Consider the following 57,671-nt stretch of genomic DNA (forward strand, 5'->3'; position numbering starts at 1 on the left):
GAAGAATCAGTTCATGTAAGAGGTACTGTAACCGACAATATTGGTTTAGCGAAATTAGAGATAAATGATAAAGAGATATTAGTAGATGAATCTAATAGTTTCCATGAAAGATTGATGCTAGACCAAGGTGAAAATACTATTACTGTAAAAGCAACTGATGGAGCAGGAAATGTAACTACAGTTGTAAGAACTGTATTAGTAGAGTTAGAGTCACCAACTATTACAAATATCCAGCCATCAGAAGATATAGAACTTGGAGCAGGGGATGTATTAAGAGTTAGCTTCAATGCACCTACAGGAGGGCAAGGATATTTTAGAATAATGGTTCCATTTGGGTTACAAAGCAATGAAATAGGAATACCAATGACAGAAGAAGATGGATTATATACTGGAACTTGGACGGTGCCAGAAGAAACAGGAGCAGAAAATTTATTGATTGAAGTAGTATATAGAAATGAATATGGATACGAAATAACACAAATGGCAGAAGGAAAAGTTAAGATAATAGCAGGTGAAGGACCTGTTGATCCAGAACCAGCAAGAATTACAAATCTCCAGCCAACTGAAAATACTGAGCTTAGAAGTGATGAAACCTTAGAAATAAGCTTTAATGCACCATCAGGAGGTAAAGCATATTATAGAATAATGCTTCCATTTGGACCTTCAGCTAATAGGCTTGGAAATGAGATGACAGAGGTTGAGCCAGGATTATATAAAGCAACATATAGAGCACATGAGGGAGTAGTAGCGTCAAACTTGCAAATAGAAGTAATATTTACAGGTGAAGATGGAGCTACATTAACAGAAGTAGCCAAAGGAAAGATAACATTAGTAGGAGATATAGAAGACCTTCCAGTTAGTGCAGTTATTATAGGTGATGAGGCTTTTGATACAGATTACCTAAATAATAACCCAAGAGCACAAGCTAAGCTAGTAGAGTGGTATAACTCGAACAATCCAGTTTATATTAAGCTTAACAACAACACTTTTATCACTGAGGACGGTGAAAAAGTATCAGTTGATGTATTACCAGAATTGCTACAATACTTTGATACAACAGGTATTAAGTTATATGCAAAATAAAATATAGATTTATATGACAAAATAGGACTATAACAAAAAATGTAAAGTAAAACGGAGTAGAGGACAATTAATTGTTCTCTACTCCGTTTTTAAAATTCCTTTAAGAAATAGTTCAGTATAATAATTTATCTTCATTTTAAGTTTTTCATTTACATCTGTTATATTGTTATCACGAAAATATATTAATATATTAAACATTGAAGTTGCATAGATATGGAAAATAAAATCTATGTCTACAGAGTCTTTTAGCTTGCCAGAGTTTTTAAGTTCCACTAGCTCGTCCATTACATTGCTATTTAATTCTTTGCTGTACTTGCCAAAGTAAAATTTCATCATAACTTCTATGGGTGCTCTGTACCAGGTACGATTAAATTCTATTTCCTCTGGAGTACATATTTCTTCGATAGGAATAACTTCGCTATTCATTAGAAAATATCCTGTCTTTTCTTTTTCTTTAGCATATATTTTTTTTTCAATATTACTTAATAGATATAAATAAAGGTCATCTTTATCATCAAAATATTTATAAAAGCTACCTATTGAAATTTCAGCCTTACCTGTTATGCTCCTAATGCTCACCTTTTCATATTCTTCGTTAGTAAATATTTCATAAGCCGCAAGAGTTATTTTTTCTTTTTTATCAGAAGGTAAGTTAAAAAACGTTTGCTTAGGCATGTTTTCCTCCTTTAATAAATAAAACTTTATTGTTTAACTAACATTATAGCAAATTATTAGGAAAAAAAAAGTAAAATTACTAAATTCTTTAGGGAATCTAAAAACTTAGAAAAGAAAAAATTTTCAAAAAAATAATTGACATAAAGACTTTATTATGTTATTGTGTTAATAACATTTTAGAGGTGAACAGGTTCACCATTGAACATTAAAGCGTTACATTACAAAAGAAATGGGAGGGAGTTAGGTGAAAAAATACATAGGAAAGAGAATTTTGACGGGGCTACTAACGATTCTTATAGTTTTTTCTATTAATTTTATAATTATTAGATTAGCCCCTGGGGATCCTATAAAGACTCTTATGGGAAAAGAAACTGATGATCCGGCACTGCGAGCTGCATTAGAACAAAAATATGGGTTGGACAAGCCGTTACCTACTCAATTTGTTGTTTATTTAAAAACCGCTTTAACTGGTGATTTGGGAACATCTATTATTTACAACAGGCCCGTAACGGAAATGATTTCTGAAAAGCTTTCTGCAACTATTTTACTAGTTTTAACTTCAGGCATACTATCCTTATAATAGGTACATTAATGGGGATTGTAGCAGCAAGAAAAGAGGGGTCAATTATTGATGTTATTTTTTCAGGTTTTTCTTATATACTAAATTCTATGCCTTCCTTTTGGCTAGGGCTAATGCTCATTATCATATTTTCATCTGTTTTAAAACTACTTCCTACCTATGGAATGACAGACCCTAGAGCTTCTTATACTGGAATGGCTTATGTGATGGATGTAATGAAACATATGATACTTCCTGTAGGTACACTTTTATTGGTTGAGATTCCTCTTTATTTTAGAATTGCAAAGTCTTCTATTTTACAGGTCACCAATGAGGATTTTATTCTTACCTTAAGGGCTACGGGTATGAGTGAGAAAAAGATATTTAATAAATATATTTTTAGAAATGCTATTTTACCTACCATTACAATTTTTGGTATATCTATGGCTTATCTAATTACTGGAGTAGCTCTCATAGAAACTGTTTTTGCATGGCCTGGCACTGGTAGATTGGTACTTACAGCTATTACCCAGAGAGACTATCCTACTCTAATGGGAATATATCTTGTAATGTCAATTTCAGTTGCAGTTGTAATGATGATTGTAGATATTGTATACGCAGTATTCGACCCAAGAATTAGGTACTAAGGAGGGTTCATGATGAATATAAAGAAGGTTATTGATAGAGCTAAGAAAGTTATTATAAATGATAAACAGCTTATGTTTGGAGTCTTAGGAATTATTTTCCTTTTAGTAATTGTTATATTTGCACCATTTATTTCAAGTCAGGATCCATATTATTTTGGAGGAGATATATTAAATAAAGTTGGAGAAAACGGTCATATACTCGGGACCAATAAAATGGGTCAAGATGTTTACAGTATGATTATATATGGGACCAGAACCTCCCTTAAAGTAGCTGTTATTTCAGCTCTTATTTCTGGAATACTAGGAATTTTAATTGGAGGGATTGCAGGTTTCTTTGGCGGGAAAATAGATCAGATTGTATCTGAGATTATAAATATATTTATGATGCTTCCTACATTCTTTTTAATACTCCTTATTATTGCTTTGTTTGGTAATAGTATTATCAATGTAATGATTGTAATAGGATTTACTACTTGGCCAAGTAATGCAAAGCTTATGAGAGCCCAGGCATTATCATTGAGAGAAAGAACTTTCGTTAAGGCTGCTACTGCCATGGGTGAGACTAAAAGCCAGATACTATTTAAATATATTATTCCAAATGGTATATTCCCTGTTATAGCTAATACAACAGTTGGAATGTCAAATGCTATATTAACAGAAGCAGGCCTTAGCTTTCTAGGGCTTGGAGATCCTAATACTATTAGTTGGGGACAAATGATATATGAAGGGAAACCTTATATTACCAGTGCATGGTGGGTGGCAACTTATGCTGGAGTAGCTATTGTAATTACAGTAACTATATTTTATCTCTTAGGAGATGGATTAAACCATGTACTTAATCCTAAGCATATGACTAAAAGGGGTGTTTAAGGATGGAAAGTATATTAGATTTAAAGAATTTTAACGTTACCTATGTAAATAAACATAAAAGTGTATATGCTGTAAAAGATATAAGTTTCAAGATTCATAAAGGGGATTCTTTAGGTATTGTTGGTGAATCGGGTTCAGGAAAGTCTACTTTAGCTATGGCTTTGCTTAGACTTTTGCCCGATAGAAGTACGAAGATTTCAGGAGTTGCTGAATTTATAGGACGTGATTTAACTAAATTATCTGAAGAGGAACTTAAAAAGATTAGATGGAATGAATTATCTGTAGTTTTTCAAAAATCTATGAATTCTCTATCACCAGTTCATAGAATAGGTACTCAAGTAGAGGATATTTATAAGGTTCACCATCCTAAGGCTACTAAAAAAGAGATATTCGATAGAATTTCCAGTTTGCTTGAATTAGTTAATTTATCTGGAAGAGTATATAATCTATATCCCCACGAATTATCGGGAGGTATGCTTCAAAGAGTTTCTATTGCCATAAGCCTTATTCATAATCCAAAGTTATTGGTAATGGATGAAGCTACTACTGCTCTAGATGTTGTAACTCAGGGGCAAATACTTGATGAAGTGCTAAAGATGGAGAAGGATTTAGATATGACTAGGATTATGATCACTCATGATATGTCTGTAGTGGCCACATCTTGCAATAAGGTAGCCATTATGTATGCCGGAGAACTCATGGAAATAGGATATGTAAAAGATGTTCTAAAGGAACCGTTACATCCATATACCAAAGGTTTATTATCTTCTTTTCCTTCCCTTAAGGGAGATAAACTAAAATTAGAGGGAATAGGTGGATTTTTACCAGATTTATCTAAATTATATGATGGATGCGTCTTTGCTCCACGTTGTAAATATGTAACGGATAAGTGCAGAAGGGACAAGCCTGCCAAGTTAGAAATGAAGGATGGAAGAAATTTAAGCTGTCATCTATATGGAGGTGAGGAATAGATGGAAAAGAAAAGTTCCTATATAAAAATTGATGATGTATCTATGTGGTATCCCCTAAAGAGAGGCTTTAAAGGAGGGGTAAAGGGAAAACAGTGGGTAAAGGCTGTTGATGGTGTGTCTTTGGAGCTAGAAAAGGGAGAGGTACTTGGAGTTATTGGAGAGTCTGGATGTGGAAAATCTACTTTAGGTAGAATTCTTGCTAGACTTGAAAACCCTACTAAAGGAGACGTACTCATTGATGATATATCAACAGGGGAACTTATGAAAAACAATCCCAAGGATTTTAGAAGATTGGTACAAATTGTATTTCAAAATCCCTATGACTCTTTTACGCCTAGAGATACTATTGAAAAGATTTTAATGAGGCCTTTAGATATCCATTCTATTGGAAAGACATTAGATGAAAGAAGAAAAATTTGTTTAGAAACTTTAGAGTCTGGAGGATTACGGCCTGCAGAGGATATTATGAAAAGATATCCCCATGAATTATCAGGAGGACAATTGCAAAGGATATCTATTTTACGTGCCATGCTTCTTAACCCTAAGTTATAATAGCTGATGAACCTGTTTCTATGTTAGATGTATCTGTAAGATCTGAAATCATAAATATGCTGCTGAAGCTAAGTAAGGAGAAAAATGCTGCTGTTATTTTTATTAGCCATGATATTGCTTTAACTAGATATATTTCTGATAAGGTAGCAGTTATGTATTTGGGAAAAGTTGTTGAATATGGGGATAGTGATACTGTGGTTAAAGATCCAAGGCACCCATATACTCAAACTTTGATTTCAAACTGCGGCTCTATTGATCCAGAAGAGATTATGAATAAGATAAATATTGAAGGAGAGCCACCTACACCTGTTAATCCAGGACCAGGCTGTTATTTTGCACCAAGATGTTTTAAGGCTACTGATGAGTGTTTCAAAAAATATCCTTCTACCTATGAAGTTTGGCCAGGTCATATGGTAGCTTGTGATAGATTAGACTAATTTGACAAGGAGGGTTAATATGAAGAGAAAGTTATTTTTAACAATCATAGCTTTAGTTCTAGTCACTGTAATGGTAATAGGATGTACTCCTAAGACTACAACTAATACTCCGTCTGAAGGTGAAAAAGGTGGAGAAAGCAAGCCGGGAAAAGAAAAGGTATTAATAGTAAGAGCTTCTGGAGATCCAATGTCTTTTAACCCAGATACTTTACCAGATGACAATGCCTATCCTATTGTACAGAATATATATAATAGGCTTGTTAAGCTAGATGCTAGTAAACAAATTATACCTGATTTAGCTACTAAGTGGGATGTAAGTGAGGATGGAAAGGCAATTACTTTTTACTTAAGAAAAGATGTGAAATGGCATGATGGTGAAAATGTAACTAGCGAGGATGTGAAATATACCTTTGACACAATAAAAGCTAATGAATCCTATTATATGAGTTCAAGATTATCCATAGTTGATTCTATTGATACTCCAGACGATTATACTGTTGTGTTTAATATGAATCAGGCAGATGTTTCCTTCATTGCTGATTTAGGTTGGTATGCTACTTTCATATTACCAGAGCATGTATATAATAATGGACAACCATGGGAAGAGAACCCAGCCTCCAAGAATCCTATAGGTTCTGGACCATTTAAATTCTCAGAGTTCAAACAAGGGGAAAGTATTACTTTGATTCCCAACCCTAACTATCATGAAGGTGCTCCAAAGCTAGATAAGATAATATTTTCCATTATTCCTGATGATGCCACTGCTGTTCAAGCATTGTTAAACGGTGATATAGATGTGTATGAAAATGTGCCATCAGCAAATGTAGCAGAAATGGAGGCAAATGGCAATATTAGATTGGCCTTAAATGAATATCCATCTCCTATGAGGATTATATTTAATTTAAAGGATAAGACCTTACAGGATGTGAATTTAAGAAAAGCTATAGCAACTGCCATCAATAAAGAAGAGATATCTCAAAAAATCTATAACGGAGTACAAAAACCAGAATATAATATGTATCCTTCGTTAATTGAATGGGTTTCAAATAGTGAAGAAACATCTCCTAGATTCAATATTGAAGAAGCCATAAAGATTTTAGAAGATGCTGGATACAAAAAAGATGCCAATGGTTTCTATGTAAGAGGCCTTACTATAGATGTATTTGAAGGCTCAGGATATCCCGATGCGGCTAAGCTAATGGAAGCAACTTTAGCTAAAGCTGGTATAGAATTAAAGGTTCAAGTTCATGAGTATAATGCTTGGTTTGATAAAGTTGGGACACAGAGGGATTTTATGCTTGAGTTACAAGGTGGATTTATGGGACCAGATCCAGCTGCTTTACAGAAACGTTTTGGTACAGGTGTAGGAAGTAACTATGGTGAATACAGTAATAAAGAATTTGATGATTTGTTAGTTCAAGGAGCCTCTACTGGTGATCAAGCTAAGAGAGCTGAATATTATAAAAAAGCTCAAGCAATACTTGCTGAAGATCTTCCTTATATTCCAATAGTAGCATTTGCTGGATATGATGCTAATAATGTTCAATTTATTAATCTACCAATAGATGGTGCTGGAAAATGGGGATGGGCAGAATATACATTTACTGACTTAAAATAGTCTATTAATTTAAAAGGTTAATTGCATATCTTAAAGATATGTAATTAGCCTCCATTAGGAGGTTAAACAATGAAAAAGATATTTGATGATGTAATAAATAATATACCTGAATATAAGGAATTTTTAACTGTAGAGGAGATGGATGCTAGTAGTAAAAAATTAGCTGAAGAATTTCCAGAGATAGTAGAATTATTTGAGATGGGTGGAACTAGAGATAACCATCCATTGTATTGTCTAAAAATAGGTAATGGCTCTAATAATGCTCTTATGTTTGGATGTCCTCATCCAAATGAACCTATAGGAGCAATGATGCTTGAATATTTTACAAGAGAACTTGCTGAAAACAAGGAGCTAAGGGATGAACTAGACTATACTTGGTATATAGTTAAATCATGGGATGCAGATGGTACAAAACTTAATGAAAACTGGTTCAAAGGACCTTTTACTTTATATAATTATGCAAGAAACTTCTTTAGACCAGCAGGTCATCAGCAGGTTGATTGGACTTTCCCCATAGATTATAAGAACTTACATTTTCATGATACTATTCCTGAAACTAAGGCTATGATGGACCTGATTGATAAAATCAAACCAAAGTTCATATATTCCTTACACAATGCAGGCTTTGGAGGCGTTTACTGGTATATATCCAGAGAAACTAGAGAGATTTATGATGATATGAGAAATGCTGCTAAAAAACAGGGTATTCCTCTTAATTTAGGAGAACCAGAAGCTCCCTATTGTGTAGCCTTTAGTCCTGCAATTTATCAAGATTTGGGTATTCGTCAAAACTACGATTATTTGGAGAAGTATGGTATTTCTAATCCTGAGAGTGTTATTAAGGTAGGAACCTGTAGTGCAGACTATGCTAAAGAAGTTTGCGGAGCTTTTACCCTTCTAACGGAGCTGCCATATTTTTATGATAAAAGAATAAATGACTTGTCACCATCTGATATAACTAGAAAAGATGCAGTTTTGAAGAGCATGGAATTTAGTCAAGAAGCAGATATTTTTATTAAAGAAACGTTAAATAGTGGAATTCAGTATATGGATAAAAAAAATCCTTTTAGATTGGCATTGGAAGCTTTTACTGATAATGATGAAAGTAATGAAGCCACTAAGAAAATGGTCAATGAAAATCCAGATTTTGCTAAGATAGCTACTGTGGCTGAAAAATTCGATAATTTATTAATCTCTAAATTCTATAAAATGTTGTCCTATGGTTTATTAGTTAGGGCTAATGAAATTGAACTGTTAAAGATGGAAAAAGATAATGAAGATGATTCTGAAAAGAAATTAATTTTACAAAAAGCCTTTAACAATGCAGAAGAGAGATTAAAGGAACTAAGTGAATTATTAGAAAAAGAAATTGATTATGAGGTTGTACCTATTAAGAAACTTGTGAGTATTCAGCTTGAATGTGGTCTATTAGTAGCAGATTATTTAAACAGGAACTAAGGGGGATAAACTGATGATTCTTATTAGAGGTGGAACTGTTCATGACGGAAAGGGAAATATATTAGAAGATGTAGATATATTAATAGATGGTAGCCATATCAAAGATATTAGACATTCAATTGAAGTTTCTAATGACATTGAAATATTTGATGCTAGAGGAAAGGTAATATTTCCAGGATTTATAGAGTCTCTCAATATATGGGGATGTAAAGGGCCTGGATGGGGAGATGATGACTTAAAGGAAGCTTCAGACCCTATTACTCCAGATATGAATGTGGTTTATTCTTTTGATCAGGATAGCATGCTGTTTCAAAGAGTTTTTGAATATGGAGTAACTAGTGCAGCTATCACACCTTCTACTTCCAATGTTTTAGGAGGATATGCAGCAGTATTTAAGACTTATGGAAAACATCCTTATGAAATGCTGGTGAAAGAAAAGATAGGAATGGTATCCTCTGTAGCTACAGAGACAAAAAAGGTATATGGTACTCGCAATACTTGTCCTATGACTAGGATGGGTGCCTTTGCACTTTTAAAACAAGCAATTATAAAGGCTTTGGATTATAGGAATAATGATAATAAAGATTATGATTCTAAGTCTGATGCTCTGCAAAAATTAATAAATAGAGAAGTTCCGTTATTTGTAAACTGTAATACTAAATCTGAAATGGATGCTGTGGAATTAGCATTAAAGGATTTTCCTATAGATATTGTTTTTACAGGTGCTTTTGGTGTAAATGAAAATACTGGAAATATTATTGGAAATAAATTTAGTGTGATTTTGGGAGATTTAACTAATGCTATGTCCTCCGTAAATAGTAAAGTAGACTTAGAAGGAATAAAAAAACTTATGGAAAATGGAGTAGATATTGCTATTAGCTCCTGTGGTGATAATGTTTCATCAGGGAAGGAATCCTTATTGTGGAATGCTATATTATGTTATAAGTATGGTTTAAAGAGTAATGATGTACTTAGGATGATTACTTCTATTCCAGCTAAGATTCTTGGTGTAGACGATAGAATAGGGTCTATAGAAATCGGTAAGGATGCGGATATTATTATATGGACAGAAAATCCTATAGAAACTTATACAGCTAGAGTTGAAGCTGCATTTATCAATGGAGAAAATATCCTAAATACTAGGAGGGTTGAATCATGCTGGTAATAAGGAATGCTAAAATATATACTTCTGCCAATAGGGTTATTGAAAAGGGTTATATTGTGATAGAAGATGGAAAAATTGTGGATGTGGGAGAAGATTTAGAATGGGATGCAGAAGATGTAATAGATGCTGATGGTCTTGTTGTAACTCCAGGTATAGTAGATGCCCATAGTCATATAGGAGGATTTGGTACAGATATGAGCGATCAGGATTTGAATGAAATGACTAAGAATTCTACTCCTGAAGTTGAAGCAGTTTATTCTATAGATACAAAATCAAATATGTTTGAGAGGGCTATTAGATCAGGAATTACTACTTCTGCTATTGCTCCTGGGAGTGGTAATGTAGTAGGTGGACTTGTGTGTGCTGTCAAATCCTATGGACACAGTATAGAAGATATGTGTATTAAAAATCCAATAGCTTTAAAAATGGCCCTCGGAGGAAATCCTAAAGGGGTCTATGGAAAAAGAAACCAAATGCCTATGACTCGCATGGGAATTGCTAATGTAATGAGAGAAACCTTAATTAAAGGTCAAGAATATATGAGGAAAAAAGAAGCTGCAAAGGATGATAAGTCAAAGGAACCTCCTTTTGATTTAGGACTAGAAAATGTATGTAGGGTTCTTAGAAAAGAGATTCCATTAAAAGTCCATTGTGAGCAATTTGATATGTTGACTACTATAAGAGTTGCTAAGGAATTTAATATAGATTTTACCTTAGATCATGCATGGGGTGCTAGTGACTATTATGATGATATTGTAAATTCAGGTTGTAAAGGAGTTATTTACGGACCTATAGGAGTGTTGCTTTTACCTGGTGAATGTGGAAAAATTGATATATTCAGCCTTATAGAATTAGATAAAAGAGGAGTTCTATGTTCAATAATGACAGATGGACCTATATTAAATCCCGATGTAATCTTTGTTCAAGCTGGAGAAGTAGTTAGATTTGGAGGAGATATAGAAAGAGTAATCAATATGCTTACTATAAATCCAGCTAAAATAATTGGAGTTGATGATAGAGTAGGGTCAATTGAAAAGGGTAAAGACGCTGATTTAGTTATCTTCAAAGGTACTCCAGCATTAGATACTAATGCCGCTGTAGTATATACAATAATCAACGGAAAGGTTGTTTACAACCAATAGGAAAGTTCGAAACTGAAAATAAGCTTGTTATAACAGAGTAATATATTTAAGCCAGAGGATTCCCCCGCCTCTGGCTTAGATATATTATTTGATTTACTTAGTCATTAAGAATATAATTAAATCATCAATATTTTTAGGAAGTGTGATATGAATTTTAAAAAATTACTGACGAATAATAGATTGCTAGTTAGATTGATAATTTCATATTTAATAACCTCTATTTTACTTACAAGTATTCTAATGGCTGTTGTATCCTATTTTGTGTCCTCCAGAACTAAGGCTAAGACCAATGAATCCCAAAGAGATTTAATGAGGCAGTCCTACAATACTGCCTATTATGCTTTGACAAATATCTACGGAGATTTTTATGTCCTATGGTCTAGAGATGAAGATATAAGGAGGACTCTACAAGGAGCAGATATATATGAAGAAGATATTAAAATAGCATCTAAGATCATAGACAATGCTGCATTTAAAGATGATTTGGTTGACTCTGTATATATAATAAATAAGAAGGCTAATTTGATTATATCTAATATCTATCCTCCTCAATCCATAGAGACTTTCTATGATAAATCTTCTGTAGAACTGTTTAATGACTTTGAAAAGCATTATAACTCATATAAAAATGAAGTATTCTTTCCAAGAAAGACCTCCTATAGTATCTACGGGACTAAATATAATAAGGATTATATTTCTATTGTATATGCAGCAAATAATGAAGATGGTAAACTTGATTCAGGGATAATAGTTAATATAGATCAAAATAAATTGTCTAGTTTATTGAATACAGCTAATAGAAAGGAAATTATGCTGATTGCAAACAGTGGAGGTAAGATTATATCAGGTTCACAAGGTACAGGTTTTGCTAAGCCTTTACCTAGAAGTGATATTTACAGAAGTATAGCTAATAATCCAAATGATGAAGATGGATTCACAGGAGAATACCTAGGAGAAAAATCCTTTATAACCTTTAAAAAGGCTGAGAATATAGGATTCGTATTTATTAGTATAGTACCTTATTCTCTAATAAAGGCTGAGACTACCCAGATAAACAGAGTAATTGCTTTATTTTTCATTATTGCAATGTTTATTAGTCTATTGGTCAGCATTTTTTCAGCTAAGAGGATTTATGAGCCTTTGGATAAACTCATAAAAAATATGAGGAAAGATCCCTCTATAGATAATGTAGTTGGTGTAGATGAATATACCTTCTTAGGAGAGGCTTATAATAGTCTTATACTAAAGAATGTAAGATCTCATGTATCTAGGATATTTAATGGAAACTATAATGATTCTGCTGAAAAGATTCTAGGTTTTTCAAAAGAGAAATTTTTAACTTTAGCTATTATGGCTGATGATTCCAATTCTTCTTTAGACCTTTTAGAAAAAGTACTTGATATTATGGAAATAGATGTCAAATGGGTGGCAGCTATTACTTCTTCAAATTCCATAAGTTGTATAATCAATGAAGATGATTTTGATGATGGTAAAATGGAGAATATTATGGAGGAATTGGTTAATTTACAGGGACTTATAGTAGAGGACTTAGATATAACGGTTTCCATAGGAATAGGAACTGTTGTCAATAGCCTTGATAGTATTAAGTTTAGTCATAGGTATGCTATATTGGCGGTTCAATATGCTATGTCTATTGGTGAAAATCAAGTAATATTATATAATGAAATAGAAAATAGTAAAGTTGCTGCTTCTGTAAATAAGGATTCTATTGCGGACAAAATAGAGGAGTATGTATTGAACAACTTTACTAGACAAGATTTTTCTGTAGATGAAATAGCTGAGGAAGTAAATTTATCATTAGGATATATTAGACAAATTTTTAGATCTGAAAAGGGAGTCACTCTTAATGATTATATTATTAGCTGCAGGATAGATAAGGCTAAGGAGTTGCTAATCAATACAGATAATACTGCCAAAGATATTTCTGAAGCAGTAGGGTATTATGATAACAGATATTTTTATACTTTGTTTAAGAGGAAGGTTGGTATGACTACTGAGGAATTTAGAAAGCTACGAAAGGAGGAGTTGTCCAATTGAAAACAAATACTATAGTAAAAATACTTATAATATTAGTAATAATTTTATCCATGGGTCTTATAGCCACTACAATCAAGCTGACAACAATGGATAAGAGCATTGTAAATCAAGACACTCCAACAGTAGTTGATAAAAACTCGGGAGATATAGTGAAAAAACCAGAAGAACAAGGTAAAGAATTAGGAGAAAATAAAGCTGAATCTATTGAAGAAGAACAGCTTGAAGAAATTGGAAGCAATAGTTCAGATGATAATTCAAAGGATGATCCAAAGAGTAAAACAGAAGTGGCAGATAATAATCCGCCAAAAGAAAATAAACCTTCAAAAGAAGAAAAGCCTAAGAGTGATAAATCAAGTGACAAGGACAAGCCAAATAAAGATAAGCCTAATAAAGATAAAAAGGATAAAAAGGACAAAAAAGATAAGAAGGATAAGAAGGATAAAAAAGATAAATCAAAAGAAGAAAAAGCAATAGTGAATTCTAAATATATATCCACAGATGAGGCAACAAAGATTGGATTAGATAAAGTAGGATCAGGGGCAAAATTAATTAAAATAGAATCAGATCTTGATGACAATCCACCAAAATATAATCTAGAAATTGTGTTAGGAAATTATGAATACGAAATAGAAATTCATGCTATAACTGGTGCAGTAATAGATTTTGAAAAAGATGAGATTGACGATTGAAACGTTGCAAATACTAGATATACAAAAAACAAACACAAGGATTCTATACATGTTGGATATCTAAAAAAGAAGGTTTTTGATAGTATTTGAACTTGTTGATAGTCATGAAAAATCATAGAATGAAATTAAGAAATAGAATTAAGAAAAAGATAAGGAGATGATTTTCATGACAAAGAAAACAATTAAAAAAACATTGCCTATTTTAGCAGGAGCATTAATTATATCCTTAACAACTCCTATTATTCCATCTAATTTATTGGCAGAGGCAAGTAAGGGTGTTAAAGTTTCTACTACTAAGGCTTTAAATAACAAAGGAGTAGTTAAGAAAATTCAAGACAAGAAGATAGTAGATAAGAAAGCTGAAGATAAGGTGAAAAGTGAAAGATATATTGGTTTGGAAAAAGCCATAGAAATTGCAATGAAAAAAGTTGATAAGAAGAAATCAGAAGTTACAGATTATGAGATTGCATTAACTTATGATGACCCTCATTATCTTATTGAAATAACTACCATAAATAATCCTAAGATTTATAAAATATATAAGGTAAAAGTTCATGGAACTACTGGAGAGATTAAAGATGTTCATGTAGATAAGATTAAAGATAAAGAATATAAGATTAAAACCAATAATGGAAGATTTATTTCAAAATATGAAGCTAAAATGATTGCATTAAAAGAGGTAAAGGATGAAAAAGCATTTATAACAGGCTTTGAAATTGAATTAGAAAAGAAAGTTCCCCATTATTTAATAGAAGTTAAAACCTCTAAATATAAGTATTTAATGAAGATTAATGCAGAAACTAAAGAGGTATTTGATTTAACAAAGGAAATAAAAGATAAAGATGAATATTGTGGGCATGAGTATAAAATAAAAGGAAACTCTGATAAAATAAATAAAGATAAAAAGCCAGTAGTCGATGTAAAGTATATTACAGAGAAAGAAGCAATAAAAATTGCTTTAGATAAAATTGGTAGAGATGCAAAAGTTGAAGATATTGAATTTGAGAAGGATGATAATCCACCAAAATATGAAATTGAAATGTATAATAAGGATTATGAATATGAAATAGAGATTCATGCCACAACTGGAGCAATATTAAAATTTGAAAGAGATGGAAAATAATAAATACAATATTTGTTTGTGCAGAATTTTTGTATAAATTCCCCTAATAGAACCCCTAGAGGACTTAAATCCCCTAGGGGTATTTTTTATAACGAATGGAAATTTCTATTTTTTATCTTTATAAGATTTGATTGAGGTTTAACCCTTAATATATGAGTTAGTTAGGTTGACAAATAAATCTTATAGTTATCACATTGTATAAAATATATCTATAGCTAGATAGAGTCTTATAGATAAACCTAATTTGACTTCAATATACCAGAATGATAGACTAATTCTGACAAATTTTGTACAAGGGGGAAATACGATGAAGAGAATAATAGCAATGTTGTTAATACTTGCTATGGTTTTTACATTTACAGGCTGTTCTAAGAAAGAAGCTATAGAAGATCCTAATACAACTCCAGTAGTTGGTGAAGATACTGAGAAAAAAGATGATGAAGTTGTAAATGATAAACCATTTGAAGGAACTACTTTAGAAGTTTTAGTGGCTTATGGCGGTGCTGAAAATTCATTTGATGCTTTTACTGAAAAAACAGGTATAAAGATTGAATGGTTAAGTATGTCAACCGGTTCAGCTCTTGCAAAGCTGCAAGCAGAAAATGGAAAGACTACTGCTGATATTTGGTTTGGCGGTGGAGTCGATAGTTATTTAAATGCTAGAGATGCAGGATATTTAGAAGCATATAAATCACCAGAAGTATCTGCTATAAATCCTCAATATTGTGATAAAGATGGATATTTCTCTGGATTAGCATTAGTTCCAGCTGGATTTATTGTAAATAATGATCTTCTTAAAGAAAAAGGCCTTGAAGCTCCTAAGACTTGGGAAGATTTAGCTGATCCAAAATATAAAGATGAAGTAATGATGGCTAACCCTGCAATATCAGGGACTAACTATGCTATAGTCAGTGGACTTATTCAAGCTTGGGGAGAAGAAAAGGCTTGGGATTATTTCAAACGACTTGACGAAAATATTCAATTCTACGCAAAGGGTGGTGGAGAGCCACTTGAAAAAGTAGCAGCTGGTGAATTTGCAATAGGTGTTGTTGCTATTACTGGCGGCACTTTTGCTGCTGGAGATACTAATCCAACTAGCGTAGTTTATCCAGAAGATTTAATTCCATGGACTCCTGCACCAATAGGAATATTTAAAGCTACAGAAAACCTAGAGGCTGCAAAGGTATTTATAGATTGGTACTTGTCACAAGAAGGACAAACAATACTTAGAGAAGCAGATGCTAGAATCATGGCCAGAGATGATGTAGATGCTCCAGAATTAATGAGTGGATTAGATAAGAGTAAACTTATAGATTTTGATTTAGAATTAATGGGCAAAGACAGAGATACAATTCTTGAAAGATGGGGAGCTCTAGTTGGTGATAAATAGTAAAGATAAAAAAGGAAGAGTTGAATTTTCAACTCTTTCTTTTGACTATATAATAGATAAATTAATTTTATTTGCAGTAATTATAAGTTTACTCGTCTTTATCTTATATCCAATTGTAATGGTTATATCAACATCTGTATATCGAAATGGAGTTTTCTCATTTAATAATTATAAAAATTTATTGAACACTCAAAATCTTAAATTAATAAGAAATAGCCTATTTGTCTCAACCTTATCTTCAATACTTGGGACTTTTTTTGCATTATGCATTGCGATCTATACTTTTTTACAAAGAGGAAAGTTGAAAAAGATAATCCATCGATCTTTGATGATTACTATGATATCTCCTCCATTTGTTTCTGCTTTGGCATTGATTATGCTCTTTGGTCGTAGAGGAATTATAACCCATAATTTACTAGGACTTAGTGTTAACCCCTATGGCTGGCAAGGAATTGTTTTGCTTCAAACTATAGGACAAATATCTCTTGCATCTATGATGCTTATTTCTACATTAAATTCAATTGATTTGAGACAAATACTAGCATCTAGAGATTTAGGTGCTACACCTATGGAACTTTGTTACATGTGATTTTACCTAGTGTTTTTCCTGGCATTATGTCTGTTTTATTTTTACAGTTTACTATGAATTTAGCTGATTTTGGTACTCCAATTATTATAGGAGGAAAGTATAAGGTATTGGCTACAGAAGCATATATGACTATATTTTCAGCAGCAGACTTAGGAAAAGGTGCAGCGATATCTGTGCTCCTTATACCACCAGCCGTAATTGCATTTTATTTTTATCGCAAAAATATGGCTAAATTAGACAATTTATCTGATGGAACTAAAGCTGTTGGAGGAGATAATTATGAATTTAGCTTACCAATTGGATTTAGGTTTATACTTGGGTTAGTAACAGGAGTATTTTTTATCTTAATGATTTTAAAATACGGTAATATATTTCTATCTGCTATATCTACAAATTCATCTGGTAAGTTGGTATTTACTTTAGCACATTTTGAAAAAGTCAGATTTATGTATTTGCCATCCTTATATAGGAGTATTGTTCTTTCTGTAACCTCTGGTATTATTTCTTCAATAATAGGGATTTTATTATCATACTATACCCATAGAAGAAATATTCCTATGATGAAAAATATAGAATTTATTTCATCTCTACCATATATTATTCCTGGAATATTTTTTGGACTAGGTTATATTGTGGCTTTCAATAAAGAACCTTTATTATTGACAGGCACTTTCGCTATAGTAATACTAAATTGTACCTTTAGACATATATCGGTTTCAAACAAAGCTGCCAATGCTGCTTTTACAACGATTGATAAAAAGATTGAAGATGCAGCTAGAGATTTAGGAGCATCAAGATTTAGAATATTTTTAAGTATTATACTGCCTTTATTAAAATCCACATTCCTTACTAGCTTTATCAATACATTTACAGCCTGCATGACTACAGTAGGAGCTATAATTTTCTTAGTGTCGCCAAGAAATGTTGTAGCTAGTATTGAGATGTTTAAGGATATTTCAAATGGTCAATATGGCTTAGGAGCAGTAATGGCTAGTCTACTAATCATTATAACTGTTTCAGTCAATTTGATTGCTATGAGACTATTAAGTAAGGAGAGAGTGTAGCTATGTTTTTACAATTGAAAAATTTAACTAAGCTTTTTGATAAAGAAAATGGAGTTAAGAATTTTAATTTAGATGTAAAAGAGGGAGAGTTTATAACTATATTGGGACCTTCAGGATGTGGTAAAACTACTACCTTGAATTTATTAGGGGGATTTTTAAAACCAGATAGTGGAGAAATCTTGTTAGATAGAGGAAATATTACTAATCTTCCACCAGAGAAAAGACCAATCTCTACTGTTTTTCAAAGCTATGCTCTTTTTCCTCATATGAATGTAATAGAAAATGTAGCCTATGGCATTAGATTTTATCGTAAGGAAAAAAAGAGAAAAGCAATGGAAATAGCTAAGGAGTATATAGATATAGTAGGACTTGCAGGATATGAGAATAGTAGAGTCGGAAATTTAAGTGGAGGACAGCAGCAAAGAGTTGCTCTTGCTAGATCTATGGCTACCAATCCTAAGATTCTTCTGCTAGATGAACCTCTAAGCAATTTAGATGCAAGTCTTAGGGGTAGAATGCGTGAAGAATTAAAAGAACTTCAAAGAAGGTTTAAAATCACAATGATATTTGTTACCCATGATCAGTCTGAGGCACTTTGCTTATCTGATAAGATAGTTGTCATGGATAAGGGTAATATAGTACAAGTAGGCACTTCGAGGGAAGTTTATTTTTATCCTGTTAGTGAATATGTAGCATCTTTTGTTGGAAAGTCTAATTTATTAAATGAAGATGGTAAGACTTATATCATTAGACCAGAAGATATTAAGATTACGAAAGATATTAATGGGGAATATATAGTTAAAGATAAAATTTTTATGGGACAGCATACAGAGTATAAAATTACTAATGATAGACACTCATTAGATGTGAATCTATCAGGAAAGGAAAGTAGCGATTTTCAGATTGGAGATTTAGTTGGCATAGAAATAGAACATAGAATTAGTATATAAAATTTGAGAGTTTATAGGTGAGGTGTATAAAAATGAGTAGATCAAAATATAATTTTGATGAGGTAATTGATAGAAAATCTAGTAATTCCATAAAGTGGTCAGGCAATGATGATTTATTACCTATGTGGATAGCAGACATGGATTTTAAAGTTGCAGATGAAATATTGGAAGCTATGAAAAAGACAATAGACCATGGTATTATAGGGTATGATGATAGACCGGACTCTTTCTATGAATCTATAATTCAATGGGTAAGGACAAGGTACAATTGGGAGATTAAGAAGGAATGGTTAGTATTTACTCCTGGAGTAGTATCGGGCCTCAGTATTTCAGTAAATGCTTTTTCTAAAGAAGGAGATAAGGTAATAATCCAACCTCCTGTATATCCTCCTTTTTACTCAGTTATAGAGAATAATAATAGAATAGTAGAAGAAAATTCATTAAAAAATAATGGGAATAGATATGAAATTGATATTACTGATTTAGAGAATAAGATAGATGAAAAGACTAAGATGGTAATTATTTGTAACCCTCATAATCCAGTTGGTAGAGTATGGCAAAGAGAGGAGCTTGAAGCTTTTGGAAATTTATGTATAAAAAATAACATCATAATGGTATCAGATGATATACACTGCGACCTTGCTTTCAAAGGACATAAATATACTCCTTTAGCATCTATATCTGATGAGTTTGCCAATAATACGATAACTTTCATGGCTCCAAGTAAAACCTTTAATATTGCAGGATTATTTGCTTCTGTAGCTATTATACCTAATGAAGATTTAAGGAAACTTTATAATGGGATTATTGAGAATATTGGAATAGGTCATACTAATGGACTTTCTATAGTTGGTTTTGAAGCTGCTTATAAATATGGAAGTAGCTGGTTTAGTGAAGTCCTTAAATATATTGAGGATAATGCCGATTTTGCAGTTGATTATATAAGTAAAAATATTCCTGAAGTAAAGGTATACAAGCCTGAAGGAACGTTTTTGATGTGGTTGGATTTTAGTTCTTTGGGAAAAACCTCAGAAGAAATAGATAAACTTCTAATAAACAAGGGTAAAGTTCAACTAAATGATGGTACAACCTTTGGTATAGGAGGAGAAGGATTTTTTAGATTAAATATAGGCTGCCCGAGAAAAGTTTTGGAAGATGGGCTAAAAAGAATAAGAAAAGCTGTTCAGCAAGTTTAATAAATATTAGTTTTAATAGGAACCTTCAATGAGATATCATTGGAGGTTTTTTAGAATATTAAGATGTTTATATTCGAAATTAAAAATCTAGTCATTTAGTATGATTTATAATTATTTGCAAATTTTTCTAAAAATAAAGAGGATTTTGAGGATTGATGTCGAATATACCTTATATCATAAGAGAGAAAGGAAAGATAAAATGAAAATTAAAACTAAATTAATTCTATTCACTTTAATGATTTCTATTATTAGCATAATTTCTGTATCTATAATAAATTATGCAGTTTCCATCAGAGAGCTAGAAAAGGTAGTTAATTCTAATACTAACAGCATAGCAGCATTAACTACTCAAAAGCTAAATCAATGGATAGCAATACAAAAAGATTCTCTGGATGAAACGCTTAATAGTATATTGTATAACAATAACTATGAGCAAGAGTATTTGTATAGGTTTCTAGAAAGTCAAACTGAAAATAATCCAGGAAATGCATATTATATTGGATTGCCAGATAAAAGATTCATATCAGGTTCTGGATGGATACCACCAGCAGATTATGATGCAACTCAAAGAACGTGGTATAAGGAAGCAATTGGAATGGATGGAATATATATATCAAAGCCAGATATTGATGCTAGAACCGGAGATATGGTCATAACAGTATCAAAGGCAATTAAAAAGAGCGGCAGGGTAATAGGCGTTGTGGGATCTGATATTGCAATAGACTATTTAGTAGAAGTAGTGTCAAATGTAGAACTAGGGAAAGATTCCTATGCTTTTTTAATGGATGATGAAGGAAATATTATAACTCATTTAAATGAAGAATATAAGCCAACAGCAGATAAAGGGTATATAAATATAAAAGATATATTAGGTGGCAAACTTATAGATATAATGGGAAACAAGGAATTGTCCTTAAGAGAGAAGAGAATCACTGATTTCGATAATATCAGAAGATTTTGCTTTTTCGATGAAATCGAAGAATCTAGTTGGATGGTTGGATTGGCAGTATCAGAGAAGGAAACTTTAAAGGTGGTTTCACATGCCATTAATTTAACTTTAATTACTGTTGTGCTGTTACTTGTGGCAACGAGTATTCTATCCTTAACTGTGGGTAGTTCTATATCTAAACCAATCATTAATTCATCGCAAATTGCTGAAGAAATAAGTAACTTAAATTTATCTACTGGTATAGAAGAAATAAAGCTGAAACGTAAAGATGAGATAGGACAAATGTATCAGTCATTTGATAATACCATCAGAAAGTTAAAAATATTTATGAAAGATATGGATGGATCTATTAGGATAAATCATGAGGTTAATGAACAAACATTAGAAAAGATTCATTACTTATTAGGACAAGCAGAAGATACTTCAGCTACAACAGAAGAATTATCAGCAGGAATGGAAGAAACATCTGCTACCACAATATCTATCAATGAATCATCACAGGAAATAGAAAAGGCATTATCAGACTTTGCTCAAAAAGTAGAGGAAGGTGCGAATACATCTAATGAAATAAGTGTAAAGGCAGATAAGCTAAGTCATCAGTTCATTAATGCTAAGGATAAGTCAATGGAGATATATTCTAATGCAAGAGAAGAGATAGCAAAGGCCATAGTTTCATCCAAAGAAGTAGAAAAAATAAATGTATTGTCAAATGCAATACTACAGATATCAGAGCAGACATCTCTTTTATCCTTAAATGCGGCCATAGAGGCAGCAAGAGCTGGAGAATCAGGAAGGGGATTTGCAGTAGTAGCAGATGAAATAAGAAAATTAGCTGAAAATTCTAATTCAACAGTAGGTGAGATACAAACTGTAACAGAAAGTATAACAAAATCAGTGGGAGAGTTGATAGAAAGAATATCCCTTGTAATGGATTTCTTAGAAAAAGATGTAACTAAGGATTATGAGTTAATGGTAGATGCAGTAGGTCAATATAGGGAAGATGGATCTCACTTAAATAATATAATCTCAGATCTTAGTGCAACAGCAGAAGAACTTGCAGTAACTGTAAATGAAATGTCTTTAGCTATTAAAGAAATCTCTATTACTGTAGAGGAATCTACTGTCGCCACTACAAATATTGCTGAGAAGAATATGAATATTGTAGAGGCAATAAATGATATAAGCGGAATAATTGAGAAGAATAAGGAGATATCTGATAAATTAGAAGAAATAGTTTCTCAGGTTAAGTTTTAGAATAATCCCTAGATAAACTAAATAACTACACTTTTGATGGACTTTAATCCTTAATGTATAAATTAGCTGGAATTGGGACCAAAAAGTGTAGTTATTTAATATTGAAGTAGGAGGTTCATCAGATATAGGCAATGTGGATTATTCGTGCCCTGCATTTCATCCTATTTTATTGTTAGTCTCTAATATATATAGATGCTGAGTTGACAACGAAAAATATATCTATTATCAATTGTGAGAAAATTTTGGAAAAAAAGAAGGATTATTAAATTCTATATAGAATATATTATATAACTAAATAAATCTAAGGAGGTAGACCTATGTTTTTAAGGAGCAAAAAAATCTATAGTCTATTATTAGCATTATTTATGGTATTGGGTATTATTATTCCATCAACTGCATTTGCTGATACTGAGACTATCAAGATTACAGTTTTAGGAACCACGGACCTACATGCTAATATTTATAACTGGTCCTATGAGGATGGTAAGGAAACAGAAGACTTTGGAATGGCTAAGGTTTATTCTATTGTTGAAAAGGTAAGAGAAGAAAATCCAAATACAATCCTTATAGACAACGGTGATACTATTCAAGGTACTATACTATCTGATGATTTGTATAATTTTAACCTAGAATTAAAGCATCCAGTAATTGATGTAATGAATTTTATGAAGTATGATTCTATGACATTAGGAAATCACGAGTTTAATTTTGGATTAGAAATGGTTAAAAAAATTCAAGAGGAAGCAGAATTTCCAATCTTGGCTGCAAATGCAAATTATAAAGCTGATAACTCATATTTAGCTAAGCCATATATAATTAAAGAAGTAGCAGGAGTAAAAGTTGGAATTTTAGGACTTACAAATCCAAATATCCCAAGATGGGATGGACCTAAGGTAGAGGAGTTAAAATTTGCATCACCATTAGAATCAGCAGAAAAACATATTAAAGAGATGAAAGAGGAAGGGGCAGATTTAATAATCCTATCTACTCATATGGGATATACTGCCGAATATGGAGGAGACGGAGCAGACGAGATCATAGCTAAATTCCCTGAAGTAGCAGCTGTATTAACAGGACATGCTCATGTAACGGAAAAGCAAAAAGTAGGAAATACTTTAGTAGGGGCGGCTAGAAATGAAGGCAGACAGGTTGTTAGATTTGATTTTGAACTAACAAAAAAAGATGATAAATGGATAATTGGAGATAGTACAGTTGATATTATTGAAGTGAAAGAGTATGAAGCGTCTAAAGAATTAAAAGAATATGCAAAGGAATATCATAATAAGACATTAGAATTCTTAACAAAAGTAATTGGAACAGCTAGTGAAAACTTTGCCCCAGCATCAGAAATTCCAGGTATTCCGGAAGCTCAACTTAGAGACACAGGATTGATTGACCTTATCAATAATGTGCAACTTAAGGCAACAGGTGCAGATGTTGCTGGAGCAGCATTATTTGCATCAGGATCTAATTTAAGGGCTGGAGATTTAACCTATGCTAGTATATTTGAGATATATAAATATCCAAATACTTTAGTAGGAGTGGAAGTTACAGGAGCTGAATTAAAGGCCTATATGGAATGGTCAGCTGCATATTATAACACCTTTATTCCTGGAGATATTAACATAAGCTTTAATCCTAATATTAGAGTATATAATTATGATATGTTCCAGGGAGTAGATTATAAGATAGATTTATCTAAACCTGAGGGTGAAAGAATTGTAGATTTAAAATTTAAAGACGAATTAGTAAAAGATACTGATACTCTAAAATTAGCAATAAATAATTATAGATATGGTGGATTAAAGAACATGGGAATTATTAAAGGGGAGCCATATTTTGAATCAGATCCAAAGTCTCTTAGATCCTACATTGCTGATTATATAGCTGAGAATAAAACTATAGTACCCATAGTAGATAATAACTGGGAGGTTATAGGGGTAGATTTCAACCATCCATTAAGGGATTATATTATTGAACAGGTTAAAGAAGGCAAGATTGAGATTCCTAAATCAGAGGATGGAAGGACTATAAATGTTAAGGCTATTAATGCCATAGAAATGATAAATGCAGGACTTATTCCAGAAGAAGTATTAAAGACTAATAATATTAAAATAGAAGAGTCTACTGAAGAAACTCCAGCAGAAGAGCCAGGTCCTACTCCAGAAGTACCAGCAGTAGAGACACCAGCTCCTGCACCAGTACCACAGCCAGAAGTAAAACCAGTTTTAGCTCCACAAAAATATGTAGTAAAAGCTGGAGATGTTTTATGGAAAATAGCTAAACAATTTAATACCACTTGGGAAAAGTTAGCAGAATACAATAATTTAAAAAATCCACATTTAATCTTCCCAAATCAAGTAATATTGATTCCTTAATACAAATAAGGATATTTAACTAAGCTAGATCCATGTGATTTAGCTTAGTTTTTTATGGTTCATAAGAAAAATCCTAGTCTATTTTAATTGGAACTTGACCTAGAGTTTTAAGAAAAGGCTTTCTCGATGATTTGCTAGAAGTTTATTTATGAAAAACATCACAAGGTATCTTGATAAACTATTAAAGCATATAAACCGATATATAGGGTATATATATTTAAAATTAAATTAAGGGAGAGATAGTCTATGAAATTAAAAGGGAAGCTACTAATGTTTACAACATCAATTTGTATTATCTCAATTTTACTTATTTCAATTATTAACTATTCAGTATCTATAAAAAAACTTGAAGAGGAAATTAATGAAAATGTTATATTAGAAGCACACCATACGGCACAAGAAGTTGATGGTTGGATAGCTTTACAAAAAAATACTTTAGGATCTATATTGAATTTGATTTTATACAATGATAATCATGAGGCGGATTATATGAGGGGAGTTGTGACAAAAATAACAGCTGATAATCCGGGCAATACCTATTATATAACTTATAGTAACAAAGAAACTTATTTTCCCATTGGTGTAAGTGTATCACCAGATTTTGATGGGACAACTAGACCTTGGTATACAGGTGCCATGGAAACTCAGGATTTTTACATCACTGAACCCTATATAGATGCTATAACTGGCGATATGGTAATTACTGTTTCTAAACAGTTTAAAACTAGTAGTGGAATGAAGGGTGTAATGGGAACAGATATATCTATTAACTATCTAGTAGATTTCATTGCTTCAGCTGACTATGGAAATGGGTCCTATGCTTTTTTATTAGATGATAAAGGAAATGTACTTACTCATTTAAATGATGAATTTAAACCCAATAAAGATGGCAGCTTCAAGAAGATAGATGAGCTATTAGAAGGGAAAATGGCAGATATTATAGGAAAAACGGGAATTAAAATCAAAGACAGGGCTATAAGGGATTTTGATGGTGTAGATAGACTCTTTTTCTATGGAGATATAGAAGAATCAAATTGGACAGTAGGAGTTGCTATAACGCAAGACAGTGTAATGGGCAGTATTAATCGCGTTATTTTACTTACTATATTAGCTGCAATATCTGTAATTATAATATCTATTATATTAGTTTTATATATGGCAAGTACTATAACCAGGCCTATTAGAGAATCTGTTGAAATTGCTGAGGATATATCCAATCTGAATCTATCTCAAGAGATTGAAGAAAAAGACTTAAAAAGAAAAGATGAAATGGGGCAAATGTATCAATCCTTTAATCTTATTATACAAAAATTGAGGGCATTTATGAAAGATATGGATGGATCTATTAGGATAAATCATGAGGTTAATGAACAAACCTTAGAAAAGGTTCATTACTTATTAGGACAAGCAGAGGATACTTCAGCTACAACAGAAGAATTATCTGCAGGAATGGAAGAAACATCTGCTACCACTATATCTATCAATGAATCATCACAGGAGATAGAAAGAGCATTATCAGATTTTGCTCAGAAAGTAGAAGAAGGTGCAAATACATCTAATGAAATAAGTGTGAAGGCAGATAAGCTAAGTCATCAATTCATTAATGCCAAGGATAAATCAATGGAGATATATTCTAATGCAAGAGAAGAAATAGAAAAGGCTATAGTTTCATCTAAAGAAGTAGAGAAAATAAATGTATTGTCAAATGCAATACTACAGATATCAGAGCAGACATCCCTTTTATCCTTAAATGCAGCTATAGAGGCAGCAAGGGCTGGAGAATCAGGAAGGGGATTTGCAGTAGTAGCAGATGAAATAAGAAAATTAGCTGAGAACTCTAATTCAACAGTAGGTGAGATACAAACTGTAACAGAAAGTATAACAAAATCAGTAGGAGAGTTGATAGAAAGGATATCCCTTGTAATGGATTTCTTAGAAAAAGATGTAACTAAGGATTATGAGTTAATGGTAGATGCAGTAAGTCAATATAGGGAAGATGGATCTCACTTAAATAATATAATCTCAGATCTTAGTGCAACAGCAGAAGAACTTGCAGCAACTGTAAATGAAATATCTATAGCTATTAAGGAAGTCTCTATTACTGTAGAAGAGTCAACTGTAGCCACTACAAATATTGCTGAGAAGAATATGAATATTGTAGAGGCAATAAATGATATAAGTGGAATAATTGAGAAGAATAAAGATATATCTGATAAGTTAGAAGAAATAGTTTCTCAGGTTAAGTTTTAATAGGGAGGAGCTAGGTAGTTTTACCTAGCTCCTTAACTTATCTTATTTTTTTCTTCTTATAAATTGACCTATAGCTAACAATAGACCACCAAATCCATAAAAAATATACTCTGATGTTGTTCCTGTTGCAGGTAGAGATGGTGCTGCTAATGGAACTGATTCTACAATTTCTATTTCCTCTTCAGGAAGGATTTCTTCTGATTCTATTTTTATTTCAGGTGCAGCTTCAGGAATTTCTTCTTCAATAATTACTTCTTCTTCAGGTGTTTCAGGTATAGCTTCAGGAATTTCCTCTTCTATAGTTTCCTCTTCATCTGGCGGGGGAGTATCATCATCTTCATCCGGTGGTGGATTATCGTCATCGTCGTCATCTTCTTCTGGTGTCTCAGGATTCTCTTCATCTGGATAATCTGCTATATTTGTAATATTCACTTTGAGTAGCCTATCTTCATTAGTAGTTTCTCTATTCAATACTAATGAAAGTCCAGAATTACTCATTCCTTTAATATATCCAGCTCTATCTAATTCATATAGTTTATAGAAACCTTCCCCCAGATCAGAGAAGAAGACAATTCCCGTTGATCCAGTTGTCTGCTCGGATATGAACTCTTCTATAGATTCATTTGTCTTGTAAAGTCTGAAGGCAAATCCACTTAAACCTGGTGTAGCATTTCTTGTATCTACTACATTTTTAATTACTTCTATTGTTCCTTTCCATTTTGGAGGAGTTTCATTATCCTTTTGGTTAGTAAAATCTACATTAGCTTCTACATCTTCTAATATAGAAACTTCTAAATTATTATCTGATGTTAAAGTGTATCCATTAGGGATATCAATTTCTTTAATCATATATTCACCAGGATTCAAGCCATCCACTGTTACCGAGCTGTTACCTACTATTGTAACAGTATCTAATAATGTCCATGCTTCTGATTCATTAAGGATATATATCTCAAATTCAAACTCAGTTCCATCTTCTATAATATTATCTTCAGGATCTATAACAAGTTTTTTAATAGTTATTTTACCTTTTGGATCTGATTCATCAGGAATTTTTCTGTTTTCTACTTCAATTTCAGCTATATAATCCTCATCGGCATCATCGGGAAGAATTATTGTTTTTCCATTGCCGATACTACTTAAATATCCATCTGGAATATCCTCTGTTAAGGTGTATTGACCTTCTTCTAATTCTGTAAACTCAATGATTCCTTCATCATCAGTTTCTTTGGTTTTTTCATATCCGTTTGGTCCTATAAGGGTGAAACTTATACCTTCTGGTGATTGAATATTATTTGGATCTGTAACTGTCTTGATTACCCTAACTTTGCCTATCCATGGTTCTTCTGGTATGTCTATAATAATGTTAAAAGAGTAATGGGATATTTCTGGTATATTACCTCCATTATTATCTGGGGATCTAAAACCAGATCTGCTGCTGCCTAAATTTTCATATAGTCTATAACCATTTCCACCCTTCACTGCTAAAGCATCAATCGATACATTGTTAGCCTCAAAGCTTAAATACTTTCCATCATCTGATAAAGTGAATTCTATCCAATATATGGAGTTAGTGTCATGGATTTTATTTCCATCCTTATCAAAATAGATTATTGTACTTTCTGGTGGATCAATTTTGAAATCAAAACCTGAGTCATTTCCTGGGTAGTCAGTTCCAGAATCAGCAAAGCTGATATTTGGTATTATTGATACTGCTAAACTTAGTACCAGTAAGAAAACGATGAACAATTTACTGTATTTCTTCATTTTTTTCACTCCTTTCATAAATATGGAAATATAATTATTATAGCTATAGTATGCTGAATCCCCTTCTATGCTATAAAATTGAAACAAAAACTATTATTATAGTAATATTTCTATAGCTGTCCAAAAATGCAGAAAGCTGCTATGTTTTACTAACATAGCAGCTGAACAATCATTACCATATGGTATTAGACTTCAAGCTTTGCGTCCCCACCTTTCGGTGGGTTTGCCTTTATTATGTTCAATTATATAATTTTATTTATATATATTATACCAACAACTATTAAGTTAAAACATAAAGTTGTTAAAAAAGAATTATTTTTGATATTTTGGATAAAATTTCAAAAACAAGGAGGATTTACGAAAAGTATGTAGAATAAGTTATATATAAAGTGTAATGGGTATGATTACACTAAGTAAAATTTAAGGGGGTTTATGTATGAAGTTTAGAAACAAAAGAATCGTTAGCTTGTTTTTATCATTAGCCCTAGTATTAGGTATAATGATGGGAGCAGCACCAGCAGCATTTGCTGAAGAAATAGCAAAGGTAACTGTGGACATTGTTTCCTTTAACGATTTTCATGGTAATGTAAAGGATTTAGGTAAAGATATTGGTATGGCCAAAATGATAGGTTACTCCAAAAAACTTTTAGAGCAAAATCCTAATACAGTATTTGTATCTGCTGGGGATCTCTATCAAGGTACAGCTATATCAAATCTTACTTATGGTGCTCCTGTATCTGCTATGATGAAGGCTATGGGAGTAGTTGCTTCAGCAGTAGGTAACCATGAGCTTGATTGGGGAGCAGAACATATGAAGGGTTGGGCAGAAGACGGAGGCTTTGATTTTTTAGCTACTAATATTGTAGATAAAAAACTGGTAAGCCAGTAGAGTGGGCAAAACCTTATAAAATTGTGGAAAAAGGTAATATCAAAATAGCATTCTTAGGGTTAGCTCACCCAGATACAAGCACTCTTACAAAAGCTGAGCATGTAGAAGGATTAGAATTTACTGACCCAGTAGAAGCAGCAAAGACTTGGGTTAAATATTTACAAGAAGGTAAGGCGGAAGAAGGTACACCAGACGTTATAATAGCTCTTACACATCTTGACTCTGCACAAGATAAAGAAACTAAAGAAATTACAGGAAATGCAACAAAACTTGCCGATATAGAAGGAATAGATGGAATAATTTCTGGTCATAGCCATCTAACTGTAGCAGGTAAGGTAAAAGATGTTCCAGTGGTACAAGGATATAAAAATGGTCGTGGACTTGCAATACTATCTATAGAATTAGATAAAGATAATAAAGTAGTAGGCATAGAGCCGAAATATGACGACTTAGCTAGTAAGGCTGCTGATATTGTAGCAGACCCAGAAGGACAAAAGTTATTTGAAAAATTTGAATTAGAAGCTGGACCAATATTAGGTGAAGTAATTGGTGAAGCAGCAGAAGCTTTCACACATAATAGTAAAGAAGATAATGTTACTTTATTAGGAAGATGGTCATCAGAAGTTATGAAGGAAAAAGCTGGAGTTCAAGTAGCTATCCAAAATGGTGGAGGACTTAGAAGAACTCTAGAAAAAGGTGCTATCACAATGGGAGATATGTATGAAATTATGCCATTTGATAATGAATTAGTAACTTTAGAAATGACAGGGGCAGATTTAAAGAAAGCTATAGATCATGGTATATATAATCCAGAAGTAGGAAACGGACAATTTGCAGGTCTTATAGTAGAATTTGATAAAAATGCAGAATTCGAAAATAGAATTACAAAGATTAGTCTTGAAGATGGTACACCTATTGATATGGAAGCATATTACACAGTAGTTACAAATGACTTCCTTATAACAGGTGGAGATAAATATGATTTCTCAAAGGCTAAGAATATAGTAAATACTTATATACCGATTAGAGATGTATTAGTAGAAGCTATAAAAGAAGCTAAAGTAATTACACCAGTAGAAGTAGACTATTTAGTAGAAGTAGCAGCAGAAGCTCCAGTAGTAGAAGAGCCAGCTCCTACTCCAGAAGTGCCAGCAGTGGAGACACCAGCTCCTGCACCAGTACCAACTCCAGAGCCAGCACCACAGCCAGAAGTAAAACCAGTTTTAGCTCCACAAAAATATGTAGTAAAAGCTGGAGATGTTTTATGGAAAATAGCTAAACAATTTAATACTACTTGGGAAAAGTTAGCAGAATACAATAATTTAAAAAATCCACACCTAATCTTCCCAAATCAAGTAATATTAGTTCCTTAAAAAATAGTTTATAAAGATAATAAGTAACAAAAACGGTGCCAGGCACCGTTTTTGTTACTTATTTTAAATTTTATTAATAAAAATAGAGGATTTTAGAAATTTTTGTTGAATATATAATATAATATTATTGTAGGAGGGAGTATTGTGGGGAGAAAGCCGAGGATAGAATATTACGGTGCAATATATCATATTATTCATAGAGGAAATAATAAGGCTTTTATTTTTGAGGAAAATGAAGATAAAATAGAACTATTAAAGATTATAGGTGAAATAAAAGAGATATTTGATTTTTACTTATTAGCTTATACTATAATGGACAATCACTATCATTTTGTCATAAAAACCCACAACATTTCTATAAGTCGGATAATGCATAGAATAAATACTAGATATGCTAAATATTATAATAAGAAAAAAGGAAGAACGGGCTCTCCATTTGAAGGGAGATATAGGAGCATTTTAGTTCAAAATGAGTCATATCTTATAAGATTAATAAGATATATACATAATAACCCAGTATATGCTAGTATCTGTAACTCCATGACTAAGTATAAATGGAGTTCAGATGTGTTTTATAGAATGAATGTAGGTAATTTAATAAATATTGAAGAATTATTAGAGATGTTTTCAGTAGATAGGCTACAAGCCATAAAAAAGTATGAGGAATTGATGGATGAACCTCCAGAGGATTATAAAATACTAAAAGAAGAATTTGAACAGGCAGAATTTATAGGTAATGGAGAATTTAAGGAAGCATTAAATAAAGAGAATAAGTTCCAAAAAACAATTTCTCTTGATGACATATTAAAATCAGTTTGTAAAATAGGGTCAGATTACGAATTAATTAAGGAGGGTTCCAGAAAAAGATATTTGGTGAAATATAAGCAGGAGTATGCTTATGAGGCATTACGACATGGATATACGACAGATGAAATAAGTAAAAATATAAATATTACAGGTGGGGCAATAAGAAAGATATTGTTTGGAACTAAATAAGGAGGGATATTTAATGTATTTGAGCTGTTATGATGAAGTGAAAAAGATAACGGAAGATCTTATCAGAGTGCCTAGTATAGTTAAAACTTCTGGTGAAAAAGAGTGTGCAAAAAAGATAATGGAATTTTATGATGAGTTATCATATTTTAAAGATAATCCAGAGTATCTACTTATGCAGCAAACAGAAAATGATGAGATTGAAAGATATAATGTAATAGCAATGGTAAGAGGAACAAAGGGAGAATCTAGAAGGACTCTATTACTTATGGGACATTTTGATACAGTAGGTGTAGATGATTTTGGCTCAATAAAGGAGCATGCATTTAACCCGGATATATTGCCAGAACTATTGAAAAAGCTGAATCTAAGTGATGATGTAAACAAGGATATAGATTCTGGTGAGTATATGTTTGGCAGAGGTGGATTAGATATGAAAGCTGGGGTAGCTTCTCATATGTATCTAATCAAATATTTTTCTGAACATCCAGAAGAATTGGATGGAAATATTATAGCCATGGCTCAATGCGATGAGGAAGATAACTCTCATGGTGCAATATCATGCCTGAAGATATTGAAGGAATGGAAGGAAAAATATAATCTAGAATATATATCAGCTATAAATGCGGATTATTCTACGCCATACCATGAAAAAGATGAAAATAGATATGTATATTACGGGACCATAGGTAAAATGTTACCATCCTTTTATGTTACGGGAAAAGAAACTCATGTAGGACAAGCATTTGGAGGTCTAGATCCTAATTTAATAGTAGCTGAGATAACTAGATTAATGGATTTAAACCCAGATTTATGTGATGAAGCAGGGGGAGAAGTTACTATTCCTCCTATATCATTGAAACAGTCTGACTTCAAAGATATCTATACGGTTCAAACAGCAATTTCTGCTTATTCATATTATAATTTCTTTGTACACAGAATGAGTCCTGAAGACGTAATGAACAAGGTTAAGGGAAAGGCTGTAGAAGCTTTTGATAATGTTATTGAGTATTTAAACCATTCATACAAGAGATTCTGTGAAATAGGAGGGCATGTATATACAGAGCTGCCTTGGGAGACTAGAGTATATACTTGGGATGAGTTTTATAATGAATTAGCTACTATACATGGAGATAGATTTAAAATATATATTCATAATTTTGCTAAGGAATTAAATGAAAAAAATCCAGCTATGGATTTAAGAAAATTCAGCGTAACAGTAGTAGAGGAAGCTTGGAAATGGGCAGTAGATAAATCTCCTGCAATAATAATTTATTTCTCATCAACATTTTGTGCTAGAATAGAGATGCTGGGAGAAAGCCTAAGGGAAAAGGCTCTAATGTCTTCTGTAGAAGAATCTATAAAATTTGTACAAGACTACTCTGATAAACCTATAGTAACAAAAATGTTCTATCCATTTATTTCAGATATGAGTTTTATGGGGATGAGTGATAGTAGAGAAAGTCTCAAGGTGCTGGAAAACAATATGCCTGCTTGGGGATCTAAATACAATCATCCTATAGATGAAATATTGGAGGTAGATGTGCCAGTAGTTAATATTGGGACCTATGGAAAAGATGGACATAAAATAACAGAAAGACTTCATATGAGATATACTTTTGAAAATATGACTAATATAACTTATAATACAATTAAGAGATTATTAGATTAAAGAGAGGTGCGTCATGGGCATACTACTTAGCAGATTAATGAAGATGCCTTGTTTTAAGAATGCAAAATTAGTGGCAGGAACAGTCGAGAATAAGAATACTTATGTAGAAGGTATTACAATAATAGAGAGGCCAGATATAGCTAACTGGATTAAAGGTGGAGAACTTCTCTTATCTAGCTTTTACTCAATTGACAAAAATATCGAGGCACAAAAAATCTTAGTGACAGAATTGGCAGAAAAAAAAGCCGCTGCATTAATAATAAAAACCTCTAGATTTTTAACTACTATACCTGATGAAATAATAGATTTAGGAAATCAACTAGATTTTCCAATCATTGAAATATCAGGAGATACAAAATATATTGATATTACTTACCCAGTCATGGGAGAAATATTTAATGATCAGGTCAATAGATTAAATTATTATAAGGATTGCCACGAAAAATTTACCAAGCTATCACTTAAAATGAAGGGGATATCAGCTGTTGCAGAAACCCTTGGAGATTTAGTTGAAAATCCAGTAATAATATTAAACAATGAATTAACTCCAATAGCTTGGAATGATCCTAAATATAAAGATATAGATATAATTGATGATAATATTAAGGGCTTAGTAGAAAAGGATTATCCGGTTTATGGATTAAAGATGAAAATACCAAATACAAATGATACTATATATACTATGATAATAGAGCCGATTCAAGTGTTAAATGAAATAAGAGGATATTTAGGTGTACTTGAGAAAAACAGAATAATGGAGGAATTAGACTTTATTGCCTTAGAGAGTGCTGCAACTACATTGAAATTGGAGATGTTAAAAGATGTAGCAGTCACAGAAGTTGAGCTAAAATATAAAGGTGATTTAATGGATGATTTGATAAATGAAAGAATAGATTCTATACAAAGCATCTATGATAGAGGCAATTTATTTGGCTGGAATTTAAAAAGATCATTTATAGTCACTCTCTTAAATATTAGTCAATATGAAAAATATATTAATAATAAGAAAAACTTAACTGAAGGATTACATCTATTGATGGATAAAATAAAAAAACGTATAGATAGAGTATCTTATTATTATACTACAGATTATATCTCTATAAATAAAGGTGATTATATAATAATGTTGTGGCCTATAGAAAAAGGAGCTAATTTAAGAAGTTCATATAATGCAATTAAAGAATTTGGACAGGAACTCAAAAGAGTAATCTCAGATGAAATAGGAAATATTGAGGTATCCATAGGAATTGGTGGATTAGCAGAAAATCCTTTAGAAATAGGTAAGTCTTATTCTGAGGCTAAGGATGCAGTAAATTTTGGATATAGGATATTTGGAAAGGATTTCATCACTACCTTTGAAGAATTAGGAATATATAAGCTTTTATGCAGATATGAAAATAGGGATGATTTGAAGAAATTTGTTCATCCATCTTTATGGATACTTAAAGAGTATGATAAAGATAAGAATAATGAACTTATAGATACTTTGGAAAAGTATTTACACTGCAATCTAAATGCAGTAAAAACTGCTGAAGAATTATTTGTTCATTATAAAACGGTATTATATAGACTAAATAGAATAAAGGAATTAACTAATTTAGATATAGAGAACAGGGCAAATATGCTTGAAATCGAAGTAGGACTCAAGATTCTTCGTATAATAAACTAAGGTAGCTTCCACATTGTGGAAGCTACTTTAGTTTATGCTGTTAATATCTAGTTATATTATATTTCAGGATCTCTGTTACAGTCTTTAGAGTAAACATATGAAAAAGGTTCATATCCTATAGCGTAAGTAGCTTGTTGTACATAAGGTCCCATCCATATGAAATCACCTTTTTTCACTGATACCCAATTATTATCTAAGTTATACATACCTTCACCAGACAGTAAATATGCTCCATGTTCTTGAACGTGAGTTTCAATGAATGGATGAGAGCCACCAGGCTGGAAGGTTAAAATATGGAAATTCATATCAAAGGATAAATCTGTTGGTAGTAAGTCTATTAAAGTTACGTCTTCCATATCATCATAAAATATTGCTTCTAGGTTTTTAACATTATTGCTTACAACCCATGGTTCTTTTATACCATCGGCAGGAATATATCTTTGCTTATAAAGTACAAATTTTGTACCTTCCTTTGAATTATTTTCAATAATCATGGTGAGACTTGGCGGTGTATATACATATCCACCTTCAGTTAACTCATATTTAGTTCCATCAACGATAACATCTAGGCTTCCTTCTACTACATATACGAAAGTTTCAATACCATCCCCTCCAAAGCCCTTAGTATTTCCTCCGCCAGCTTCCATATTAATTAGATATTGAACAAAACTAGCACCTAGTTTTGGAGATGCAACCACACTAATTCTACACTTTTCAAAATGTGGAATAATATTATTAACAAGTCCTTCTGGTGTAATAAGAGCATAGCTGCCATGTCTTATAATTGATCTACTGCTTAATAAATCATTACGATAACCCATAATTAATTCTCCTTTCAATCAATTTACATTAATTATATCATATATATATTATGAAATTTATTGGGGCAAAAACCTTTATCCATTGTTGATAAAAATAATACAGCTTTTTATCCTTGATGGACTGTGATAAAGATGTAGAATAGAGATGTGTCGTAAAGTTAGATAAATAACAAACATTGGGAGGCGATATTATGAAGAAGCTAAATATGACAAACAAGATTATGATTGCAATGATTCTTGGAATGGCAGCGGGGCTAATCATAGGTCCAGCTATTGGTCCAATAAAAGTAGTCGGAGATATTTTTCTTCGTTTAATTCAAATGTCAGTGGTGGTTCTAATAATGGGTGCAGTTATTGAAGCAGTGGGAAGCTTAGACCCTAAAGAACTTGGGAAATTAGGAGGCAAAATATTTGCTTGGTTTATGGGGCTAACTGCATTGGCAGCAGCTCTCGGCATAGGACTCGGATACATAGTTAAACCAGGGGCAGGACTGAATATGGATATGGGAACTACAACTATAACTGCCTCTCAGCAAACATTATCTGAAATGATAGTAGGTTTCTTCCCTACTAATATTATCGATGCTATGGCTAAGGCAAATATGATACAAGCAATTATATTCTCGATTTTATTTGGTTTATCATTAAGTGTAATTGGAAAACAGGATAAGGATAATGTAGTTCTCAATTTTATTAGACATTTCAATGTGGCAATTTTAAATGTTGTTAAAATGGTAATGAACCTTGCACCGATTGGAATTTTTGCATTATTAGCATGGGTTACTGGATCTATAGGCGTTAAAGTAATTATTCCACTAGCTAAGTTTTTAGGTAGTATGGCTATAGGAACCGTTATTTATATGATATTCTTAATCCTCATTTCTGCTGCATATGCCAAGGTTAGCCCTATGAGGTTAGCTAAACATCTTTGGAAGATGACGGTTGTTGCTTTCACTACGACTTCTTCTGCTATTACTCTTCCAACTAAAATGGAAGATAGCGAGATTAAGCTTGGAGTAAGTAAGAGAATTTCTAGATTAGTTAATCCTCTGGGAATGGCCCTTAATAGTAATGGATTATCACTTTATCTATCATTAGCTTGTGTTACGTTAGCACAATTTTTTGGTATGGAAATGTCAATAGCTGAATTAGTTAAGATAGTAGTATTATCAACTTTAGCTTGTTTAGGAACAGTTGTAGTGCCAGGTGGTGGTTTGGTTGCTCTTGCAACAGTTCTACCGGCAATGGGATTGCCGCCAGAAAGTATTGCATTACTAGCTGGTATAGATTGGTTCTCAGGGATGTTTAGAACTGTATTAAACGTAGATTGTGATGCCTTAGTTGCCATGATGATAGCAGTTGACGAAAAAGAGCTTGATTATGATATATTTAATGGTAAAAAAGTAATTACCAGTTCTAATACACAATAGGTTTTTAGAGAACCCTGAGTAATAATCCATATGGGTTGTGATAAGGGGTTCTTTGTCATTGTTTATCCTTAATGGATAATTAATGCCATTTATATTTTCCAATATAAGAGAGCATTAAGATATATAATGATATTAGGTATGAAATATAAAATAAAATTAGAGAGGTGCAGAAATGATAAGAAGATCTAAGGATTATAATATAGAAGTAATCGATGGACTTAAAGGTGGAAAAGGTCATGTAACTGTAGTGAATTTCTTTGAGATGGAAGATTTTTTAGGTAAAGGAAGGCTCTATGGGAAATCAATTATAAAGCCAGGTAATTCTATTGGATATCATACTCATGAAGGAGATCAGGAAGCATATTTTATATTAAAAGGTAAGGCATTATATAATGAGAATGGTGTAGAAACAATACTTGAACCAGGAGATTTAGCTATCTGTAGAGATGGTGAATCCCACTCAATTGAATCAGCAGGAGAAGAAGATTTAGAATATATTATGTTAATTCTATACAATTAATTTATAAAATATTAGGAGGTATATAGTTATGGTACAAAAATTAGTAGCAATACCAGGTCCAACACCTGTAGTAAGAAGTATTCAAGATGAAATGGGTAGGGAAACAGTTGCTTTTGGTGACCCAAACTTTATAAAAGATTATAAAGAGTTGCTAAATGATATGATGGAATTATGGGATGCAACAGGTCAAGTTTTTGTAATAGCTGGTACAGGTACTATGTCAATGGAAATGTCAATAGCTAATACTATGAGATCTGGAGACAATATACTTATTGTATCTCATGGATTCTTTGGTAACAGATTTATTGAAATCTGTGAAAGAAGAGGTATTAATGTAGATGTGATTCAATCTGAATGGGGACAAATAGTACCAGTTTCAGACATTGAAAAGAAACTGTCACAAAAACATTACCATGCTATGACTGTAACTCATGTAGATACTTCAACAGGAGTTGCTGCTCCAGTAGCAGAAATCGGAGAGATGATGAAGAAGTTCCCAGAAACTTTATATATTGTAGATGGAGTTTGTGCTACAGCAGGAGAGCCAGAGAAATTAAATTCTATGAATATAGATGTTCTTTTAACAGGGTCACAGAAAGCATTTGGAGTATGCCCAGGATTAGCTATACTTTGGGCAAGTGAAAAAGCATTAGCTAGAAGAAAATCATTTGGCATGATTCCAGATTATTATATTGACTTTGAAAAGTGGATACCAATAATGGAGGATCCTTCAAAATACTTTGCTACACCAGCAGTAAACCTTATTTGGGCTTTAAAGGAATCTGTAAATATAATTAAAAAAGAAGGTATTGAAAATAGATACCAAAGACATATTAAGTATGCAAAGGCTACACAAGCAGCTCTTGAAGCTCTGGGATTTACTATTCTTGCAGATAAAGAACATAGAGCAGTTACTTTATCAAATGTGTTGTATATGGATGGGATAAATGATGTAGAGTTCAGAAAGATATTGGCAGAAGAAGGTGCTGTAGTAGCAGGAGGACTTGCAGCTTATGCAGGTAAAATGTTCAGATTTGGACATATGGGTAATATAGATGAACACTATCTAGTGTCAGTTATGGGAGCTATTGAAAGAACTTTAATAAGATGTGGGATTGAAATCGAAGTTGGTAAAGGCGTAGGTACTTTATTAGGGAATTTAAGATAAAAGGTTGGAGTTTGGAGTATCGTCTTATGGTGGTAAGCCATAGGACGATATTCTTTTAATGTTTTATATAATTTTGATAAGTTTCAGTAATTCTTTTATCCACAATAGATAATGAATTAGTTTAGTAAAGGTAATATATTAGTAATAGAGTATTAAGATAGATTTTTCACAAATTTTTTACGAAAGGAAGTGTCAAAAATGGATACTATAAAGCCGTTAGATCTGGAGAATGAAACTATTGATTTTATTGAATGGCTAAGTAAAATGGGAGAGAGTTCAGAGGGCGGTATCACTAGATTATTATATACAGATGTTTGGAAACAAACTCAGGAAGCACTGAAACAACTATTAAAAGGAAAAGGATTTATAGCTTACTCTGATGAAGTAGGTAATCTTTTCGCCAGACTAGAAGGAAGTACTTTTAAGGATGAAACCATATTGACAGGTTCTCATATAGATACAGTAGTAAATGGAGGAAAACTAGATGGTCAGTTAGGTATAATAGGTGGAATTGTTGCGATGGAATATCTAAGAGATACCTACGGGCAACCAATCAGAAATATAGAAGTAGTAGCTATGGCAGAAGAGGAAGGAAGTCGGTTTCCATTTACATTTTGGGGCTCAAAAAATATAATAGGTTCAGTTAATAGAGAAACAGTAGCTGAGTTAAAAGACGAAGATGGAGTAGGATTCATCGAGGCTATGCATAATGCAGGATTTGACTTTAAAAACAGTAAAATTAGAGAAGATTTAAAAGCTTTTATCGAGCTTCATATAGAGCAAGGCGGAGTACTTGAAATAGAAAAAAAATCAATAGGAATAGTAGAGCATATAGTGGGACAAAAAAGATATATGATAGAAGTTGAAGGTGAGGCTAATCACGCAGGCACAACTCCTATGGGATATAGAAGAGATGCAATGAATGGAACAAGCAGAATGATCTCAGAAATAATGGACCTTGCTGTAAATTATGGAGATCCATTAGTGGCTACTGTAGGTAAAGTAGAAGTAGTACCAAATACTACAAATGTTGTACCGGGCAAGGTAATATTTTCACTAGATGTAAGACATACAAACAAAGATGTAATGATTAAGTTTACAGATGAAGTAATAGAAAAACTTAAAGATATCGCTGTAAAGTTGGATTTGAAAATTAGTATAAATAACTATATGGATGGAGAACCAGTGGCTATGGATTCTAATCTTGTTAATACTATAAAAGAGCAATGTGAAGCAAAGGCTATAAATTATAAGCTAATGCATAGCGGAGCAGGTCATGATTCTCAAATATTTGCAGAGCATATACCAACAGCATTAATATTTGTACCAAGCCATAAAGGTATTAGCCATAATCCAGCTGAATTTACAGAAGCAAAGGATTTGGTAGAAGGTATTAAAGTTTTAATAGAAACTTTATATAATTTAGCATATAAATAATAATATTAAATAAAATTATACTAAAATAACTTTCTTTTTAGTCCTAGAGTTAAAAGGAAAGTTATTTTCTTTTAGAGTGAAGTATTAAGACTTTATCTAATTTTTGATAAAGATTGGCTTTAAATTAATGGGATAAATCGATAAAATTTTTTTATCCATATAGGATAAACCTTAACTTTGTTAAAAATAATATAATGTTATTAAGTCATAAATATATATTTAATAATTATCTAATACTCTAAGAAAGAGGGGAGAGAATGTTTGATTTAATTGTAAAAAATAGTCAAGTGGTTACATCACAAAGAATTTATAAGGCTGATATTTGTGTGAAAGATGGAAAAATAGCAGCAATAGTAGCACCAGAATCTGATATAGAAGCTAAAAAGGTTATCGATGCAGATAGTAAATACGTATTCCCAGGAGCCATAGATACCCATGCTCATCTAAATGATCCTGGATATACATGGAGAGAAGATTATGCCCATGGTACAGCGGCAGCAGCTGTTGGTGGAATAACTACTGTTATAGATATGCCTTTACAGAATGAACCAGCATTAACTAATGGCAAGATTTTTGACGATAAATACAATACTGTTTCGCCAAATGCTTATGTAGATTATTGCTTTTGGGGAGGTCTAGTAGACTATAATTTAAATTCCTTAGTTGAGCTAGATAGAAGAGGATGTGTGGCATTTAAATCCTTTATTGGACCAGTATCTCCAGATTATGTTTCACTTACTATGGGACAAGTGAGAGGGGCTCTTGAAATATTAAAAACTGCTGATGCAAGGGCAGGATTCCATTGCGAAGACTATTCAATTATTAAATGGGAAGAAGGAAGAGCGAAGAGAAAAGAGAAACAAACATGGGAAGACTTCCTAGACTCTCGTCCTCTAATAGCTGAAGTGATGTCTACTAAAAATATTATTGATTTAGCAAAGGAAGTAGGGGCAAAGGTTCATATTTGTCATGTAAGTCATCCAGCAGTTGCAGAGGTTATTCAAGAAGCACAGCAAGAAGGTATAGATGTTACAGGGGAGACTTGCAGCCATTATTTAACTTTTAATAGAGATGATGTTGTGAAGAATGGTAGCTTGTTTAAATGTGCTCCACCATTAAGAGAGGCAGAGGCTGTTGAAAAGATGTGGGAATATGTAGATAATGGAACTTTAAGCTGTGTTAGTTCAGATCATTCTCCTTGTGCCCTTGAAGAAAAAGATGAAGATACTCATGGAATATTTGGTGCATGGGGTGGAATCAGTGGTATTCAAAATGTAATGCAAGTTACATTTAGCGAAGGAGTTGTTAAGAGAGGATATTCTCCAACCATATTAGCACGTACATTAAGTGAAGGACCGGCTAAGGCTTTTAGATTATATGGAAGAAAAGGTGCAATTGAAGTAGGCTTTGATGCAGATCTAGTAATTCTAGATCCAGAAAAGGAATGGGAGATTACACCAGAGTCTCTACAATATGTTAACAAAATCTCAGCATTTGTAGGATTAAAAGGAAAAGGGTTACCAGTTTGCACTATTTTAAGAGGAGAAGTTGTAGCAGAAGAAAATAATGTAGTTGGTAAAAAAGGTTATGGTCAATTAGTGAAAAAAGAAAATTAGGATGGAGGAAATAGGATGACTACAATGGAGAATAAAATGACCGAGATAGATCAAGTATATATTGACAGAGCTAAGCCAGAACTATTACCTACGAAAGAAAGAATAATGGATAATCTTTCTTATCTAGCAGCTTTTTTAGGAGGATGTGTTTCCATAGGAACTTTTTCCATGGGAGCTAGTTTGATTGGAGTTTTAAATTTAACTCAAGCAATTCTTGCTATGGCAATTGGATGTTCTGTTATAGCTATAGCACTTGTATTATCAGGGTCTGCAGGGCATAAATATGGGATACCTTTTACTGTTCAAGCTAGGAGTTCTTTTGGTTTCCGTGGAGTTAAAATACCAGGTTTCCTTAGAGGAATACCTGCAATTGTTTGGTTTGGATTTCAATCTTGGGTAGGTGCTGGAGCTATAAATGTAAGCTTAAAAACCTTAACAGGATTTGATAATTTGCCGATAGTATTTGTTCTTTTCACTGCATTACAAGTTATTCTAGCAATCAACGGATTTCACGGAATTAAATGGTTGGAAAATATATCTGTAGTCTTTATATTAGGAATTCTTGGTTATATGTTTTATACTGTATATACAAAATATGGGGTGGAGGTAGCGGCTACTATAACTAATATTAAAGGTACATGGGGACTGCCATTCTGGGGTGGAACTACTGCATTTTTAGGAATTTATTCAACAATGATTTTAAATGGGTCTGACTATTCCAGAGAGTTAAAAAGAGAAACTAAGCCAGCTATGACAGGAAGTCTTTATTGGTTATCTATTCTTCCAGCTACATTATTTATGGGATTAATTGGACTTATGGTTTCTGGAGCTACAGGTAATAATGATCCAGTGGCTGTATTTTCAACTGCTATGGATAATCAGTTTCTAACAATTATGACACTTATGTTTGTTGCATTTGCACAAGTTACAACAAATGTACTAAATAATATAGTTCCTCCTGTTTATGTACTTATGGATACATTCCATTTATCTTATAAGAAATCTGCAATTTTAGTTGGGATTTTGTCTATATGTACATTCCCATGGTTGTTAGTAAGACCAGAATCTGCAGGTGGATTGTCATTATTCGTTCAAATATATTCAGCATTCTTAGGACCTATATTTGCAGTACTTGTAGTAGATTATTTCATCATTAGAAAGAAAAAATTAAACTTGAACGATTATTATAATGCAGATGGAGCTTTTAAAGGAATCAACTGGGCTGGAGTTATAGCAATAATCGCTGGTTCAATAGTATCCTTATTCTTTGTTCAAATATCATGGTATGCAAGTTTATTACCAACAGGGCTATTATATTATTTCCTAATGAAAAATATGAAGAAAGCTGCTCCATTTAGAAAAGGAACTATTTTCGAATAAATGTAATTGTTATAGATGAAATCATTCAGCTTTGATTTTTTAAAGTTGCTTACTTTTTCGAAGATATCTAATTAACACTTAACAAAACCATAAAAGCTTCATCTTAAGTAATCTACTTAGGATGGGGCTTTTTATATAAGTTATTATCCACTTAGGATATAAGAGATATGATTTCTTTATCAACATTTGATAGGTAATTTAGCTGCATTTTATAGAATAATGGAAATAAGGGTAAAGATAAGGCTATTTCTTTATTTAATATGTGTATATGAGGAGAAGTTGTAGATAAATTAGTGGATAGATTAAAGACAGGTGATGAATTATCCACAGAAATCTTTAATTTGGAAGATGCTAAAATTTTTGATTCTACGATTTCAGTTTATTAATGGAAGAAAAACTTAGCAAAATAGCTAAGGAAACTTGTGTAAGCTTTATTATGGAGGCTAAACATGCTGTATTAAGCTCAGCAATGGGACTAATAAAAATGGGATATAAAAGTGGTACATTCAGAGAGATATTGTTAGGAGATGTTTCTAAATATTAAGGGAGGAATCTATATGTATAAAGAGTTGGTAATACCGCAAAGAACTATAATGACACCTGGTCCTGCAGAAGCAGAACCAAGAGTGTTAAGGATTATGAGTGCACCAATATTAGGTCAATATGATCCTAATTTCTTACAAATAATGGATGAAACAATGGAATTAACTAGATATATATTCCAAACTGAAAATCATCAAGCTTTTCCAGTAGATGGAACTGCTAGGGCAGGAATAGAGGCTGTAATTTCAAGTATAATAGAGCCTAATGATAAGGTTTATATCCCCATATTCGGTAGATTTGGTCATCTTATGACAGAGCTATCTAGAAGAGCTGGAGGAGACGTATATACGACAGAAATCCAATGGGGTAAAACCTATGAGTTTGAAGATTTGAAAAATGAAATAATAAAAGTAAATCCTAAGGTAGTAGCAGTAGTTCATGGAGAAACCTCAACAGGCCGTATGCAGCCCTTAGAAGAGCTAGGTAAATTTTGTCGTGAAAATGACATTCTGTTAGTAGTCGATGCAGTAGCTACTTTGACAGGTACAGAATTTAAGACTGATGACTGGAATATAGACGCTGTCATTACTGGAACACAAAAGTGCTTATCAGTACCTACAGGGATGGCACCTTTAACATATAATAAAAGAGTAGAAAAGATATTAAGTGAAAGGAAAAAAGTTGAGCAAGGATTACAGATAGATTCTTATAATGACAGGATGATAAGTTCAAATTACCTAGATTTAAGCCAAATACAAGAATATTGGAGTCCAACTAGACTAAATCATCATACAGAGTCAACTTCTATGCTATATGCCTTAAGGGAAGGACTTAGAATAATCAAAGAGGAAGGACTTGAGGTAGAATTGCCCGTCATGCATTAAATGAGAAAGCACTGGTAGCAGGTATAGAAGCTATGGGACTTCATATATTTGGTGATAAGGTAAATAAATTGCCGACAGTAACATGCGTATATGTACCAGAAGGAATCAAAGAGGATGAAATTCGTGAGAGAATGATAGAAGATTTTGGGGTGGAGATAGCAGCAGCCTTTGGCTCTTTATCAGGTAAGATATGGAGGATAGGTTCCATGGGATATAGCAGTCGTAAGGAAAATATACTAAAAGTACTTTCTGCTTTGGAAACTTCTTTAATTAGAAATGGGGCTATTGTAAATAGAGGAGAAGCCTTACAAGCAGCTTTAGATGTATATGAGGAGAAAAGATAGAATTAAGAAAAAATAAGTATCATTTATGGTGCCTGGCACCATAAATGATACTTATTTTCTCGAGGCTTTCTCAGTATTAAACAGTAAAAAACTTGATTATTTTATTGTCAAAAATTCCCTTTGCACTAATGGGATAAATTGGAAGAATTCTTTTATCTATAAAGGATAAACAAAAGATTGTTAAAAATAATATAATGTTCATAAGTAAAATAAAAAAGGAGGAAATAGGATCTCATAAGCTGTGCGTAAAATTTTATATGCTTTTGTTGAAGTTAATATTAATTGGGGGGTTGGACAATGAGTACAGTAGATAATGCTATTGTAGATGGTATTGGGCATGACGGACAGGATGAATCCTTATATCCTGTAAAGGAACGTATTTTAGATAACTGGTCTTATTTGTTTGCATGGTTAGGTGGTTGTGTATCAATAGGTACATTTACCTTAGGCTCAAGTATGACTCATGAACTTAACATTGTTCAAGCATTAGTAGCCATGTTTATAGGAGCAACAGTTGTGGCAGTTGGATTAGTGTTTAATGGTAAATTTAGTCACAAATATGGTGTTCCTTATACTATTCAACTTAGATCTGCCTTTGGTATAAAAGGCTCTAAGCTTCCAGGCTTTATAAGAGGGGTTCCAGCTATAATATGGTTTGGCTTCCAATCATGGGTAGGAGCATCAGCTATTAATATGGTATCATATTCATTATTTGGGTATGAAAACCAAGTGTTATTTTTTATACTTTTTCAATTAATACAAATTGCTTTAGCAACTACAGGATTTAAGGGAATCAAATGGCTAGAAAACATAGGTTCAATATTTATTCTCTTAACGCTTACTTATATGTTCTTTAGTGTAATAAATAAATACGGTGCAGTAATATCTTCAGAAATTGTAGATTTCAAAGGGTCCTGGGGTTTACCTTTCTGGGGAGGAGTTACAGCGTTTACAGGAGTTAACTGTACAGTACTTTTAAATGTAGGAGATTATGTAAGAAACTACAAGCAAGGAACAAAACCTGCAATTACAGGATTAATATATTGGGCAGCTATATTACCAATAACTATATTCATGGGTATGATAGGACTTATAGTATCAACTGCTACTGGAATGGCTAATCCAATAGATGTATTCTCGTCAGCAGTAGACAATCAATTCTTAGTAATTGTAACGATGATATTCATAGCAGCAGCACAGATTACTACTAATGTTTTGAACAATATATTACCTCCTTCATATGTATTGATGGATACATTTAAACTTTCCTTCAAAAAATCTGCTATAATTGTTGGATTACTTTCATTTGCTACATTTCCATGGAAGTTAATTAGTCCAGAGTCAGCAGCAGGACTTAATCTATTTGTACAAGCGTACTCAGCATTTTTAGGACCAATATTTGCAGTACTTATAGTTGATTACTTCTTTATTAAAAAAGAAAAAATTAATTTGGCAGATTTATATAATGAAGAAGGACCTTTTAAAGGAATAAATTGGGCAGCAATTATTGCTATTGCAGTAGGTGCAATTGTAGCTCTATTAGAAGTAAGATTATCATGGTATGCAAGTCTGCCACCTACAGCATTAACATATTATATTTTAATGAAAAAAATGCCATCAGCAAAAACCTACTGGTAAAAATCTAGGAATCTAAGGTTATATAGGAGGAGAATATTATGAGTAAATATGATTTAATCATTCGTAATGGTATAGTAGTAACAGATGAATCAGTGGAAAAACTAGATATTGCTGTAGCTGATGGGGTAGTAGTAGAATTGAAGCCTGAAATAACTGGTATTGCCATAGAGGAAATAGATGCTCATGGGAGATATATATTGCCAGGTGGTTATGATTGTCATGTTCATTTTAATGAACCAGGTCGTACAAATTGGGAATCATTACTTACTGGCACATCTTCTCTTGCAGCTGGAGGAATGACCTCATTTACAGATATGCCGCTTAATTCAACACCTGTAACAACAAATGGAGAGAATTTTGATTTAAAACTTGAGGCAGCTAAGAGAAATTCGCTTGTTGATTATAGCTTCTGGGGTGGATTAACACCTAATAATTTAGAAAATCTAGAAGAATTAGCAGAAAGAGGAGTAGTTGGCTTTAAAGCCTTTACATGTTTTAGCGGTCTGGAAGAATTTGAAGGTGCAGACGATTGGACATTATACAAGGGTATGGAAATCGCTGCTAAACTGGGATTACCAGTATCAGTGCATGCTGAAAATAGGGACATAACAAATAAACTAACAGACAAGTTTATAAAAGAAGGTAAAACTACACCTAGGGATTTCCTAAACTCTAGACCAGAGATTTCAGAAATTGAAGCTGTTCAAAGAGTTATATTATTTGCTGAAGAAACAAAGTGTAAACTTCATATTGCCCATATTAGTACTGCAAGAGGAGTTCAGCTAGTTGCTGAAGCTAGAAAAAAAGGTATAGATGTAACCTGTGAAACTGTTTCTCAATATTTAACATTTACAGAAGATGATTTAGAAGGATTAGGGGCAATAGGGAAATGCTGTCCACCTCTTAGAGCAAAGGACACAAAAGAAAAACTATGGGGACATGTTCTTGTAGGGAATGTGGATATAGTTTGCTCAGATCATTCACCAGCACCATTTGAATTAAAGAAAGATAGCAACTTCTTCAAGGTATGGGGAGGAATATCAGGCTGTCAATCTACAATGAATGTAATGCTTACTGAAGGATATCATAATAGAGGACTATCACTTATAGATGTTTTCAAACTTATATCACTAAATCCAGCAGAAAGATTTGGAATAAAAAATAAAGGTGCAATAAAAATAGGATATGATGCGGATGTGGTTTTAGTTGACTTAAATGAAAGTTTTGTCTTAAAAAATGAGGATTTATTTTATATGCATAAAGTAAGTCCGCTTGTAGGATTGAACTTTAAAGGAAAGATTGCACGAACAATTCTTAGAGGAAAGACTATATTCCAAGATGGGAAAATAGTATCTGAACCTATAGGAAAATTTTTGAGACCTTAATATATTAAAATAACTTTAGATTTTGGTTACCTTAATCTAAAGTTATTTTAGTTTTTTGTAGTATAATATAATTATATAAGGAGGGGATTTAGTGGACTTAATATTAATAAATGGGAAAATCTATACTATGGATGAAGAAAGAAATATGTTCGAATCCATTGCAGTGAAGGAGGATATTATCCAAAAAGTTGGTAGGACTCAGGAAATAATATCACTTAAGACAGATAATACAATAGTTTATGATTTAAAAGGCAAAGTTGTTGTACCTGGATTTAATGACAGCCATATGCATTTATTAAGTTATGGACATTCTTTAAAAAGGATAGATCTTGTAGGAACTAATTCTATAGATGACATAAGTAATAGGATTAGGAGAGCTATTGAAGAGAAGTGTATAGAAAAAGGAGAATGGATTAATGGCAGAGGCTGGAATCAGGATTACTTTCAGGGAGAAAAAAGATTTCCAACAAGATATGATTTAGATAACATATCTTTAGATCATCCTATTTTAATCGGAAGGGCATGCGGACATATTGTTGTAGTAAATAGTAAGGCATTAGAATTATTAAATATAACAAAAGACACACCACAAGTAAATGGAGGCCATTTTGATTTAGATGAGAAGGGAGAGCCTTTAGGTATATTTAGGGAAAATGCCGTTGGATTAGTATACGGTAATCTTCCAAGCCCTACAATAGAAGAGATAAAAGATATGATGGTAGATGCTATTAGAGATATGAATAGATGTGGTATTACTTCTGTTGGAACTGACGATTTAGGTGCATTTTCAGATGGAGATTACGAGAAAGTAATATTAGCATACCAAGAGTTAAAAGAAGAAAATAAATTGAAAATGAGGATATATGAGCAGTGTTTAATTCCTGATATAGATGAATTGCAAGGATTTATAGAAAAAGGGTATAGAACTTCTTGGGGTGATAGATTTTTTAAAATAGGACCTTTGAAATTGTTGATAGATGGTTCTTTAGGTGCTAGGACCGCAGCTTTAGTTGAACCTTACTCTGATGATACTAATACAAAAGGAATAACTACTATTAGTCAAAAAGAATTAGATGCTATAGTAGATTTAGCTAATAGCAATAATATGCAAACAGCAATCCATGGCATAGGAGATAAGGCCATGTATATGGCTTTTGAAAGTATGGAAAAAGCTCTGAGTAAGAATCCTAAAGAAGATCATCGTCATGGTATAGTTCATTGTCAGATAACTGATGAAGAGCTTCTGGAAAAGTTTTCAGAATTAAAAGCAATAGCTTATATACAGCCTATATTTTTAGATTATGATTGGAAAATTGTAAAGGATAGGGTTGGAGAGGATAGGGAAAAAACTTCATATAATTGGAAATCTATGTTAGACAGAAATGTACCTATAGCCTGTGGGTCCGACTCTCCAGTTGAGACATTTAATGTGTTGAAGGGAATATACGAAGCTGTTACTAGAAAAGATCTAGAGGGAAATCCTGCTGGAGGATGGTTGCCAAATCAAAAGTTAACAGTTGAAGAGGCAGTATATGGCTATACCATGGGAGGAGCTTATGCTTCCTTTGAAGAAAATATAAAGGGATCATTAGAAGAGGGAAAGCTTGCAGATATGGTTATATTGTCGAAAGATATATTTAATATAGAAGAAGATAGTATAAAGGATGTAGATGTGGTAGCTACCATATTTGGGGGAGAAATAGTATTTGAAAATAAGTAACAAAAACGGTGGCCGTCCCAGCCGCCATATATAGTTAGTTAGAAATAGATTCTCTATATAACTATAAAATCTAGGTGGCTGAGGTTGCACCGTTTTTGTTACTTATTAATTATAATTTTATATTTCTAAATATTTCTTGTAGATTATCAGCTAATCTAGCTAAGGAATCTGTAGATCCAGTGATTTCATCCATAGATGCCATTTGTTCCTCAGTTGCTGAGTAAACATTATAGATTTGTTCAGCTACTTCATGTGATATGGATTCTGCCGTTTGAATGGAATTCACTACTTCATCTATACTGCTACCAACATTGGTTATAGCTCTTGCACTTTTAGACATACCTGAATTCATATCATCAATAATCTTGGCTATATAATCAAAGGTTTTTTTAGTGTCATTAACTTTTTTTATCCCTTTGTTTACCTCTTCGTTACTAAATTCCATATGGCGGCTTGTATCTATTATTAGATCATGATTGTTTTTAATGATATCATTGATTTCATCTGTAGAGTCTTTAGTTTGGTCAGCAAGTTTTCTAATTTCATCAGCTACTACAGAAAATCCTTTTCCGGCTTCCCCAGCCCTTGCTGCTTCTATAGCTGCATTTAGAGCAAGTAAATTTGTTTGTTCTGCTATGTTTTGGATAACTATTAAAATTTCATCCATTTTTTTAGAGCTATTGTTTATATCCTCAAGATAAAGCTTTACTTTATTAGTGCTATCTTTTATATTGTCCATTTGTTCTATTACTTCATCTACAGCTTTTTTACCCTTATCTGTATTTTCAAAGGCTTCTTTACTAAGTTTTTCTACTAATGTGCTTTCATCTAATGCAATTGTAAATTGGTTCAATACATTGTTCATTTCAGTTGATACTTTGAGTATTTCTTGTAACTGAACATGAGATTTTTCAGATATATTATTGGCAGATTCAGCTATAGACGTGGAGGCGGCTGAAGATTCTTCCGTTATGGCAGCCAACTCTTGAGATGATGCTGCTACAAGCTGAGAAGAGCTCTGAGTTTCAATAGCGAATCCTTTTATACTATCGATTACCTTTTGGATAGCCTGTGCCATAATTCCAAGTTCATCTTCTCTATTTAGAACTTTTTTATCTATGGTAAATGTTAAATCTAGCTCTGATAAATGCTTCGTTTTATTGCTCATATCAATAATTTTATCGATTATTCCACGATTAATAAGATATGATAAAGCTAAGCCAATAATTAATAATATGCTTCCAATAGTAATCAAAGTTTTTTTCAAGGAATTTAAGTCTTTTAAGATTTCATTTTCAGTGATATTTACGATGATTGTCCACCCTTTAGATGGAATAGGTGCATATCCTAAATGAATAATTTTACCATCTTCTTCATATTGCCCAACTCCAGATTCTTTTTTTCCTATATTTTCTATTATCTTTTCTACATCTGACTTAGAACTCGCTGATACTCTTTCAGTCAAGGTGTTGAAACTAACCTTAGTCTCAATTCCGCCATTAGTGGCACTAGACACAGTTGTATCACTGGTAGCACCAGATACTACAGTTGGATGAGAAACAATATCTATATCTTCGTTTAAAAGATAAGCAAAGCCAGTATCGCCAATTCTAATATCACTCGCTAAACCATAAAATTCATTTGCATCCTTAAAAGCTATGATGACTCCTACTATTTTGTTATTAAATTTGATCGGGGTGGAAATGGCTACATCCATATTTTTAGATTGGCTATTATAGAATGGTTGAGAAAAATATGATTTACCATTATTGGCTATTTTGAAATAGTCATAATTTAATACAGTTACGGTATTATTATTGTCTAAGATTAAATTTCCTCTTGTATCTGCAATGCCAATACCTGTTAACCCTAATCTACCTTTTTCAACTTTAAGTAATTCTAATTTTTCCTCCCATGGTATGCTAGGATCTCCTAAAAATTCAAAGTTCCCTAGAGGCTCTATGGAAGAAATATACATTTGTATTCTTGACTCTACAATGTTTGCAGAATCAATTGCTTTGTTTAGTAATAATTCTTCCGATGAATTAATTAGAGAATTTTTAGCAATGAGATATGTAGTAGTACCTACAATGGCGGAGAATGTAACAATGATTAGTGTAAGGGTTAACATTAAAGCGGTTCCAATACTTTTTCTTTTCTTTTTCTTAGTTTTGTCTTTAGTTTGAATCACATTATTCACTCCTCGTGGCAATGTATTATATCGAGTATTATTATACCCTATATTTTCCAGTTGGTCACATACTAAATTTCAATTATAGATATAATTAATTTAAATAAGTTAGATATAAGAGATTAATCAAGTAGGATATAACAGATTTTTCAAATAATAAAATAGTTTCAAAAAATTGATAAAAGTTACGCAATTGACTTTATCACAACTAAGTGATATACTGATAGAATAATAAAGGCTTCTATTTAAACTAAATACATTAAGGAAGCCTTTTTTGAAACCCATTTAAGTCAAGTTCAAATTAAAAGGTGACATAATAATTCCTGCAAACTTTAAATTATTTATGTATTTAGGGCGTGTAATCATTCATGCCTTTAATAAAATAAAAGGGAGGAATTTAAATGAAGAAAAAGGCATTTTTATTTATTTTGTCAGCAATTTTAGTGCTAGGGTTATTAGCAGGATGTGGCACAAAACAAACATCTGGCTCAGATAGCGATGTTATTAAAATAGGCGTATTTGAACCTATGACTGGTGCTAGTGCAGCTGGTGGAGAGATGACAGTAGAAGGTATTAAGCTAGCTAATGAAAAATTGGGAACAGTATTAGGCAAAAAAGTAGACTTAGTTATAGTAGATAATAAATCGGATAAGGTTGAAGCAGCAAATGCGGCATCAAGACTTATTGATAAGGACAAAGTAGTTGCAATCATTGGTAGCTACGGCAGTTCATTATCCATGGCAGCGGGAGATATCGTTAAAGCTGCACAGATTCCAGCAGTAGGTTGTTCACCTACTAACCCACTTGTTACTTTAAATAATGATTATTATTTTAGAGTATGTTTCATTGATCCATTCCAAGGTACAGTTATGGCTAACTATGCATTTAAAGACTTAGGTGCAAAGAAAGCAGCTATAATACAAGACGTACAGCAAGATTATTCCGTAGGACTTTCCACATATTTTGAACAAGCTTTTATAGAATTAACTGGCTCTGCAGATTCTATAGTTGGTAAAACTTCTTATAATACAGGAGATCAAGACTTCTCAGCTCAACTTACTAATATCAAATCATTAAATCCAGATGTAATATTTGCTCCAGGAAATTATGGTGAATCAGCATTATTGATTAAGCAAGCAAGAGACTTAGGCATTACAGCTCCTATACTTGGTGGAGATACTTGGGAAGCTCCAGAATTTATAGAAATAGGTGGAGCGGCAGTAGAAGGGGCAGTATATAGTACTCACTTTACATCAGAGTCTCCTGTAACTGAGGTATCTAAGACTTTCCTAGAAGATTATAAAGCTAAATACGGTAAAGAAGCCAATGCTTTTGCAGCTCTAGGTTACGATGCTTATATGGTAATTATAGATGCTATTGAAAAGGCTGGCTCAACAGATTCAGTTGTTATAAGAGATAAGATTGCAGCAACTAAGGACTTTGTGGGTTCAACTGGAGTTATTACTTTAGATGAAAATGGAGATGCTGTTAAATCTGCAGTCATAAATCAAGTTAAAGATGGCAAGTTTGTTTACTTAACAACAGTAGAACCAATAAAATAAAAGGACTAAATGGAGGAATTATGATGAGCATACAAGAATTTTCACAACATATGGCTAATGGTATTTCCTTAGGAAGTCTTTATGCTCTAATTGCTATTGGATATACTATGGTTTATGGAATATTAAGGCTTATAAACTTTGCCCATGGAGATATTTTTATGCTAGGTGTATATTTGACTTATTATGGTATAGCATATACTCCAATACCTTGGTATATAGTATTTATACTTTCCTCAGTTATTACTGGAATTTTGGGATTAATGTTAGAAAGACTTGCTTATAAACCTTTAAGGGGTTCACCGAGAATTACCATTCTTATATCTGCTATAGGAGCGTCATTCTTATTACAAAACCTAGGCGTATTAGTATTTGGAGGGAGGCCTAAGGCCTTCCCAACCCCTGAAATTTTTGATAAAGTAGCGAATATTGGAGGAGTTTCAATATCACTTGTAAACTTTATAATCCCCATAGTTACAGTAATTCTTTTGATTGGTTTAAATTTCTTCATTCAAAAGACAAGAACTGGTATGGCAATGAGAGCATTATCTAAGGACTACGAAGCAGCTAGCTTAATGGGAATAAATATTAATGGAACAATATCTACTACTTTCTTTATAGGTTCATTTTTAGCAGCTGTAGGTGGTATTATGTGGGGAATAAAATATCCTCAACTTATGCCTCATATGGGCGTATTACCTGGACTTAAATGCTTTATAGCAGCAGTAATTGGAGGAATAGGGAATATTACTGGTGCAGTTCTAGGAGGATTTATTCTAGGGCTGGGTGAGATACTCCTTATAGCATTTTTACCTGAACTAACAGGCTATAGAGATGCATTTGCCTTTATACTACTGATTATAATACTTCTTGTTAAACCAACAGGTTTAATGGGAGAAAAAATAGCGGAGAAGGTGTAGCCTATGAAGAAGAATAAATTGCTTTTTAATATATCATTAATAGTAATAGCCTTAGTTGGATTGTTTTTTCTAAATATTTATTTAGACAATTATCAAGTTACAATCATAAATCTTTGTGCAATATATATAATACTTGCTTTAAGTATGAATCTAATTAATGGTTTTACAGGATTATTTTCTTTGGGACATGCAGGTTTTATGGCAATAGGAGCCTATACTGTGGCTATCCTTACTATGCTACAGCAGCTAAGGAAATGAATTTCTACATGAAACCAATGATGCCAGTGCTTTTAAATCTTAATATGTCATTTATCTTTGCATTAATTATGGGTGGATTAATGGCAGCTTTATTTGGATTTTTAATTGGTGCTCCAGTATTAAAATTGACTGATGACTATCTAGCTATTGCAACTTTAGGATTTTCAGAGATTATTAGAGTTGTAATTATCAATCTTCAAAGTATAACCAATGGTTCCCTAGGACTTAAAGGAATACCAAAATTACTCATAAATGAGAGGGTATCTGAACTTTTTGGAGTATCACAAAGAACTAATCTCCTATGGGCTTGGGGTATAGCTATTCTTACTATTGTATTTATGAAGCTATTGATGAAAGGTAGCTATGGTAAAGCATTCAAAGCAATTCGTGAAGACGAGATTGCTGCTAGATCTATGGGTATCAATTTATTTAAACATAAGGTAATGAGCTTTACTATTGGTTCATTTTTTGCGGGGATTGGAGGAGGCCTATTAGCAGCATCTTTGGGAACAATAGATCCAACCTTATTTAAATTTGCCCTTACTTTCAACATTCTTCTAATGGTCGTATTAGGTGGTATGGGAAATATAAATGGTACTGCTGTAGCAGCAGTTGTAATTACTATAGCAATGGAGGCTCTTAGATTCTTAGATGAGTCTATGAATCTAGGATTTGTTACAACACCTGCATTACCAGGTCTTAGAATGGTAGTATTTTCGCTGATTCTAATGTTAGTAGTTATATTTAAAAAGGACGGATTTATAAAAAACACCCTAGGGAAAGTGAGGGGTAGATATGCTAAAAATTGATAATGTAACTATGAGATTTGGTGGGGTTATTGCAGTAAACAACTTTACGGCAGATATTAAAGACGGAGAAATTGTTGGACTAATTGGACCTAATGGGGCAGGGAAAACTACTGTATTTAATGTGGTTACAGGAGTATATAAGCCAACAGAGGGGCAAGTCATTTTTAATCCTGGAGGAAGTGAAGGGATAATATCCGACCTTCGACCAGATCAAATAGCAAAGCTTGGCATATGTCGTACTTTCCAAAACATTAGATTATTCAAAGAACTATCAGTTCTTGATAATGTATTTATAGGAAACCATTTAAGACTTAAATCAGGTATATTTTCTTCTGTATTGAGATTGCCAAATTACAACAGAGAAGAAAGGAAGATGATGGAGAAAGCTAAATACTTACTTCAAAAGGTAGGTTTATATGAAGAGAAAGAAGAGAAAGCGTTTTCTCTTCCTTATGGTAAACAAAGACGATTAGAAATAGCTAGAGCTTTAGCAACAGACCCAAAGCTGCTTTTATTAGATGAGCCGGCAGCAGGAATGAATCCTCAAGAGACTCAGGAATTAATGGAGTTTATTGGTGATATAAAAAATGAATTTGACTTAACCATATTTTTGATAGAACATCACATGGAAGTTGTTATGGGAATCTGTGAAAAGATATTTGTATTAGATCATGGAATTTCAATAGCAGAAGGTAATCCAGGAGAGATCCAAAACAACTCTAGAGTTATTGAAGCTTATTTGGGGGTGGAATAATGCTTACTATAAAAAATCTTCATGTTAGTTATGGGGCATTAAGGCCCTAAGAGGTATAAATATTAATATCGAGGAAAATAAAATAGTTACCTTAATAGGTGCAAATGGAGCAGGAAAGTCTTCTACCCTAAGAGCTATTATGAATTTGGTGAAAAAAGAGGATGGAAAAGTAGAATATGATGGAGATGATTTAACTAACCTTAAGACAATGGATATAGTAAAGAAAGGTATAGCTTTATCTCCTGAAGGGAGAAGGGTATTTGCTAATCTTACTGTAGAAGAAAATCTGATTCTTGGGGCCTATACAAGACGTGATATGGCTGAGATAAAGAAAGATATGGATAAGGTATATGATCTATTTCCTAGATTAAAGGAAAGGTCTTGGCAAAAATCAGGAACTCTTTCTGGTGGAGAACAGCAGATGCTTGCCGTAGGAAGGGCTATGATGATAAGACCAAAGGTATTAATGTTAGATGAACCCTCATTAGGATTAGCTCCATTACTGGTTAAAGATATATTTGATATCATAAAGGAAATTCACAGCCAAGGAAATACGATCCTATTGGTTGAACAAAATGCGAAGAAGGCTCTAGAAATAGCTGATTATGCCTATGTTTTAGAGACAGGATCCTTGGTGCTTGAAGGACCAGGTCAGGAGCTATTAAATGATGAAAAAGTAAAAACTGCATATTTAGGAGAAGCAAAATGACAATTGACAATGCACAGTGCATAATTCACAATTAAAGAAATAAAATAAGATTCTTCGCATTGCTCAGAATGACAGATATAGTGCTTGTTATTTAGAGTGTAGCGAAGGATCTTTTTTGTAATCATAATGTAACTACTTTTTCACTTTATTGGGGT

General features: G+C 32.6%; 48 protein-coding genes, 1 pseudogene and 1 riboswitch. Of the genes and pseudogenes, 45 read left to right on the forward strand and 4 right to left on the reverse strand.

Annotated features, from left to right (window positions below; all coding sequences use genetic code 11):
* Positions 1 to 1,083: hypothetical protein (locus tag CIW83_RS22085; RefSeq protein ID WP_201259655.1), on the forward strand; the 1,083-nt coding region annotated here is incomplete at its 5' end.
* Positions 1,084 to 1,161: 78 nt separating this feature from the next.
* On the opposite strand, the gene CIW83_RS03685 is transcribed toward CIW83_RS22085, so the two are convergent.
* On the reverse strand, positions 1,162 to 1,758 hold the full coding sequence (locus CIW83_RS03685) for a TetR/AcrR family transcriptional regulator (protein ID WP_094899530.1): 597 nt from the start codon (positions 1,756 to 1,758) through the stop codon (positions 1,162 to 1,164).
* Positions 1,759 to 2,002: 244 nt separating this feature from the next.
* On the opposite strand from CIW83_RS03685, the gene CIW83_RS22605 reads away from it, so the two are divergent.
* From CIW83_RS22605 to CIW83_RS03780, 21 genes are all read left to right on the forward strand, one after another.
* Positions 2,003 to 2,338 (forward strand): ABC transporter permease, encoded by a 336-nt coding sequence (locus tag CIW83_RS22605; RefSeq protein ID WP_201259656.1) that lies wholly within the window; start codon positions 2,003 to 2,005, stop codon positions 2,336 to 2,338.
* Positions 2,339 to 2,349: 11 nt separating this feature from the next.
* Positions 2,350 to 2,964: an ABC transporter permease gene (locus CIW83_RS22610; RefSeq protein ID WP_201259657.1), complete on the forward strand. Its 615-nt coding sequence runs from the start codon at positions 2,350 to 2,352 to the stop codon at positions 2,962 to 2,964.
* Between the two features lie 12 nt (positions 2,965 to 2,976).
* Positions 2,977 to 3,834, forward strand: coding sequence for an ABC transporter permease (locus CIW83_RS03695; RefSeq protein WP_094899531.1), 858 nt, complete (start codon positions 2,977 to 2,979; stop codon positions 3,832 to 3,834).
* A gap of 2 nt (positions 3,835 to 3,836) precedes the next feature.
* On the forward strand, positions 3,837 to 4,805 hold the full coding sequence (locus tag CIW83_RS03700; RefSeq protein WP_094899532.1) for an ABC transporter ATP-binding protein: 969 nt from the start codon (positions 3,837 to 3,839) through the stop codon (positions 4,803 to 4,805).
* Positions 4,806 to 5,357: an ATP-binding cassette domain-containing protein gene (locus CIW83_RS22615; protein ID WP_201259658.1), complete on the forward strand. Its 552-nt coding sequence runs from the start codon at positions 4,806 to 4,808 to the stop codon at positions 5,355 to 5,357.
* 20 nt (positions 5,358 to 5,377) lie between these two features.
* Entirely contained in the window at positions 5,378 to 5,794 is a 417-nt protein-coding gene (locus CIW83_RS22620) for an ABC transporter ATP-binding protein (RefSeq protein WP_201259659.1), read from the forward strand.
* Between the two features lie 19 nt (positions 5,795 to 5,813).
* A complete protein-coding gene (locus CIW83_RS03710) occupies positions 5,814 to 7,412 on the forward strand; it encodes an ABC transporter substrate-binding protein (RefSeq protein ID WP_094899533.1) in 1,599 nt (532 codons plus the stop codon).
* Positions 7,413 to 7,481: 69 nt separating this feature from the next.
* Positions 7,482 to 8,870, forward strand: coding sequence for a M14 family zinc carboxypeptidase (locus CIW83_RS03715; RefSeq protein ID WP_094899534.1), 1,389 nt, complete (start codon positions 7,482 to 7,484; stop codon positions 8,868 to 8,870).
* Positions 8,871 to 8,883: 13 nt separating this feature from the next.
* A complete protein-coding gene (locus tag CIW83_RS03720; protein ID WP_094899535.1) occupies positions 8,884 to 10,035 on the forward strand; it encodes an amidohydrolase family protein in 1,152 nt (383 codons plus the stop codon).
* Positions 10,026 to 11,177: an amidohydrolase family protein gene (locus CIW83_RS03725; protein ID WP_094899536.1), complete on the forward strand. Its 1,152-nt coding sequence runs from the start codon at positions 10,026 to 10,028 to the stop codon at positions 11,175 to 11,177. Before CIW83_RS03720 ends, CIW83_RS03725 begins: the two co-directional genes overlap by 10 nt.
* Positions 11,178 to 11,324: 147 nt before the next feature.
* On the forward strand, positions 11,325 to 13,235 hold the full coding sequence (locus tag CIW83_RS03730) for a helix-turn-helix domain-containing protein (RefSeq protein WP_094899537.1): 1,911 nt from the start codon (positions 11,325 to 11,327) through the stop codon (positions 13,233 to 13,235).
* On the forward strand, positions 13,232 to 13,924 hold the full coding sequence (locus tag CIW83_RS03735) for a PepSY domain-containing protein (protein WP_094899538.1): 693 nt from the start codon (positions 13,232 to 13,234) through the stop codon (positions 13,922 to 13,924). Before CIW83_RS03730 ends, CIW83_RS03735 begins: the two co-directional genes overlap by 4 nt.
* 166 nt (positions 13,925 to 14,090) lie before the next feature.
* The gene (locus tag CIW83_RS03740) at positions 14,091 to 15,047 is read left to right on the forward strand and encodes a PepSY domain-containing protein (RefSeq protein ID WP_158220002.1); all 957 of its coding nucleotides are present in this window, start codon (positions 14,091 to 14,093) and stop codon (positions 15,045 to 15,047) included.
* Between the two features lie 307 nt (positions 15,048 to 15,354).
* Complete coding sequence (locus CIW83_RS03745) at positions 15,355 to 16,437, forward strand: extracellular solute-binding protein (RefSeq protein ID WP_201259660.1); 1,083 nt, start codon at positions 15,355 to 15,357, stop codon at positions 16,435 to 16,437.
* Entirely contained in the window at positions 16,427 to 17,026 is a 600-nt protein-coding gene (locus tag CIW83_RS03750) for an ABC transporter permease subunit (RefSeq protein ID WP_094899540.1), read from the forward strand. Before CIW83_RS03745 ends, CIW83_RS03750 begins: the two co-directional genes overlap by 11 nt.
* Positions 17,027 to 17,052: 26 nt before the next feature.
* Positions 17,053 to 18,090 (forward strand): iron ABC transporter permease, encoded by a 1,038-nt coding sequence (locus tag CIW83_RS03755; protein ID WP_143598512.1) that lies wholly within the window; start codon positions 17,053 to 17,055, stop codon positions 18,088 to 18,090.
* Positions 18,091 to 18,092: 2 nt separating this feature from the next.
* The gene (locus tag CIW83_RS03760) at positions 18,093 to 19,040 is read left to right on the forward strand and encodes an ABC transporter ATP-binding protein (RefSeq protein WP_094899542.1); all 948 of its coding nucleotides are present in this window, start codon (positions 18,093 to 18,095) and stop codon (positions 19,038 to 19,040) included.
* Positions 19,041 to 19,072: 32 nt separating this feature from the next.
* On the forward strand, positions 19,073 to 20,236 hold the full coding sequence (locus tag CIW83_RS03765) for a MalY/PatB family protein (RefSeq protein WP_094899543.1): 1,164 nt from the start codon (positions 19,073 to 19,075) through the stop codon (positions 20,234 to 20,236).
* A gap of 199 nt (positions 20,237 to 20,435) precedes the next feature.
* Complete coding sequence (locus CIW83_RS03770; RefSeq protein WP_158220003.1) at positions 20,436 to 22,439, forward strand: methyl-accepting chemotaxis protein; 2,004 nt, start codon at positions 20,436 to 20,438, stop codon at positions 22,437 to 22,439.
* 317 nt (positions 22,440 to 22,756) lie between these two features.
* The gene (locus CIW83_RS03775; RefSeq protein WP_094899545.1) at positions 22,757 to 24,817 is read left to right on the forward strand and encodes a 5'-nucleotidase C-terminal domain-containing protein; all 2,061 of its coding nucleotides are present in this window, start codon (positions 22,757 to 22,759) and stop codon (positions 24,815 to 24,817) included.
* Between the two features lie 246 nt (positions 24,818 to 25,063).
* A complete protein-coding gene (locus tag CIW83_RS03780) occupies positions 25,064 to 27,067 on the forward strand; it encodes a methyl-accepting chemotaxis protein (protein WP_094899546.1) in 2,004 nt (667 codons plus the stop codon).
* Positions 27,068 to 27,109: 42 nt separating this feature from the next.
* On the opposite strand, the gene CIW83_RS03785 is transcribed toward CIW83_RS03780, so the two are convergent.
* Complete coding sequence (locus CIW83_RS03785) at positions 27,110 to 28,834, reverse strand: collagen binding domain-containing protein (protein ID WP_094899547.1); 1,725 nt, start codon at positions 28,832 to 28,834, stop codon at positions 27,110 to 27,112.
* A gap of 153 nt (positions 28,835 to 28,987) precedes the next feature.
* A riboswitch (cyclic di-GMP riboswitch) is annotated at positions 28,988 to 29,072 on the reverse strand.
* 198 nt (positions 29,073 to 29,270) lie between these two features.
* On the opposite strand from CIW83_RS03785, the gene CIW83_RS22625 reads away from it, so the two are divergent.
* The 5 genes from CIW83_RS22625 to CIW83_RS03805 all read left to right on the forward strand — a co-directional run bounded on the left by CIW83_RS22625 (position 29,271) and on the right by CIW83_RS03805 (position 35,430).
* Complete coding sequence (locus tag CIW83_RS22625) at positions 29,271 to 29,723, forward strand: metallophosphoesterase (RefSeq protein WP_201259661.1); 453 nt, start codon at positions 29,271 to 29,273, stop codon at positions 29,721 to 29,723.
* Between the two features lie 23 nt (positions 29,724 to 29,746).
* The gene (locus CIW83_RS03790; protein WP_201259662.1) at positions 29,747 to 31,096 is read left to right on the forward strand and encodes a 5'-nucleotidase C-terminal domain-containing protein; all 1,350 of its coding nucleotides are present in this window, start codon (positions 29,747 to 29,749) and stop codon (positions 31,094 to 31,096) included.
* Positions 31,097 to 31,240: 144 nt separating this feature from the next.
* Positions 31,241 to 32,092: a transposase gene (locus CIW83_RS03795; RefSeq protein WP_158220004.1), complete on the forward strand. Its 852-nt coding sequence runs from the start codon at positions 31,241 to 31,243 to the stop codon at positions 32,090 to 32,092.
* A 13-nt stretch (positions 32,093 to 32,105) separates the two neighbouring features.
* Positions 32,106 to 33,761 carry a M20/M25/M40 family metallo-hydrolase gene (locus CIW83_RS03800; protein ID WP_094899549.1) on the forward strand — a complete coding sequence of 552 codons (1,656 nt, stop codon included), beginning with the start codon at positions 32,106 to 32,108 and terminating at the stop codon, positions 33,759 to 33,761.
* 13 nt (positions 33,762 to 33,774) lie between these two features.
* Positions 33,775 to 35,430, forward strand: coding sequence for a PucR family transcriptional regulator ligand-binding domain-containing protein (locus CIW83_RS03805; RefSeq protein ID WP_094899550.1), 1,656 nt, complete (start codon positions 33,775 to 33,777; stop codon positions 35,428 to 35,430).
* A 56-nt stretch (positions 35,431 to 35,486) separates the two neighbouring features.
* On the opposite strand, the gene allE is transcribed toward CIW83_RS03805, so the two are convergent.
* Positions 35,487 to 36,251: a (S)-ureidoglycine aminohydrolase gene (gene allE, locus CIW83_RS03810; protein WP_094899551.1), complete on the reverse strand. Its 765-nt coding sequence runs from the start codon at positions 36,249 to 36,251 to the stop codon at positions 35,487 to 35,489.
* Between the two features lie 191 nt (positions 36,252 to 36,442).
* Here allE and CIW83_RS03815 point away from each other — a divergent pair, with 191 nt between their 5' ends.
* The 12 genes from CIW83_RS03815 to CIW83_RS03860 all read left to right on the forward strand — a co-directional run bounded on the left by CIW83_RS03815 (position 36,443) and on the right by CIW83_RS03860 (position 50,316).
* Positions 36,443 to 37,681: a dicarboxylate/amino acid:cation symporter gene (locus CIW83_RS03815; protein WP_094899552.1), complete on the forward strand. Its 1,239-nt coding sequence runs from the start codon at positions 36,443 to 36,445 to the stop codon at positions 37,679 to 37,681.
* Between the two features lie 172 nt (positions 37,682 to 37,853).
* A complete protein-coding gene (locus CIW83_RS03820; RefSeq protein ID WP_094899553.1) occupies positions 37,854 to 38,201 on the forward strand; it encodes a cupin domain-containing protein in 348 nt (115 codons plus the stop codon).
* A gap of 28 nt (positions 38,202 to 38,229) precedes the next feature.
* Positions 38,230 to 39,369 (forward strand): alanine--glyoxylate aminotransferase family protein, encoded by a 1,140-nt coding sequence (locus CIW83_RS03825; protein WP_201259663.1) that lies wholly within the window; start codon positions 38,230 to 38,232, stop codon positions 39,367 to 39,369.
* 198 nt (positions 39,370 to 39,567) lie between these two features.
* Positions 39,568 to 40,806, forward strand: coding sequence for an allantoate deiminase (gene allC / locus CIW83_RS03830; protein ID WP_094899555.1), 1,239 nt, complete (start codon positions 39,568 to 39,570; stop codon positions 40,804 to 40,806).
* Between the two features lie 257 nt (positions 40,807 to 41,063).
* Entirely contained in the window at positions 41,064 to 42,422 is a 1,359-nt protein-coding gene (allB, locus tag CIW83_RS03835; RefSeq protein WP_094899556.1) for an allantoinase AllB, read from the forward strand.
* A 15-nt stretch (positions 42,423 to 42,437) separates the two neighbouring features.
* Positions 42,438 to 43,802 carry an NCS1 family transporter gene (locus CIW83_RS03840; RefSeq protein ID WP_094899557.1) on the forward strand — a complete coding sequence of 455 codons (1,365 nt, stop codon included), beginning with the start codon at positions 42,438 to 42,440 and terminating at the stop codon, positions 43,800 to 43,802.
* 385 nt (positions 43,803 to 44,187) lie between these two features.
* Positions 44,188 to 44,346: a hypothetical protein gene (locus tag CIW83_RS22090; protein WP_158220005.1), complete on the forward strand. Its 159-nt coding sequence runs from the start codon at positions 44,188 to 44,190 to the stop codon at positions 44,344 to 44,346.
* Positions 44,347 to 44,359: 13 nt separating this feature from the next.
* Positions 44,360 to 45,229, forward strand: coding sequence for an alanine--glyoxylate aminotransferase family protein (locus CIW83_RS03845; protein WP_304440609.1), 870 nt, complete (start codon positions 44,360 to 44,362; stop codon positions 45,227 to 45,229).
* Positions 45,230 to 45,261: 32 nt separating this feature from the next.
* A complete protein-coding gene (locus CIW83_RS24645) occupies positions 45,262 to 45,573 on the forward strand; it encodes a hypothetical protein (RefSeq protein ID WP_304440610.1) in 312 nt (103 codons plus the stop codon).
* Between the two features lie 297 nt (positions 45,574 to 45,870).
* A complete protein-coding gene (locus CIW83_RS03850; RefSeq protein WP_094899558.1) occupies positions 45,871 to 47,211 on the forward strand; it encodes an NCS1 family transporter in 1,341 nt (446 codons plus the stop codon).
* A gap of 38 nt (positions 47,212 to 47,249) precedes the next feature.
* The gene (gene allB, locus CIW83_RS03855) at positions 47,250 to 48,596 is read left to right on the forward strand and encodes an allantoinase AllB (RefSeq protein ID WP_094899559.1); all 1,347 of its coding nucleotides are present in this window, start codon (positions 47,250 to 47,252) and stop codon (positions 48,594 to 48,596) included.
* A gap of 91 nt (positions 48,597 to 48,687) precedes the next feature.
* On the forward strand, positions 48,688 to 50,316 hold the full coding sequence (locus CIW83_RS03860; protein WP_201259664.1) for an amidohydrolase: 1,629 nt from the start codon (positions 48,688 to 48,690) through the stop codon (positions 50,314 to 50,316).
* A gap of 109 nt (positions 50,317 to 50,425) precedes the next feature.
* On the opposite strand, the gene CIW83_RS03865 is transcribed toward CIW83_RS03860, so the two are convergent.
* Complete coding sequence (locus CIW83_RS03865; RefSeq protein WP_094899560.1) at positions 50,426 to 52,507, reverse strand: methyl-accepting chemotaxis protein; 2,082 nt, start codon at positions 52,505 to 52,507, stop codon at positions 50,426 to 50,428.
* 401 nt (positions 52,508 to 52,908) lie between these two features.
* On the opposite strand from CIW83_RS03865, the gene CIW83_RS03870 reads away from it, so the two are divergent.
* From CIW83_RS03870 to CIW83_RS03890, 6 genes and pseudogenes are all read left to right on the forward strand, one after another.
* Positions 52,909 to 54,069 carry an ABC transporter substrate-binding protein gene (locus CIW83_RS03870; RefSeq protein ID WP_094899561.1) on the forward strand — a complete coding sequence of 387 codons (1,161 nt, stop codon included), beginning with the start codon at positions 52,909 to 52,911 and terminating at the stop codon, positions 54,067 to 54,069.
* A 23-nt stretch (positions 54,070 to 54,092) separates the two neighbouring features.
* Positions 54,093 to 54,986: a branched-chain amino acid ABC transporter permease gene (locus CIW83_RS03875; RefSeq protein ID WP_094899562.1), complete on the forward strand. Its 894-nt coding sequence runs from the start codon at positions 54,093 to 54,095 to the stop codon at positions 54,984 to 54,986.
* A 3-nt stretch (positions 54,987 to 54,989) separates the two neighbouring features.
* The gene (locus CIW83_RS24185; RefSeq protein ID WP_201259665.1) at positions 54,990 to 55,244 is read left to right on the forward strand and encodes a branched-chain amino acid ABC transporter permease; all 255 of its coding nucleotides are present in this window, start codon (positions 54,990 to 54,992) and stop codon (positions 55,242 to 55,244) included.
* Complete coding sequence (locus CIW83_RS03880) at positions 55,241 to 56,053, forward strand: branched-chain amino acid ABC transporter permease (protein WP_201259666.1); 813 nt, start codon at positions 55,241 to 55,243, stop codon at positions 56,051 to 56,053. Before CIW83_RS24185 ends, CIW83_RS03880 begins: the two co-directional genes overlap by 4 nt.
* Positions 56,040 to 56,807 (forward strand): ABC transporter ATP-binding protein, encoded by a 768-nt coding sequence (locus CIW83_RS03885; RefSeq protein WP_094899563.1) that lies wholly within the window; start codon positions 56,040 to 56,042, stop codon positions 56,805 to 56,807. The genes CIW83_RS03880 and CIW83_RS03885 overlap by 14 nt, the downstream gene beginning before the upstream one ends.
* Positions 56,807 to 57,516 (forward strand): annotated as a pseudogene (locus CIW83_RS03890) (ABC transporter ATP-binding protein). The gene CIW83_RS03885 and the pseudogene CIW83_RS03890 overlap by 1 nt, the downstream one beginning before the upstream one ends.
* Positions 57,517 to 57,671 lie beyond the last annotated feature (155 nt).

Origin of the sequence: Tissierella sp. P1 (assembly GCF_002266425.1) — a bacterium.
GTDB lineage: Bacteria > Bacillota > Clostridia > Tissierellales > Tissierellaceae > Tissierella > Tissierella carlieri.

Bases quoted from the DNA above. Each gene is read 5' to 3' on its own strand.
- CIW83_RS03875 (WP_094899562.1), top strand. From the start codon at position 54,093: ATGAGCATACAAGAATTTTCACAACATATGGCTAATGGTATTTCCTTA.
- CIW83_RS03715 (WP_094899534.1), top strand. From the start codon at position 7,482: ATGAAAAAGATATTTGATGATGTAATAAATAATATACCTGAATATAAG.
- CIW83_RS03725 (WP_094899536.1), top strand. From the start codon at position 10,026: ATGCTGGTAATAAGGAATGCTAAAATATATACTTCTGCCAATAGGGTT.
- allB (WP_094899559.1), top strand. From the start codon at position 47,250: ATGAGTAAATATGATTTAATCATTCGTAATGGTATAGTAGTAACAGAT.
- CIW83_RS03765 (WP_094899543.1), top strand. From the start codon at position 19,073: ATGAGTAGATCAAAATATAATTTTGATGAGGTAATTGATAGAAAATCT.
- CIW83_RS03780 (WP_094899546.1), top strand. From the start codon at position 25,064: ATGAAATTAAAAGGGAAGCTACTAATGTTTACAACATCAATTTGTATT.
- CIW83_RS22625 (WP_201259661.1), top strand. From the start codon at position 29,271: ATGAAGTTTAGAAACAAAAGAATCGTTAGCTTGTTTTTATCATTAGCC.
- CIW83_RS24185 (WP_201259665.1), top strand. From the start codon at position 54,990: ATGAAGAAGAATAAATTGCTTTTTAATATATCATTAATAGTAATAGCC.
- CIW83_RS22620 (WP_201259659.1), top strand. From the start codon at position 5,378: ATGTTAGATGTATCTGTAAGATCTGAAATCATAAATATGCTGCTGAAG.
- CIW83_RS03700 (WP_094899532.1), top strand. From the start codon at position 3,837: ATGGAAAGTATATTAGATTTAAAGAATTTTAACGTTACCTATGTAAAT.
- CIW83_RS03805 (WP_094899550.1), top strand. From the start codon at position 33,775: ATGGGCATACTACTTAGCAGATTAATGAAGATGCCTTGTTTTAAGAAT.
- CIW83_RS03770 (WP_158220003.1), top strand. From the start codon at position 20,436: ATGAAAATTAAAACTAAATTAATTCTATTCACTTTAATGATTTCTATT.
- CIW83_RS03800 (WP_094899549.1), top strand. From the start codon at position 32,106: ATGTATTTGAGCTGTTATGATGAAGTGAAAAAGATAACGGAAGATCTT.
- CIW83_RS22615 (WP_201259658.1), top strand. From the start codon at position 4,806: ATGGAAAAGAAAAGTTCCTATATAAAAATTGATGATGTATCTATGTGG.
- CIW83_RS03850 (WP_094899558.1), top strand. From the start codon at position 45,871: ATGAGTACAGTAGATAATGCTATTGTAGATGGTATTGGGCATGACGGA.
- CIW83_RS03845 (WP_304440609.1), top strand. From the start codon at position 44,360: ATGTATAAAGAGTTGGTAATACCGCAAAGAACTATAATGACACCTGGT.
- CIW83_RS03755 (WP_143598512.1), top strand. From the start codon at position 17,053: ATGTCTGTTTTATTTTTACAGTTTACTATGAATTTAGCTGATTTTGGT.
- CIW83_RS24645 (WP_304440610.1), top strand. From the start codon at position 45,262: ATGGGACTTCATATATTTGGTGATAAGGTAAATAAATTGCCGACAGTA.
- CIW83_RS03775 (WP_094899545.1), top strand. From the start codon at position 22,757: ATGTTTTTAAGGAGCAAAAAAATCTATAGTCTATTATTAGCATTATTT.
- CIW83_RS03740 (WP_158220002.1), top strand. From the start codon at position 14,091: ATGACAAAGAAAACAATTAAAAAAACATTGCCTATTTTAGCAGGAGCA.
- CIW83_RS03730 (WP_094899537.1), top strand. From the start codon at position 11,325: ATGAATTTTAAAAAATTACTGACGAATAATAGATTGCTAGTTAGATTG.
- allC (WP_094899555.1), top strand. From the start codon at position 39,568: ATGGATACTATAAAGCCGTTAGATCTGGAGAATGAAACTATTGATTTT.
- CIW83_RS03880 (WP_201259666.1), top strand. From the start codon at position 55,241: ATGAATTTCTACATGAAACCAATGATGCCAGTGCTTTTAAATCTTAAT.
- CIW83_RS03695 (WP_094899531.1), top strand. From the start codon at position 2,977: ATGAATATAAAGAAGGTTATTGATAGAGCTAAGAAAGTTATTATAAAT.
- CIW83_RS03815 (WP_094899552.1), top strand. From the start codon at position 36,443: ATGAAGAAGCTAAATATGACAAACAAGATTATGATTGCAATGATTCTT.
- CIW83_RS03870 (WP_094899561.1), top strand. From the start codon at position 52,909: ATGAAGAAAAAGGCATTTTTATTTATTTTGTCAGCAATTTTAGTGCTA.
- CIW83_RS03760 (WP_094899542.1), top strand. From the start codon at position 18,093: ATGTTTTTACAATTGAAAAATTTAACTAAGCTTTTTGATAAAGAAAAT.
- CIW83_RS03885 (WP_094899563.1), top strand. From the start codon at position 56,040: ATGCTAAAAATTGATAATGTAACTATGAGATTTGGTGGGGTTATTGCA.
- CIW83_RS03745 (WP_201259660.1), top strand. From the start codon at position 15,355: ATGAAGAGAATAATAGCAATGTTGTTAATACTTGCTATGGTTTTTACA.
- CIW83_RS03720 (WP_094899535.1), top strand. From the start codon at position 8,884: ATGATTCTTATTAGAGGTGGAACTGTTCATGACGGAAAGGGAAATATA.
- CIW83_RS22610 (WP_201259657.1), top strand. From the start codon at position 2,350: ATGGGGATTGTAGCAGCAAGAAAAGAGGGGTCAATTATTGATGTTATT.
- CIW83_RS03825 (WP_201259663.1), top strand. From the start codon at position 38,230: ATGGTACAAAAATTAGTAGCAATACCAGGTCCAACACCTGTAGTAAGA.
- CIW83_RS03820 (WP_094899553.1), top strand. From the start codon at position 37,854: ATGATAAGAAGATCTAAGGATTATAATATAGAAGTAATCGATGGACTT.
- CIW83_RS03710 (WP_094899533.1), top strand. From the start codon at position 5,814: ATGAAGAGAAAGTTATTTTTAACAATCATAGCTTTAGTTCTAGTCACT.
- CIW83_RS03785 (WP_094899547.1), bottom strand. From the start codon at position 28,834: ATGAAGAAATACAGTAAATTGTTCATCGTTTTCTTACTGGTACTAAGT.
- allB (WP_094899556.1), top strand. From the start codon at position 41,064: ATGTTTGATTTAATTGTAAAAAATAGTCAAGTGGTTACATCACAAAGA.
- CIW83_RS03685 (WP_094899530.1), bottom strand. From the start codon at position 1,758: ATGCCTAAGCAAACGTTTTTTAACTTACCTTCTGATAAAAAAGAAAAA.
- CIW83_RS03840 (WP_094899557.1), top strand. From the start codon at position 42,438: ATGACTACAATGGAGAATAAAATGACCGAGATAGATCAAGTATATATT.
- CIW83_RS22090 (WP_158220005.1), top strand. From the start codon at position 44,188: ATGGAAGAAAAACTTAGCAAAATAGCTAAGGAAACTTGTGTAAGCTTT.
- allE (WP_094899551.1), bottom strand. From the start codon at position 36,251: ATGGGTTATCGTAATGATTTATTAAGCAGTAGATCAATTATAAGACAT.